The organism is Allobosea sp. 67-29 (genome assembly GCF_001898115.1).
In the GTDB taxonomy this organism is placed as follows: Bacteria; Pseudomonadota; Alphaproteobacteria; order Rhizobiales; family Beijerinckiaceae; genus Allobosea.
Map to the genome: position 1 here is coordinate 165050 of NZ_MKSQ01000022.1, position 56124 is coordinate 221173.

The 56124-nt window shown below is 67.2% G+C and carries 50 protein-coding genes and 1 tRNA gene (2 of these 51 only partly in view); 23 read left to right on the forward strand and 28 right to left on the reverse strand.

Annotation, left to right across the window (positions count from 1 at the left end; genetic code table 11):
- Positions 1 to 718, reverse strand: partial view of a 3'(2'),5'-bisphosphate nucleotidase CysQ family protein gene (locus BGO20_RS16550; RefSeq protein ID WP_291660077.1) — the 5' portion only. Its footprint begins 107 nt before the window's first position; 718 of the gene's 825 nt are visible here — the first part of the coding sequence; it begins with the start codon at positions 716 to 718; its stop codon lies off the left edge, out of view.
- A gap of 128 nt (positions 719 to 846) precedes the next feature.
- On the opposite strand from BGO20_RS16550, the gene chpT reads away from it, so the two are divergent.
- The 6 genes from chpT to BGO20_RS16580 all read left to right on the forward strand — a co-directional run bounded on the left by chpT (position 847) and on the right by BGO20_RS16580 (position 7112).
- A complete protein-coding gene (gene chpT / locus BGO20_RS16555) occupies positions 847 to 1488 on the forward strand; it encodes a histidine phosphotransferase ChpT (protein ID WP_291660075.1) in 642 nt (213 codons plus the stop codon).
- A 94-nt stretch (positions 1489 to 1582) separates the two neighbouring features.
- Positions 1583 to 4189, forward strand: coding sequence for a chemotaxis protein CheW (locus BGO20_RS16560; RefSeq protein ID WP_291660073.1), 2607 nt, complete (start codon positions 1583 to 1585; stop codon positions 4187 to 4189).
- Positions 4186 to 4683 (forward strand): chemotaxis protein CheW, encoded by a 498-nt coding sequence (locus tag BGO20_RS16565; RefSeq protein ID WP_291660071.1) that lies wholly within the window; start codon positions 4186 to 4188, stop codon positions 4681 to 4683. The genes BGO20_RS16560 and BGO20_RS16565 overlap by 4 nt, the downstream gene beginning before the upstream one ends.
- A gap of 29 nt (positions 4684 to 4712) precedes the next feature.
- A complete protein-coding gene (locus tag BGO20_RS16570; RefSeq protein WP_038359309.1) occupies positions 4713 to 5078 on the forward strand; it encodes a response regulator in 366 nt (121 codons plus the stop codon).
- Positions 5079 to 5124: 46 nt separating this feature from the next.
- Positions 5125 to 6237, forward strand: coding sequence for a chemotaxis-specific protein-glutamate methyltransferase CheB (gene cheB, locus BGO20_RS16575; RefSeq protein WP_291660068.1), 1113 nt, complete (start codon positions 5125 to 5127; stop codon positions 6235 to 6237).
- On the forward strand, positions 6234 to 7112 hold the full coding sequence (locus BGO20_RS16580) for a CheR family methyltransferase (protein WP_291660066.1): 879 nt from the start codon (positions 6234 to 6236) through the stop codon (positions 7110 to 7112). The genes cheB and BGO20_RS16580 overlap by 4 nt, the downstream gene beginning before the upstream one ends.
- Before the next feature lie 143 nt (positions 7113 to 7255).
- Here the strand turns inward: BGO20_RS16580 and ctrA are convergent, their stop codons facing one another.
- Positions 7256 to 7957, reverse strand: a complete 702-nt coding sequence (ctrA, locus tag BGO20_RS16585; RefSeq protein WP_265055836.1) for a response regulator transcription factor CtrA — start codon at positions 7955 to 7957, stop codon at positions 7256 to 7258.
- Positions 7958 to 8301: 344 nt separating this feature from the next.
- Here ctrA and fliI point away from each other — a divergent pair, with 344 nt between their 5' ends.
- Positions 8302 to 9648: a flagellar protein export ATPase FliI gene (fliI, locus tag BGO20_RS16590; protein WP_291660064.1), complete on the forward strand. Its 1347-nt coding sequence runs from the start codon at positions 8302 to 8304 to the stop codon at positions 9646 to 9648.
- A 197-nt stretch (positions 9649 to 9845) separates the two neighbouring features.
- Here the strand turns inward: fliI and BGO20_RS16595 are convergent, their stop codons facing one another.
- A complete protein-coding gene (locus tag BGO20_RS16595) occupies positions 9846 to 11081 on the reverse strand; it encodes an MFS transporter (protein WP_291660062.1) in 1236 nt (411 codons plus the stop codon).
- A gap of 225 nt (positions 11082 to 11306) precedes the next feature.
- Here BGO20_RS16595 and fliJ point away from each other — a divergent pair, with 225 nt between their 5' ends.
- A complete protein-coding gene (gene fliJ / locus BGO20_RS16600; protein ID WP_291660060.1) occupies positions 11307 to 11711 on the forward strand; it encodes a flagellar export protein FliJ in 405 nt (134 codons plus the stop codon).
- Positions 11712 to 11792: 81 nt separating this feature from the next.
- Here the strand turns inward: fliJ and BGO20_RS16605 are convergent, their stop codons facing one another.
- Positions 11793 to 12446 (reverse strand): GNAT family N-acetyltransferase, encoded by a 654-nt coding sequence (locus BGO20_RS16605; protein ID WP_291660058.1) that lies wholly within the window; start codon positions 12444 to 12446, stop codon positions 11793 to 11795.
- A gap of 31 nt (positions 12447 to 12477) precedes the next feature.
- On the opposite strand from BGO20_RS16605, the gene BGO20_RS16610 reads away from it, so the two are divergent.
- The 3 genes from BGO20_RS16610 (at position 12478) to BGO20_RS16620 (ending at position 14527) form a co-directional block, all read left to right on the forward strand.
- Positions 12478 to 12876: a hypothetical protein gene (locus BGO20_RS16610; RefSeq protein WP_291660056.1), complete on the forward strand. Its 399-nt coding sequence runs from the start codon at positions 12478 to 12480 to the stop codon at positions 12874 to 12876.
- A 91-nt stretch (positions 12877 to 12967) separates the two neighbouring features.
- Entirely contained in the window at positions 12968 to 13345 is a 378-nt protein-coding gene (gene copM / locus BGO20_RS16615) for a CopM family metallochaperone (RefSeq protein WP_291660055.1), read from the forward strand.
- A gap of 144 nt (positions 13346 to 13489) precedes the next feature.
- Complete coding sequence (locus BGO20_RS16620) at positions 13490 to 14527, forward strand: lysylphosphatidylglycerol synthase transmembrane domain-containing protein (RefSeq protein WP_291660054.1); 1038 nt, start codon at positions 13490 to 13492, stop codon at positions 14525 to 14527.
- Positions 14528 to 14531: 4 nt separating this feature from the next.
- Here the strand turns inward: BGO20_RS16620 and BGO20_RS16625 are convergent, their stop codons facing one another.
- Both BGO20_RS16625 and flhA read right to left on the reverse strand, forming a co-directional pair.
- A complete protein-coding gene (locus BGO20_RS16625) occupies positions 14532 to 15434 on the reverse strand; it encodes a DMT family transporter (RefSeq protein ID WP_291660052.1) in 903 nt (300 codons plus the stop codon).
- 84 nt (positions 15435 to 15518) lie between these two features.
- Positions 15519 to 17648: a flagellar biosynthesis protein FlhA gene (flhA, locus tag BGO20_RS16630; protein ID WP_291660050.1), complete on the reverse strand. Its 2130-nt coding sequence runs from the start codon at positions 17646 to 17648 to the stop codon at positions 15519 to 15521.
- A gap of 187 nt (positions 17649 to 17835) precedes the next feature.
- Between flhA and BGO20_RS16635 the strand changes: the two genes are divergently transcribed.
- Together BGO20_RS16635 and BGO20_RS16640 are read left to right on the forward strand one after the other, a co-directional pair.
- Positions 17836 to 19383, forward strand: a complete 1548-nt coding sequence (locus BGO20_RS16635; protein WP_465246045.1) for an MFS transporter — start codon at positions 17836 to 17838, stop codon at positions 19381 to 19383.
- Positions 19384 to 19528: 145 nt separating this feature from the next.
- Entirely contained in the window at positions 19529 to 19843 is a 315-nt protein-coding gene (locus tag BGO20_RS16640; protein ID WP_291660046.1) for a hypothetical protein, read from the forward strand.
- Positions 19844 to 19856: 13 nt separating this feature from the next.
- Here the strand turns inward: BGO20_RS16640 and flbD are convergent, their stop codons facing one another.
- The 8 genes from flbD to BGO20_RS16680 form a co-directional block, all read right to left on the reverse strand.
- Positions 19857 to 21224 (reverse strand): sigma-54-dependent transcriptional regulator FlbD, encoded by a 1368-nt coding sequence (gene flbD, locus BGO20_RS16645; RefSeq protein WP_291660044.1) that lies wholly within the window; start codon positions 21222 to 21224, stop codon positions 19857 to 19859.
- Positions 21225 to 21268: 44 nt separating this feature from the next.
- Positions 21269 to 21619 carry a flagellar motor switch protein FliN gene (gene fliN / locus BGO20_RS16650; RefSeq protein ID WP_440142163.1) on the reverse strand — a complete coding sequence of 117 codons (351 nt, stop codon included), beginning with the start codon at positions 21617 to 21619 and terminating at the stop codon, positions 21269 to 21271.
- An 11-nt stretch (positions 21620 to 21630) separates the two neighbouring features.
- The gene (locus tag BGO20_RS16655; RefSeq protein WP_291660042.1) at positions 21631 to 22221 is read right to left on the reverse strand and encodes a FliH/SctL family protein; all 591 of its coding nucleotides are present in this window, start codon (positions 22219 to 22221) and stop codon (positions 21631 to 21633) included.
- Between the two features lies 1 nt (position 22222).
- Positions 22223 to 23302, reverse strand: a complete 1080-nt coding sequence (gene fliG, locus BGO20_RS16660; RefSeq protein WP_291660040.1) for a flagellar motor switch protein FliG — start codon at positions 23300 to 23302, stop codon at positions 22223 to 22225.
- Between the two features lie 14 nt (positions 23303 to 23316).
- A complete protein-coding gene (gene fliF / locus BGO20_RS16665; RefSeq protein ID WP_440142161.1) occupies positions 23317 to 25011 on the reverse strand; it encodes a flagellar basal-body MS-ring/collar protein FliF in 1695 nt (564 codons plus the stop codon).
- 200 nt (positions 25012 to 25211) lie between these two features.
- Positions 25212 to 25487 carry a CtrA inhibitor SciP gene (sciP, locus tag BGO20_RS16670; protein ID WP_038359348.1) on the reverse strand — a complete coding sequence of 92 codons (276 nt, stop codon included), beginning with the start codon at positions 25485 to 25487 and terminating at the stop codon, positions 25212 to 25214.
- A 107-nt stretch (positions 25488 to 25594) separates the two neighbouring features.
- Positions 25595 to 26257: a flagellar hook assembly protein FlgD gene (locus tag BGO20_RS16675; protein WP_291660039.1), complete on the reverse strand. Its 663-nt coding sequence runs from the start codon at positions 26255 to 26257 to the stop codon at positions 25595 to 25597.
- Positions 26258 to 26272: 15 nt separating this feature from the next.
- Positions 26273 to 27796, reverse strand: coding sequence for a flagellar hook-length control protein FliK (locus BGO20_RS16680; RefSeq protein ID WP_291660038.1), 1524 nt, complete (start codon positions 27794 to 27796; stop codon positions 26273 to 26275).
- Positions 27797 to 28020: 224 nt separating this feature from the next.
- Between BGO20_RS16680 and mnmA the strand changes: the two genes are divergently transcribed.
- The 4 genes from mnmA to BGO20_RS16700 all read left to right on the forward strand — a co-directional run bounded on the left by mnmA (position 28021) and on the right by BGO20_RS16700 (position 30446).
- Complete coding sequence (mnmA, locus tag BGO20_RS16685) at positions 28021 to 29205, forward strand: tRNA 2-thiouridine(34) synthase MnmA (protein ID WP_291660036.1); 1185 nt, start codon at positions 28021 to 28023, stop codon at positions 29203 to 29205.
- A 40-nt stretch (positions 29206 to 29245) separates the two neighbouring features.
- Positions 29246 to 29887 carry a class I SAM-dependent methyltransferase gene (locus tag BGO20_RS16690; RefSeq protein ID WP_291660035.1) on the forward strand — a complete coding sequence of 214 codons (642 nt, stop codon included), beginning with the start codon at positions 29246 to 29248 and terminating at the stop codon, positions 29885 to 29887.
- A 104-nt stretch (positions 29888 to 29991) separates the two neighbouring features.
- Positions 29992 to 30068 (forward strand) — tRNA-Met (locus BGO20_RS16695).
- A gap of 165 nt (positions 30069 to 30233) precedes the next feature.
- Positions 30234 to 30446, forward strand: coding sequence for a DUF4287 domain-containing protein (locus tag BGO20_RS16700; RefSeq protein WP_291660033.1), 213 nt, complete (start codon positions 30234 to 30236; stop codon positions 30444 to 30446).
- A gap of 169 nt (positions 30447 to 30615) precedes the next feature.
- Here BGO20_RS16700 and BGO20_RS16705 read toward each other — a convergent pair whose 3' ends face one another.
- The 6 genes from BGO20_RS16705 to BGO20_RS16730 form a co-directional block, all read right to left on the reverse strand.
- Positions 30616 to 31677 carry a YeiH family protein gene (locus BGO20_RS16705; protein ID WP_465246047.1) on the reverse strand — a complete coding sequence of 354 codons (1062 nt, stop codon included), beginning with the start codon at positions 31675 to 31677 and terminating at the stop codon, positions 30616 to 30618.
- A 1109-nt stretch (positions 31678 to 32786) separates the two neighbouring features.
- Positions 32787 to 34436: a phosphoglucomutase (alpha-D-glucose-1,6-bisphosphate-dependent) gene (gene pgm / locus BGO20_RS16710; protein ID WP_291660029.1), complete on the reverse strand. Its 1650-nt coding sequence runs from the start codon at positions 34434 to 34436 to the stop codon at positions 32787 to 32789.
- Positions 34437 to 34569: 133 nt separating this feature from the next.
- Entirely contained in the window at positions 34570 to 35448 is an 879-nt protein-coding gene (gene rfbA, locus BGO20_RS16715; RefSeq protein ID WP_291660028.1) for a glucose-1-phosphate thymidylyltransferase RfbA, read from the reverse strand.
- 77 nt (positions 35449 to 35525) lie between these two features.
- The gene (locus BGO20_RS16720) at positions 35526 to 36944 is read right to left on the reverse strand and encodes a mannose-1-phosphate guanylyltransferase/mannose-6-phosphate isomerase (protein ID WP_291660026.1); all 1419 of its coding nucleotides are present in this window, start codon (positions 36942 to 36944) and stop codon (positions 35526 to 35528) included.
- A 147-nt stretch (positions 36945 to 37091) separates the two neighbouring features.
- Entirely contained in the window at positions 37092 to 38531 is a 1440-nt protein-coding gene (locus BGO20_RS16725; protein ID WP_291660024.1) for an exopolysaccharide biosynthesis polyprenyl glycosylphosphotransferase, read from the reverse strand.
- Between the two features lie 826 nt (positions 38532 to 39357).
- Positions 39358 to 40704, reverse strand: coding sequence for a UDP-glucose dehydrogenase family protein (locus tag BGO20_RS16730; RefSeq protein WP_291660023.1), 1347 nt, complete (start codon positions 40702 to 40704; stop codon positions 39358 to 39360).
- 254 nt (positions 40705 to 40958) lie between these two features.
- Between BGO20_RS16730 and BGO20_RS16735 the strand changes: the two genes are divergently transcribed.
- The 3 genes from BGO20_RS16735 (at position 40959) to araD (ending at position 45324) form a co-directional block, all read left to right on the forward strand.
- Complete coding sequence (locus BGO20_RS16735) at positions 40959 to 42380, forward strand: phosphomannomutase (protein WP_291660021.1); 1422 nt, start codon at positions 40959 to 40961, stop codon at positions 42378 to 42380.
- 115 nt (positions 42381 to 42495) lie between these two features.
- Positions 42496 to 43524 carry an NAD-dependent epimerase gene (locus tag BGO20_RS16740; RefSeq protein WP_291660018.1) on the forward strand — a complete coding sequence of 343 codons (1029 nt, stop codon included), beginning with the start codon at positions 42496 to 42498 and terminating at the stop codon, positions 43522 to 43524.
- Between the two features lie 69 nt (positions 43525 to 43593).
- Complete coding sequence (gene araD / locus BGO20_RS16745; RefSeq protein ID WP_291660017.1) at positions 43594 to 45324, forward strand: L-arabinonate dehydratase; 1731 nt, start codon at positions 43594 to 43596, stop codon at positions 45322 to 45324.
- Between the two features lie 14 nt (positions 45325 to 45338).
- Here the strand turns inward: araD and BGO20_RS16750 are convergent, their stop codons facing one another.
- Both BGO20_RS16750 and BGO20_RS16755 read right to left on the reverse strand, forming a co-directional pair.
- On the reverse strand, positions 45339 to 46733 hold the full coding sequence (locus tag BGO20_RS16750) for a DUF2793 domain-containing protein (protein WP_291660015.1): 1395 nt from the start codon (positions 46731 to 46733) through the stop codon (positions 45339 to 45341).
- Between the two features lie 178 nt (positions 46734 to 46911).
- Positions 46912 to 47661 carry an aspartate/glutamate racemase family protein gene (locus tag BGO20_RS16755; protein WP_291660014.1) on the reverse strand — a complete coding sequence of 250 codons (750 nt, stop codon included), beginning with the start codon at positions 47659 to 47661 and terminating at the stop codon, positions 46912 to 46914.
- Between the two features lie 208 nt (positions 47662 to 47869).
- Here BGO20_RS16755 and BGO20_RS16760 point away from each other — a divergent pair, with 208 nt between their 5' ends.
- Positions 47870 to 48244: a VanZ family protein gene (locus BGO20_RS16760; protein WP_291660012.1), complete on the forward strand. Its 375-nt coding sequence runs from the start codon at positions 47870 to 47872 to the stop codon at positions 48242 to 48244.
- 204 nt (positions 48245 to 48448) lie between these two features.
- Positions 48449 to 49897: an undecaprenyl-phosphate glucose phosphotransferase gene (locus BGO20_RS16765; RefSeq protein WP_291660011.1), complete on the forward strand. Its 1449-nt coding sequence runs from the start codon at positions 48449 to 48451 to the stop codon at positions 49895 to 49897.
- 11 nt (positions 49898 to 49908) lie between these two features.
- On the opposite strand, the gene BGO20_RS16770 is transcribed toward BGO20_RS16765, so the two are convergent.
- The 6 genes from BGO20_RS16770 to BGO20_RS16795 all read right to left on the reverse strand — a co-directional run bounded on the left by BGO20_RS16770 (position 49909) and on the right by BGO20_RS16795 (position 55432).
- Entirely contained in the window at positions 49909 to 50460 is a 552-nt protein-coding gene (locus BGO20_RS16770; RefSeq protein ID WP_291660008.1) for a WecB/TagA/CpsF family glycosyltransferase, read from the reverse strand.
- Between the two features lie 173 nt (positions 50461 to 50633).
- A complete protein-coding gene (locus BGO20_RS16775; RefSeq protein WP_299858376.1) occupies positions 50634 to 50858 on the reverse strand; it encodes a hypothetical protein in 225 nt (74 codons plus the stop codon).
- 178 nt (positions 50859 to 51036) lie between these two features.
- On the reverse strand, positions 51037 to 52590 hold the full coding sequence (locus tag BGO20_RS16780) for a DHA2 family efflux MFS transporter permease subunit (RefSeq protein ID WP_291660006.1): 1554 nt from the start codon (positions 52588 to 52590) through the stop codon (positions 51037 to 51039).
- An 11-nt stretch (positions 52591 to 52601) separates the two neighbouring features.
- Positions 52602 to 53696 carry an HlyD family secretion protein gene (locus BGO20_RS16785; RefSeq protein WP_291660005.1) on the reverse strand — a complete coding sequence of 365 codons (1095 nt, stop codon included), beginning with the start codon at positions 53694 to 53696 and terminating at the stop codon, positions 52602 to 52604.
- 178 nt (positions 53697 to 53874) lie between these two features.
- Positions 53875 to 54354 (reverse strand): MarR family winged helix-turn-helix transcriptional regulator, encoded by a 480-nt coding sequence (locus BGO20_RS16790; RefSeq protein ID WP_291660004.1) that lies wholly within the window; start codon positions 54352 to 54354, stop codon positions 53875 to 53877.
- Positions 54355 to 54466: 112 nt separating this feature from the next.
- Positions 54467 to 55432, reverse strand: a complete 966-nt coding sequence (locus tag BGO20_RS16795) for a carbohydrate kinase family protein (protein ID WP_291660003.1) — start codon at positions 55430 to 55432, stop codon at positions 54467 to 54469.
- Positions 55433 to 55728: 296 nt separating this feature from the next.
- Here BGO20_RS16795 and BGO20_RS16800 point away from each other — a divergent pair, with 296 nt between their 5' ends.
- Positions 55729 to 56124 carry the 5' end (the start) of an N-carbamoyl-D-amino-acid hydrolase gene (locus BGO20_RS16800; protein WP_291660002.1) on the forward strand. Its footprint extends 552 nt past the window's final position, so the window shows 396 of its 948 coding nt (coding positions 1–396); it begins with the start codon at positions 55729 to 55731; its stop codon lies beyond the right edge, outside the window.

Consider the following 56124-nt stretch of genomic DNA (forward strand, 5'->3'; position numbering starts at 1 on the left):
CAAGCGTAAGGACGATTCCTCCGGCGGCCGAGAGGATGGCATCCCCCGCCGCGGTGTCCCACTCCATCGTCTGCCCGCAGCGGACGTGGAGATCGGCCTCGCCGGAGGCGATCAGCCCGAACTTGACCGCCGAGGACATCGGCACGCCCTTGCCGCTGCAGAGCGAGGCGGTGATGCCGTCGCTGCGCCCGTCGCCGTGGAAGCGGCTGACCAGAACCACCGGCCCGCCTTCGGGAACGGCCCTGACATGGACACGCTTCTCGGGGCCGAGCAGCGTCCCGTCGGCCGAGAAATCCCGCGCATAGGCATGCTCGCCGCCGTACCAAAGCCGCCCCAGGGCGGGAGCAGCGATGGCGCCGGCGATCGGCCGGCCGTCCACGACGGCGGCGATCGCGACGCAATAGCTGTCGCCGCCGGCCAGAAACTCACGGGTGCCGTCGAGCGGATCGAGCAGGATGAAGACCGCATCCGGCCGGACCGTGTCGACCGTCTCTTCGCTGACGATCGGAAAGCCAGGCAGCAGCAATGCGAGCGCGTCCTTCGCCGCACGGTCGGCCGCGAGATCGGCCGTGCAGACGGGGGATCCGTCCTTCTTGAGCTTGACGTCGCAGGCAGCGCGCTTGGCGAGCAAGACGGCGGCGCTGGCGCTGGCTGCTTCCGCAAGTTTGCGTCCGAGCCCGTCGCGGTCGCGCAGGCGGGGATCGTCACGGCCGATCATGGCGGCCTCATCCTTCAAAATGTCGCCCGGAATATGGGGGTTAACCACATGAAAACCAAGATGGCAGCATATCTGGGAACAACGGCGCCACCCCTCCGGCGCAACGCACATCCCGGGAATTCACCTCCATGACCGCCATCTCGCTCGATCCGCTCGACCTGGCCGCACTTCTCTGCAGCCGCGTCTGCCATGACGTGATCAGCCCGGTCGGCGCGATTGTCAATGCCTTGGAAGTTCTGGAGGAAGATGATCCCTCGATGCGGGAATTCGCGCTCGAACTGATCAAGAAGAGCGCGCGCAATGCCTCCGCCCGGCTTCAATTCGCCCGTCTCGCCTTCGGCGCTGCCGGCTCGGCCGGCGCGATGATCGATCTCGGCGACGCCGGCAACGTCGCCAACGGCTTCCTTAACGACGAGAAGCTTTCGCTCGACTGGGAGGCCCCGCGCGCCTTGCTTCCGAAGAACCAGGTCAAGCTCCTGCTCAACCTGCTGCTGATCGCGACCCAGGCGGTGCCGCGCGGCGGCAAGCTGGTCTCGCGCGCCAGCGTCGACGGCGAGCAGGGCTCCTTCGAGATCACGGCGACCGGCTCCCATGCGCGGATTCCGGCCCATGTCGAGGAACTGATCGCCGGCGAATCCGAGGGCGGCGCCATCGACGCCCATGCCGTCCAGCTGGTCTATACCGGCATGGTCGCCCGCGCGGCCGGAATGGCGATCTCCCTGTCGATCGAGGGCGAAACCGTCTCGATCAAGGCCACCAAGGCCGCGTGAACGATTCCTCGCAGTCTGGGACCGGCTTCAACCGATCATAAACCCTTCTGCTGCTTTAGTTCCTGCAGTGCGTCGCGTTGAGTGATCTTCCTGCATGGACGAGCTGCTGCAAGAGTTCCTGACTGAGACCGGGGAGAATCTCGACACGGTCGATCGGGAACTCGTTCGCTTCGAGCAGAACCCCAACGACCGCGACATCCTGCGGAACATCTTCCGTCTGGTGCACACCGTCAAAGGGACCTGCGGCTTCATCGGGCTGCCGCGGCTCGAGGCGCTGACCCATGCGGCGGAATCGGTCATCGGCCAGTTCCGTGACGGCGCCACGGTCAAGCCCTCCGCCGTCACGGCGATCCTCGAGACGATCGACCGCATCAAGGACATTCTGGCCGAGCTCGCCGAGAAGGGGCAGGAGCCGGAAGGCAACGACGAGACGCTGATCGCGGAGCTGCAGGCGCTGGCGAGCCGCGCCAAGGGCGAGCTCGATCAGGCCAGGCCGGAGCAGACGGCGCCGGTCGACCCCGTCGCGGCCTATCTCGCGCGTCACGGCAAGCCGATGGATGGGGCCGGAGCCGAGGACATCGTCTTCCAGAGCGCGCCCGGCCCGCAGCGCGGGCCCGACGGCCGCATCGAGGCCAGGCAGCATCCGCTCGCCGAGGATCTCGCTCCGCAGCGCAGCGGCGGCCCGCCGACGCTGCGCGTCGCGGTCGACACCATCGAGCATCTGATGACCATGGTTTCGGAGCTGGTGCTGACGCGCAATCAATTGCTCGAGGTCTCGCGCCAGCAGGAGGATGCCGGGCTCAAGGCACCGCTGCAGCGCCTGTCGCTGATCACGGCAGAACTGCAGGACGGGGTGATGAAGACCCGGATGCAGCCGATCGGCAGCGCCTGGGCGAAGCTGCCCCGTATCGTGCGCGATCTGAGCAGCGAACTCGGCAAGCGCATCGAGCTGGTCACCGAGGGGGCCGAGACCGAACTCGACCGGCAGATCCTCGACCTGATCAAGGACCCGCTCATCCACATGGTGCGCAACTGCGCAGACCATGCCATCGAGCTGCCCGAGGAACGCCGGGCCGTCGGGAAGCCCCCGCACGGCACGATCCGCGTCACCGCCCGGCACGAAGGCGGCTCGGTCACGATCGCGGTCAGTGACGACGGCCGCGGGCTGGACACGACGCGGATCGCCCGCAAGGCCGTCGCTGGCGGCCTCGCGACGGAGGCCGAGATCGAGAAGATGAGCGAGGCGCAGATCGCCCGCTTCATCTTCCATCCCGGGTTCTCGACCGCCGAGAACGTCACCGCCGTGTCGGGCCGCGGCGTCGGCATGGACGTGGTCAAGTCGAACGTCGACTCCGTCGGCGGCGGGGTCGACATCGCCAGCCGGCCTGGCGCGGGCACGACCATCACCATCAAGATTCCGCTGACGCTTGCCATCATCGCCGCGCTGATCGTCGTCGCGGGCTCCGAGCGCTACGCGATCCCGCAGACGGCCGTGCGTGAGCTCGTCCGGGTCAAGGCCGGCAACGAGAGCCGGATCGAGGAGATCAACGGCGCTCCGGTGTTGCGCCTGCGTGGCAGGCTTCTGCCGGTCGTCGCGCTGGGCGAGCTGATGGGACATCCGAAGAAGGCCGTCCCGGAAGGCTTCATCGTCATCACGCAGATCGGCGAGCGGCAGTTCGGCATCCTCGTCGACGGCGTCTTCCATACCGAAGAGATCGTGGTGAAGCCGATGTCGAGCAAGCTCCGGCACATCCCGTTGTTCTCGGGCAATACCATCCTCGGCGACGGCGCGGTCGTGTTGATCGTCGATCCCAACGGCGTCGCTCGCCTGGTCGGGGGAAGCGGCTCCGAGACGGCGGACGAGGAAGCCGGAGCGCTGCCGGTCTCCGCCGGTAGCGGGGAGCGCACGACGATGCTGGTCTTCCGCACCGGCGCCGGCCGCATCCAGGCGCTGCCCCTGTCGCTGGTCACGCGGTTGGAGGAGGTCGATGCCGGGACGTTCCAGCACGGCGCCGGGCGCACGCTGCTGCATTATCGCGACCGCCTCGTCCCGGTCACCGCGCTCGGCGAGACCGAGATCCAGCGCGAAGGGGTGCAGCCGCTGGTCATCGTCTCCAATGGCGGACAGACCGCGGCGCTGGCGGTCGAGGCCATCATCGACATCGTCGACGAGCAGTTCGAGCTGGAGCTGGCGAGCTCCGGGGCGCGTGGCGTCATCGGCTCGGCGGTCATCCGAGGCCGCGCAACCGATATCGTCGACCTCGCCCACTATCTGCCACTGGGCGATCCCGGCTGGACCGGCGCAATCCGCGGACAGGCCGCCCCGGAGCATGTCTTGCTCGTCGAGCCTTCGGAATTCCTGCGCGAGATGCTGAGCCCGGTGCTGCGCGCCTCCGGCCGCCCCCTCCGCACCGCGGCGGATTGCGCGAGCGCGGCGGAAGTTGCTGCGGCGCCCGAGTTCGGCTTCGTGCTCGTCGACCTCGACCGCGACGTGGCCGCGGCGCTTGCCCTGCTTTCCGCGCTGCGCACCCGCCCGCGCGACACCGCCCTGCGGCTTCTCGGCCTCACGACCTGCGCCACGCCCGAATTGCTGAGGCAGGCTGCCGAATCCGGCGCCGATGCGATCCTCGCCAAGTTCGACCGGCGTGCCCTGCTCGGCGAACTGAATGCGCGCGGCACGGAAATGAGGGACGCCGCATGACCGGGCCAGCGGAGCACGACCATGATCCGGCGCCGCATTTCGCCGAGTCGCTCGACTATGTGACGGTCAGGATCGGCGAGCAGCTGCTCGGCCTCCCGATCGAGCGCGTGCGCGACGTCTTCATCGCCGATCGGATCACGGTCGTGCCCGGCGCCCCGGCCGACATCGTCGGCCTGCTCAACCTGCGCGGCCGGATCGTCACCGCGATCTGCCTGCGCAACCGGCTGGGCTGCGCGTTGACCGAAGCCTGCGCCAAGGGCTGCGCGGAGCTGACGGCAATCGGCCTCGACCATCGCGGCGAGGCCTACGGGCTGATCGTCGACGCTGTCGGGGAAGTCGTCCGGCTGGATCGTTCGACCCTGGAGCCGCTGCCGGTCAATCTCGACCCGACATGGGCGGCGCTGGCCGCCGGGGTCCATCGCCTTCCCGATTCGCTGCTCGTCGTCCTCGACCTCGACGCTGTCCTCGACCTTGATCTGCGCGCCGCGGCCTGACCGTCCGGCTGAGCTTCTGGAGACCGACCATGAAATACTGCCTCGTTGTCGACGACTCGGCCGTGATCCGGAAGGTGGCACGCCGCATCCTCGAAGGCCTGCAGTTCCGCATCGCGGAAGCGGAGGACGGCGCGCGTGCCATCGATGCCTGCAAGGGCGAGATGCCCGATGCGGTGCTGCTCGACTGGAACATGCCGATCATGGACGGCTATGAATTCCTGCGGACGCTGCGGCAGATGCCCGGCGGCAAGCGCCCCAAGGTCGTGTTCTGCACCACGGAAAACGACATCGCCCATATCGCACGCGCGATGCACGCCGGGGCCGACGAGTACATCATGAAGCCCTTCGACAAGGAAATCGTGGCTTCGAAGTTCCATCAGGTCGGACTGCTCTGAGCAACGCCGCTCGCCGCTTCGACCTGCAAGGAAGCCTTGCGCCAGCATGATCGTTCCACGCTCCGCGTCCTCCGGGCCAGCCCGCCACAAGACGGTCGTCATCGCCGACGACTCGGCCGTGGTGCGCGGGTTGTTCGCGCGCTGGCTGGGCGAAGCCGGCCAATTCAACGTCGTCGCCGTCGCCGGCGATGGGGAGACCGCCCTGGCGCATGCCGGACGGTTCAAGCCGGACGTCCTGGTGCTCGATCTCGACATGCCGGGCGTCGACGGTCCGAGCGCCCTGCCCCGCATCCTGCGCGAGAGCCCCCATACCAGCATCCTGCTCGCGGCGACCCTGAACGAGCGCAACACCCGGCTGGCCCTGGAGTGCATGACCAAGGGCGCCATGGATGTGGTGTCCAAACCCGACAGCCGGGCCGGGATGACGCTGTCGCTGGATTTCCGCAGCGAGTTCCTCCTGAAGCTCGGCAATATCGCCCAGTCGGCGCCGCAGCCGGGCACGCTGCCGCCCGAGGTCGAGCTGGACTGGACGCATGGCCCCGCCAACCTGCGTCCGCTGGTCTGGTCGATGCCCCGTTATCTGCTGATCGGCGCATCCACCGGCGGGCCGCGGGCCGTCGCGAGGGTTCTCTTCGATATCGGTGACGCCCTCGCCGAGATCACGACGCTCGTGGTCCAGCACATGCCGCCCCTGTTCACCGCCTCCTTCGCCGAGCAGATGACGAGCCATGTCGGCGTCCCGGCGCGGGAGCCCTTCGACGGCGAGCGGCTGGCGCGCGGCACCATCTACATCGCGCCGGGCGGCCGCCACCTCGGCATCGACCGGCGGCTCGGCCACCTTGTCGCGGCCGTCAGCGACGGCCCCCCGGTCAATTTCTGTCGCCCCGCGGTGGACGTGCTCTTCAGCGACGCCGCCCGCCATCTCGGCGCGGCCGCGCTCGGCCTGGTCCTGACCGGCATGGGCAGCGACGGCACGGACGGCGCAGGCGCTCTGCGCCGCGCCGGCGCCGCCGTGATCGCCCAGGACGAGCAGAGCAGCACGATCTGGGGCATGCCCGGCTCGATCGTACGCGCGCGTCACGCCAGCGCCGTGACGCCTCTCGACGAGATCGGCGGCGCGATCCGCGCCCTGCTACGTGGTGGGGCGCCGCTGGCATGACCGAAGCCGATTTCACCTTCCTCTGCCTGCTGCTGCGCCAGCGCTCCGGCCTCGCGCTGGGCCCGGACAAGCGCTATCTCGCCGAGAGCCGCCTCGGGATCCTGTGTCGGCGCCGCTGCATCGAGAGCATCGACGCGCTGATGCAGCAGGTTCGCATGGGCCGCGATCCCGAGATCGAAGGCGCGGTCGTCGAGGCGATGACCACCAACGAGACCCTGTTCTTTCGGGACAGCACCCCGTTTGATCTGTTCCGCGACGTCCTGCTGCCGGAGAAGCTCGCCGCCAACGCCGCGAGCCGGACGCTGCGCATCTGGTGCGCCGCAGTCTCGAGCGGCCAGGAAGCCTATTCCCTTGCGATGCTGATCGACGCGATGGCCGAGCGCCTGGCCGGCTGGAAGATCGCCATCCTCGGCACCGACATCTCGGGCGAGGTTCTGGAAAAGGCCCGTGCCGGTCTCTACAGCCAGTTCGAGATTCAGCGCGGCCTGCCTATCCAGATGCTGCTGAAGCATTTCGGCCAGCGCGGCGACAAGTGGCAGATCTCGGAGCGGATGCGTGCCATGGTCGAGTTCCGGCAGCACAACCTGCTCGAGCGCAACGACCAGTTCGGCCGGTTCGATATCATCTTCTGCCGCAACGTCCTGATCTATTTCGACGTGCCCACCAAAGAGAAGGTGCTGGGCCTCCTGGCACCGCGGCTCGGGCCGGACGGAGCCCTGGTGCTCGGGGCGACGGAAACCGTGATCGGCCTTGCCACGGCGCTGCGCGCCGATCCGCAGCAGCGCGGGCTCTACCGCCCGGCGCAGGCGGTCCGCATGTCCTTGCCGCCGGCGCTCGCGCCCAGAGCGTCGACCGGCCCGGTTCCCGCGCACTGACCGCCAAGGCCGTGCGGCTCAAACAAAAACCCCGCCTCGCGGCGGGGTCCCGTCGACCTGTCGTGTACATCCGACGATCAGGTCAAAAAAACTGATAGCGCCGCCTCGTGACCGCCCGATGACGGGCGGGCGACGGAAATGCGTCAGGCCGGGATGCGCTCGTCGACCTCGGAGGGCTCGCGCAGCACATAGCCGCGGCCCCAGACCGTTTCGATGTAGTTCTTGCCGTCCGACGCATTCGCCAGCTTCTTGCGCAGCTTGCAGATGAACACGTCGATGATCTTGAGCTCCGGCTCGTCCATGCCGCCATAGAGATGGTTGAGGAACATCTCCTTGGTCAGCGTGGTGCCCTTGCGGAGCGAGAGCAGCTCCAGCATCTGGTATTCCTTGCCGGTCAGGTGCACGCGGGCGGCATCGACCTCGACTGTCTTGGTGTCGAGATTGACGACAAGGTCACCGGTGGTGATGACCGACTGGGCGTGGCCCTTCGAACGACGCACGATCGCATGGATGCGGGCAACCAGTTCGTCCTTGTGGAACGGCTTGGTGAGGTAGTCGTCGGCGCCGAAGCCGAGGCCCTTCACCTTGTCCTCGATGCCGGCGAGGCCGGAGAGGATCAGGATCGGTGTCTTGACCTTCGCGACGCGCAAGCTGCGCAGCACCTCGTAGCCCGACATGTCGGGGAGGTTCAGGTCGAGCAGGATGATGTCGTAGTCGTAGAGCTTGCCGAGATCGACGCCCTCTTCGCCGAGATCCGTCGTGTAGACGTTGAAGCTCTCGGATTTGAGCATGAGCTCGATGCTTTGAGCGGTCGCGCTATCGTCCTCGATCAGCAGAACCCGCATGTCCACGTCCCCAATTTCGCCCGCAGGGCAGGTTGATCGTTTGACTCGCCCGGGCCAGCCCGGCCCCGGACGACGACGCACTTGCCCAATGAAACGCCACGCGACACGCTACGGTGAATTGGTTAACAAACCGTGATTCCCGAGCGCAAGCGCTTCCTCGCAGAAAGTGAACGATCCTTGTCCAGGTGAGTCGAATTTGACACGGATCGCCGAACACCCACGCATGAAAGCGCCGTTTCGCGAAGACCGCCGCGGGAAACGGAGCCGAAACGGCCCCGCCGCACGCTGCGGCCTCGAACCACAGTGTTAACCACACAGGTAAACGAAAGGTTTACGAAGGCCTTATGAACAGCCCTTCACACGGCACGGAACGTCTTTCCGCCCTGACCTCGGCCATCGACGGCATCGACGGGTTGACGATCTACGGCCGCGTCATCGGGGTCCGCGGCCTGCTCGTCGAAGTTGCGGGCCCGATCGGGGCCATGAGCCTGGGCGGCCGGGTCGGCATCGAGATCGCGCCCGGGACCCGCGTCCCCTGCGAGGTCGTCGGCTTTTCCGGGGAAAAGGCGCTCGTCATGCCGTTCGGCGGCCTTGACGGCGTGCGCCGCGGTTGTCCCGCCTATGTCGACCGCGTGCAGCCCGGGCTCTCGCCCACCTCGGCCTGGCTCGGGCGCGTCGTCGACGCGCTGGGCCGGCCGGTCGACGGCGGCCCGCCCCTCCCGCAGGGAGACACGCTCTATCCGTTCCGGGCCGATCCGCCGCCTGCCCATGCGAGGCGGCGCGTCGGCAAGCCGCTCGATCTCGGGGTGCGTGCGCTCAACGCCTTCCTGACCTGCTGCCTCGGCCAGCGCATGGGCATCTTTGCCGGTTCCGGCGTCGGCAAGTCGGTGCTGCTCTCCATGCTCGCGCGTTATGCCCGCGCCGACGTGAACATCATCGGCCTCGTCGGCGAGCGCGGCCGCGAGGTGCAGGAGTTCCTTCAGGAAGATCTCGGACCCGAGGGCCTCGCCCGCTCGATCGTCGTCGTCGCCACCTCCGACGAGCCGGCCCTGATGCGCAAGCAGGCCGCGCTGACCACGCTGACGCTCGCCGAATATTTCCGCGACCGCGGCCTGCAGGTGATGTGCCTGATGGATTCGGTCACCCGTTTCGCCATGGCAATGCGCGAGATCGGACTGGCGGCGGGCGAACCGCCGACGACCAAGGGCTACACCCCGACGGTCTTCGCCGAGCTGCCGCGCCTTCTGGAGCGGGCAGGCCCGGGCACCGGAGACGGCGCCATCACCGGCCTCTTCACCGTGCTGGTCGACGGCGGCGACCATGACGAGCCGGTGGCCGACGCGGTGCGCGGCATTCTCGACGGTCATATCGTGATGGAGCGCGCCATCGCCGAACGCGGTCGGTATCCGGCGATCAACATCCTGAAGTCGGTGTCGCGCACCATGCCGCGCTCCTGCGACCCGGCCTATTACCCCGTCGTGCAGAAGGCGCGCGCCACGCTGGCCACCTATGCCGATATGGAGGAGCTGATCCGCCTCGGCGCCTACCGTCAGGGCGCCTCCGCGGAGGTCGACGAGGCAATTCGCCTCAACCCGGCGCTGGAGTCCTTCCTGAAGCAGGCGAAGGACGACGCCACCTCGCTGCCGGAAAGCTACGCGCGTCTCGCGGCCATCATGGGGGGCGAGGTCTGAGCGGGCCACTTCGGTCCGGAGCCAGACGCGAAATCGAGGCGAATATGAGAAGAGGCGGCATGCAGCCGGAACGGCACCCGGCGACCGGCGACCGGCGACCGGCGCGGGCCATGAGCAATCTCGTCACGGTCGCGCCGCCCCAGGACCTCGTCCGCCCCTGAGAAGCTCGCGGGCTGGTTCAGAGGGCCGAACGCGTCCTATCCCGCGGTGGCCGCGACAGGCTGCGGGGGTCTGCTCAACAACCGCACGAGCGCGAGCATCGCCCCGAAGCCGAGGAACTGGATCGCCGCCGAAACCAGCAGGGTCCGATCCGGACCGAGACGCTCGATCATCACGGCGAAGAGCAGCGGTGCTGCCGCGAAGGCGATGTTCTGCGGCACGGTGAGCTGACCGAGCATCACCGCGAAGCCTCGCCGGCCGAACAAGGACAGCGGCAACGTCGCGCGCGCCACCGAAATGACGCCGAGAGCGGCGTTGAGCAACAGGACGAAGGCTCCGGCGGCGGCGAGGCTCATCGGCAGGAAGGGCAGCATCAGGCAGCAGAACGGGCCGAGCAGCAGGCCGAAGAGGGCGACGCGCTCGACCGGCAGCCTCTCGCCCAGCGTAGCGTCGATCGCTCGCGCGGCGATGGTCGCCGGCCCGCCCAGCGTCGCGATCCAGACCGCCTCGGACTGGGTCAGGCCACCTTCGCGAAACAGGGTGATCAGGTGCAGCGGCAATCCCCAGGAAACGAGGCCACTGGCCGAGAAGGCGAAGGCCGTCAACCAGAACGCCAGACGCCGCTGTGCCGGCGCCACCCGCCCGGCCTCGGCGATGGAGGCAGCCGGCGGCTCGGCTCCCGCCGCTCCGGGGTGGCCACGGAAGCGAGGCACGGCCGCATAGATGGGCAGCACGACGATCAGCTGCATCGCCGCGAAGACGAGCAAGGTCGTGCGCCAGCCGAATGCGTTCATCAGCGCCGCCGTCAACGGCCAGAACAGGCTCGAGGCGAGCCCCGTCACCAGCATCATCAGACCGATGACGCGACGCGTCCGCTCGCCCATGAGCTGCGCGACAGCGACGTTGCCGACATTGGCGAGGGACATCGCATGGCCGATACCGATCACGAACCAGCTCGCCAGATAGCTGACCGGCCCCTGGGCCATCGCCAGCACGACGAAGCCCAGCGCGCAGATGATCGCGCCCATGCACATCGAGCGGCGCGTCCCCTCCCGGTCCAGCACGCGGCCGATCGCCGGTGCGAGCACGGCCCCCGTGATCAGCAGGATCGTGATGCCGCCGAAGACGATCTCGGCGCTGAGCCCGAGCTCCCGGTCGAGACCCTGGACCAGTACCGAGGGCGAGTAGAAGGTCGTCCCCCAGCCGATGAGCCGGGTCAGGACGAGCCCGCAGAGAAGGGGGCCATGGCCGGAATTGCGGAAAGAGGACAGCAAGGCGGGGAATCCGGAAGGAACGGCGACGGGCCGCCGTGACTCACTAGATCATCGCGACGAGCTGCGGCAGCAGCCTGGGCGCGATCTGAACATGCAGAAAAAGCAGCCCTTTTCGGTAAGGAACGGTCAACCTCCTTGCGCCATTGTGGCGCCGTCTCGCGGAGTGTTCCGGTCGCAGGCCGAGGGGTCGGTCGCGGCCATGCGTGATCAGGAGTTGAAAACGACATGAAGTCGCGAGAGACGCTTCTGCGGCTGAAGCGCTTCCAGGTCGACGAGAAACGTCGACGGGTGAGCCAGATCGAGATGATGATCGCCGACTTCCATCGGATGGCGAACGATCTCGATCGTGAAATCCAGTCGGAGGAAGCCCGTGCCGGGATCAACGATCCCGCCCATTTCGCTTATCCGACCTATGCCAAGGCCGCCCTCGGCCGGCGCGATAACCTGCGCCAGTCGGCCGACAATCTGCAGGGCCAGCTCGACGAGGCCAAGGCGGAGCTGCAGGAGGCCTTCGAGGAGATGAAGAAGGTCGAGATCCTCGACGACCGCGAGCGCGCGACCGAGCGCGCCGCGGAGGCCGCTCGCGACCAGGCGAGCATGGACGCGATCGGGCTGCGCTCGCGCGCCTGAACGCCGCGCCGGCGTCATCGTTGCGAAGGCGGATGCTCCCGGGCTTCCGCCTTAATTTTTGCAATGGCCGGCAGCCTGCTCTCAGGCGACGACCGGGTGGTGTGGCACCGAATCCAGCCGCATCTTGCCAGCGAGACGCGGATCGTCATCCACCTCGATGCTGCGCTTGAAGACCCCGAAGCCCGAGCGCTGGTAGAATTCCACCGCGCCTTGATGGTCGATCGTGCAGGTATGGACCCAGAAGCGCGAGATCGGTTTCGCCCAGGCCAGCGCCAGGGCGCGGTTCATCAGCCAGCGGCCGCCCCCCCTGCCGAGCACGGGCTCGTCCAGCCCGAAGAAGGCGAGCTCGGCCTCCCCCGGCACGCGGAAGTCGAGCTCCAGCAGCCCGACATCCCGGCCATCCTGCCGCACCGCATAAGCGGAAACGGCCGGATCGGTCAGGATCGCCTCCAGCTCCGCGCGCGGCTTGACGAGGCGGCTGAACCACATCCAGCGCTCGCCCAGCAGCCGATAGAGGGCGAGGTAGCGTTCGGTGTCGCGCCCGTCGATCGGCTCCAGTGCAAAGCGATCGGTGCCGGGCGGGTCCGGCCGCAGCTCCGGCCGCGCGTGCATCTCGAGCGAGGTTACGATCGCGGCGATCTTGCCCGGCGGCAGGTCCGTGATGCCGGCGAGGCTGATGGTCAAGGTCTGCGTCAAGGCGGCGTCCGATGATGGTTTCGAATCTGCCGCGATCATGACACGATCCCGGTCGAAAGATCAGGTTGTGATGACGCATGCCGGGAGCACGACACCGCAGGATCGGCGGCGCCGCGAGGCGCAGCGGATTCGCGTGCTGTTCGCGCTCTTGCTGATGTGTCTGGCCGTCGTCCCGCATGTGACGCTCGCCGCATCCCTGATCCGCATGCCCATGGCCGTTTCGGCGGGCCATATGTCGAGGGCAGAGCCCGTCACGGCGACTAAGCCCTGCCATGAGCCCACGCCCGTGCAAGGCGGGCATCTCGCGGCCGCCCCGGCCTGCTGCATCATCGGCTGCGGCCTGATCGCGCAGGCTGCCGCGCTCGCCCTCCCCTCCCGGATGATCGGATGGTCGCCTCCGGCGCCAGCTCTGGCGGAACGGCTCGACGGCATTTCGACCGAGCCGGCAAAGCCGCCGCCTCGATCCTGAGGCGCGCCTGGCATCACAGCTTTTTCTGCGGCGCAGGGCACCGGTCCCGGTGCGCGCCGTCATTCGCTCTCAACCGACAGGATATGGAACGATGAATCCCTTCAAAGCCTCCCTTGTGGCGCTCGCGCTTGCGGGCGCCGCCTCCGGCCCCGCCCTCGCCCAGCATCAGGGCCATGGCGACGGCACCATGAAGATGGACCGTGCAGGCGCAGACAGCGCCGCCACCAAGGCCTTCAAGGACGCCAATATGAAAATGCATGCGGATATGGACATCGCCTATTCCGGCGATGCCGATGCCGATTTCGTGCGCGGCATGATCCCGCACCACCAGGGCGCCATCGACATGGCGAAGGTCGTCCTCGCCCATGGCAAGGATCCGGAAATCCGCAAACTGGCCGAGAGCGTGGTCCGCGACCAGGAGAAGGAGGTCGCGCAGATGCGCGAATGGCTCCGCAAAAACGGCAAGTAGCAGCCGGCAGCTCGGGCAGGCGGCGGCAACGCCGCTTGCCCTCGGCCCGCCCGGCTGGCAAGAGGACTGGAAGGTTCGCGCCGCTGCGGTGACGACGTGGGCCCGCGCCGAGCCCTACCAGAAGCCCTCCGTTCCGCGGCCTTCATGAAACGCTACCTCGATTACCTCTGGCCGATCATCGGGCTTGTCGCGGTCGTCTGGTCCGTCGAGCTGTTGTGGAGCAAGCTCAAGGCCGAGGCCGGCTCGGACGCGACCATCGAGGCCCTGCTCCAGAACGCCAATCTCTGGCAGAGCATCAAGATCATCGCCCACCGCATCGGCCACAAGATCGCGGTCATCCCGCCCGAGGCCTTCTTCCACGCGGCGCTTGCCACCCTCGTCGCCTATGCGGCGCTGGCCTGGTACGACCGCATCGCCCTGATGCATCTCGGCAAGGAGAAGGGCATCTCCTGGTTCTATATCTCGCTCTGCTCCTTCGTGACCTACGCGCTCTCGCACAATATCGGCGCATCGGTCTTCTCGGGCGGAATGGTGCGCTACCGCGCCTATACGGCCAAGGGGCTGACGGCCGCCGACGTCGCGATCCTGATCGCGCTCTGCTCCTTCACCTTCGCCTTCGGCACGCTCTTCCTGATGGGCCTGGTGCTGCTCTACGAGCCGCAGATCCTCCACCCGCTGGAACGGCTGTCGAAATGGTTCGCGATCAGCGACCGCACCGCCCGGCTCGTCGGCATCGGTATGCTGGCCTTCGTGGCGCTTTATACGATCGGCTCCTGGCTGCGCTTCAAGCCGCTCAAATTCGGCAAGTTCGAGATCATCTACCCGCGCCTGCGCATCGTCGTCAGGCAATACCTGGCGGCCCCGCTCGAGCTCTGCGGCGCCGCCGGCATCATCTATTTCGCGCTGCCGGAGCAGGGCAACCCAGGCTTCCTGATCGTGCTCGGCGCCTTCCTGCTCTCATTTTCCGCCGGGCTGCTCAGCCAGGTCCCCGGCGGCGTCGGCGTGATGGAGGCGGTCTTCCTGGCGGTGATGCCGGGCGTGCCGGCTCCGGCCGTCTTCGCGGCGCTGCTGATCTGGCGGCTGTTCTATCTCATCCTGCCGCTGGTGATCTCGCTGCCGATCGTGATCGCCTTCGAGCGCGCCCAGCTGAAGCGCAGCACCCGTATCGCGCCGCCGCCATAGCGGGCTAGCGTGGCCGGTCCGGACGCTTCAGCGCGATCGCCGCAGCACCGAACATCAGGACGGCGCCGACCGCCTCCGACAGGCCGAAGGGCTCGCCCAGCACCGCCACCCCCACCCCGACCGCGATGGCCGGGCTGACGAAGGCGTAGAGCCCGGCCCGGAAGGCGCCCCAGTCCCGCAAGAGGCGCATGTAGATGGTGAAGCCCATCAGCGAGCCGGCGACGACGAGGAAGGCGATGCAGGGCAGCACCGGCCACTGCACCAGGGCGGCGAAATCGGCCGAGCCGACGGTCTCGACCGCCAAAGAGACTGCCGAGAGCCCGATGCCGCCGATCAGCGTCTGCCAGCCCGCAAGCGTCAGTGTCGGCATCGTGCCCGCGATCGGCCGCGACAGCACCGCGCCGGTGCAATAGAACAACGTCCCGGCCGCGACGGCGGCGAGCCCGATCGCCTCCTGCGGATCGCCCTGCACGACCGAGAGACCGCCGAGCGCGCGCGTCGCGAAGAGGAAGCCGAGCCCGACCGTCCCGAGCCCGATCGCGGCGAGCTTGCGCGCCTCGATCCGCTCCTTCTCGATCGCCCGGCTCGCCAGCAGGGTGAAGATCGGGATCGTCGCGAAATTGACGATGGCGGCGAGCCCGGTCGGCGCGTGCGCCGTCCCCCAGAACAGCAAGGCGTAGTTGACGGTATTGAGCAGCAGCGCCGTGCCGATCAGGCGCGGCCAGGCCCCGGCGGGCACCCTCGGCATGTCGCGCCCGGCCCAGACCAGCATCAGCGCACCTGCGATCGAGAAGCGCACGGCGGCGAGGAACACAGGCGGCACATGCGCGGCGCCGACCTTGACCGGCAGCCAGGTCAGCCCCCAGACGAGGCACATCACGGCGAAAAGGGCGGCGTTCCGGCTCATGGCTGCCGCTTAGCCGCACGGCCGCACGCTGACCATTGCGCGGGAGGCATCGGGCCCCCGTGGAAAGCGGAGGCGCGGCGACGGCTAGACGCTGCCGACCGTCTTGAGCCGGGCGCGCGGGTGGATCTCTCCCTGTGACAGAACCGGCGTCTCGCGGCGGAAGCGCTCGATGATCTGCCGGGCGAAGGGCCGCGCCATGCCGGAGGTGACGAGCGCCGGCATCTCGCCGATCCGTGCCGCCTCCTCGAACTTGTCGCGGACGTGGCGGACGAATTCCTGCAACCGCGAGGGCTGCATGGCCAGATGGCGATCTTCGCCCTGCCCGATGATCGACTCGGCGAAGACGCTCTCCCAGGCCGGCGAGAGCGTGACGATCGGCAGCACTCCGTTCGCATCGGAGAACTGCGCGCAGATCTGGCGGGCGAGCCGGACGCGGACATGCTCGGCGATATCGCGCGGGTTCTTGATCCCGCCCGCCACCTCGGCGATGCCCTCGATGATCGTGGCGAGGTCGCGGATCGAGATCCGCTCGGCAAGCAGCAATTGCAGCACGCGCTGGATGCCGGTGGTCGAGATCTGGCTCGGGACGATCTCCTTGACGAGATCGGCATGGTCTTTCGGCAGCTCGCGCAGGAGCTTCTGCACCTCGGCATGCGAGAGCAGCTCGGGCATGTTCGACTTCAGCACCTCGGTCAGATGCGTCGAGATCACCGTCGCGGCGTCGACGACGGTGTAGCCGCGCAGCTGGGCCTCGTCCTGCAGGGCCGCGTCGATCCAGGTCGCCGGCAGGCCGAAGGTCGGCTCCAGCACGTTGTGGCCGGGCAGGTTCACGGTACCGCCCATCGGGTCCATCGCCATGTACTGGCCGGCGTAGACGATGCCGTGGCCGGCATCGATCTCCTTGATCTTGATGTAGTAGTGGTTCGCCTCGAGCTGGACGTTGTCGACGATGCGCACGGCCGGCATGACGAAGCCGAGCTCCGCTGCGAGCTGGCGCCGCAGCGCCCTCACCTGGTCGGTCAGCCGATCCTGGCCGCCCGGCGCATTGACCAGCGGCAGCAGCGCATAGCCGATCTCGATCTTGAGCTCGTCCATCTTGAGCAGGTCGTTCAGCGTCTCCTCGCGCTGCGTGCCGTCGGCGCCCGCCGCCGCGCCCGGCTGGGCGCTGCCCGCGGCTGCGGCCTCGGCCGCCCGTGCCTTCGCGGCCTGGCCGAAGCGACGCGCCAGGAAGCCCGCTCCGGCCGACAGAACCAGGAATGGCATCATCGGGATGCCGGGCAGCAGCGCGATCAGCAGCATCACCGCCGCCGACATGCCCAGCGCCTTCGGGTAGCCCGAGAGCTGCCTGCCCAGCGCCTTGTCGGCCGCGCCGCGCACGCCGGCCTTCGAGACCAGCAGGCCGGCCGCCGTCGAGACGATCAGCGCCGGGATCTGGCTGACGAGGCCGTCACCGACGGTGAGCTGCGTATAGTTGTGTGCCGCCTGACCGAAGCTCAGCCCCTGCTGTGCAACGCCGATGACGATGCCGCCGAGCACGTTGATGAAGGTGATGAGCAGACCGGCGATGGCATCGCCCCGCACGAATTTCGAGGCACCGTCCATCGAGCCGAAGAAGGAGGATTCATCCTCCAGCGCCTTGCGGCGCTCCTTGGCCGTCTCCTGGTCGATCAACCCGGCCGAGAGGTCGGCATCGATCGCCATCTGCTTACCGGGCATGGCATCGAGGGTGAAACGGGCCGCGACCTCGGCGATGCGGCCGGAGCCCTTGGTGATGACGACGAAGTTGACGATGATCAGGATGATGAAGACGATCACCCCGATCACGAAATTGCCGCTCATCACGAAGCCGGCGAAGGCCTCGATCACGTGCCCCGCCGCCGAAGTGCCCTCATGGCCATGGCCGAGGATCAGGCGCGTCGAGGCCATGTTCAGCGCCAGCCGGAACATGGTGACGATCAGCAGCACCGTCGGAAACGCCGAGAATTCCAGCGGTTCCTCGATGAAGAGCGCGGTCATCAGCACCAGCACCGACAGGATGATCGACAGCGCCAGCATCAGGTCGAGCAGGATCGCCGGCATCGGGAAGATGAGCACCACCAGGATGCCCATGACGCCGACGGCGAGGAAGAGGTCCGGCCGCTTGAACAGCTTGCCCAGCGCATCGCGGTTGGGAAGGTTGAAACCGCTCCCCTGACCCGCCGTCACATCGGTCATCGACCGCTCCGCCTTCTCGTCGGCCACTCGGCGCCCACGCAGGGGCGCAGCGCGCGCCGGACAGCGCGCGACCCGGCAATTCTTGCCGGGTACATGGTGAACGAAACGTTAAGCCGGACGTTTATCGGCAGGCTTCACCGGCTGGACCAGAGCCTGTGGTGCGGCGCGACATGACATCCCTGCCGGGATGGCCATACTGGAATGCCCTCACGCGCCGCCCGGCGTATCCATCCACCCCATCGAGCCGCCTTCATGCGAGGTGCGGCCGCCTGAAGGAGGAGGGCCCGTGACGGATTCGGCCCGCAAGGAGGCCCCCGGCCTCATCGTCGAGACGGATGTGCCCGCCCGGCTCGACCGTCTGCCCTGGTCGCGTTTTCACACGCTGGTCGTGGTCGCGCTCGGCATCACCTGGATTCTCGACGGCCTCGAGGTGACGTTGGCCGGTGCGGTCTCCGGGGCGTTGAAGGAGAGCCCGGTCCTGCGGCTCAGCAACGCCGATGTCGGTCTGGCCGGCTCGGCCTATATCGCGGGTGCGGTACTCGGCGCCGTGTTTTTCGGCTGGCTGACCGACCGGCTCGGCCGCAAGAAGCTCTTCACGATCACGGTCCTCGTCTATCTCAGCGCCACGGCCGCCACGGCGTTTTCCTGGAACATCTGGAGTTTCCTGGCCTTCCGTTTCCTGACCGGGATGGGCATCGGCGGCGAATACACCGCTATCAACTCGACGATCCAGGAGCTGATTCCCGCCCGCATGCGCGGCTGGACCGATCTCGTCATCAACGGCTCCTTCTGGGTCGGGGCCGCGATCGGCGCGCTCGGCGCCATCGTCCTGCTCGATCCCGCCCATATCGACCCCGAGCATGGCTGGCGGCTCGCCTTCTTCATCGGCGCCGTGCTCGGCCTCGTCATCCTGATCCTCAGGCAATGGATTCCGGAAAGCCCGCGCTGGCTGATCAGCCATGGACATCCCGATCGTGCCGCCGCGATCATCCTCGAGATCGAGCGCCGTGCCGGGTTCACGCCGCCTCCGGGAGAGCTCCATGCTCTCACGAGACTGCGCCCTCGCCCGGCCACACCGCTCGCCGAGGTCTTTCGCGCCCTGTTCGTCGTCCATCGCGACCGGGCATTGGTCGGCCTCGCCCTGATGGTCTCGCAGGCCTTCTTCTACAACGCGATCTTCTTCACCTACGCGCTGATCCTCACCGATTTCTATCAGGTTCCGTCGCAGGCGATCGGCTGGTTCATCCTGCCCTTCGCGGCCGGCAATTTCCTCGGCCCGCTGCTGATCGGCCGGCTCTTCGATGTCTGGGGCCGACGCGTCATGATCGCCGCGACCTACGCGCTCTCGGGCCTGCTCCTGACCGGAACCGGCTATCTGTTCTGGCAGGACTGGCTCACCGCCTCGCAGCTCACGCTGTGCTGGAGCATCGTCTTCTTCTTCGCCTCGGCGGCGGCGAGTTCGGCCTATCTTACGGTTTCCGAGACTTTCCCCGTCGAAATGCGGGCGCTCGCGATCGCCGTCTTCTATGCCGTCGGCACCGGGGCCGGCGGCATCGCCGGGCCGTGGCTCTTCGGCATCCTCATCGACACCGGCTCGCGCGGCAGCGTCTTCGGCGGCTATCTGCTCGGCGCCGCCCTGATGCTGGGCGCGGCGGTGGTCGCGGCTCGCTTCGCCGTCAGGGCCGAGCGAAAGCCGCTCGAAAGCGTGGCGCGGCCGCTCAATGCGGTGGATTGAGAGGAGATGCGGAAGCAAACCAAACCGGGCGACGACAGGCGAAAGGGAACAAAGCATCCTTTAAACGCATTACTCGTGGCCCGCATTCCGCCGTTATGAAGGCTGACGAGGGGGTCCCTGTGGTGAACACAATCCGGAGGTCGTCGTGGACAGACGCTCATTCCTGATGACATTGGTCGGCGGCCTCGCCGCCGCCAGCCTGGGCGGGATCGCCGCCGTCGAAGCCGCCCAGCCTGCCCGGCCGGCGAAACGCGAAGGCACGCCGTCCGAGGAGGCTGAGGCCGTCACGGCCGAAATGCGCGAGGCGCTCGACAAGGCCGACGCCGAATTCAGCCAGTACTATTATTATCGCCGGCCGCGCTATCGCTATTATCGCCGCCCCTATTACCGGCCGCGCTACTACTATCGGCCGCGCTACTACCATCGCCCGCGGTACTACTACCGCCGGCGCTATTGGTGACGGCTGGGCTGGGTCAGGCCGCGTTGATGCGGGTCTGGCCCGGCTCCGCCACGGTTATGCCGGCCGACGTATACTCGCTGAGCTTGTTGCGCAGGGTGCGGATCGAGATTCCCAGGATCTTGGCCGCATGCGTCCGATTCCCCAGGCAATGATCGAGCGTATCGAGGATGAGCTCGCGCTCGACATCGGCGACGGTGTGTCCCACCAGCGAGCGCGTCATCGCCTCCGCCGTCTGAGCCGCCCGGCCGGCAACATCGCGCGACGCCGCGGCCGGCGCGAGCGTCTCGCCCTCCGGCGTCAGCACCGCGGAAGCAGTGATCTCCGCCCCGGTGGCGAGCAACACCGCCCTGTGCATCGTGTTCTCGAGCTCCCGCACGTTGCCGCGCCAGGCGTTGCCCAGCAGCAGCTTGCGCGCGTCGGCGGCGATCGGCCGCTGCGGCAGGCCGTTCAGCTCCGCATATTTCTTCGCGAAATGCTCGGCCAGCACCAGGATGTCCCCCGGCCGCTCGCGCAGCGCCGGCAGCCGCAGATGGACGACGTTGAGCCGGTAGAGCAGGTCCTCGCGGAACAAGCCCTCGCGCACTGCGTCCGCGAGGTTGCGGTTCGAAGTCGCGATGATGCGGATGTCGACCTTGACCGGCTGCGAGCCTCCGACCCGGTCGATCATGCGCTCCTGCAGGGCGCGCAGCAGCTTGGCCTGCAGCCGCACGTCCATTTCGGAGATTTCGTCGAGCAGCAGCGTGCCGCCATTCGCCTCCTCGAACTTGCCGACCCTGCGGGCGACGGCGCCGGTGAAGGCGCCCTTCTCGTGGCCGAACAGCTCGGACTCGAGCAGGTTGTCCGGGATCGCGGCGCAGTTGACCGCGACGAAAGGCCGGTCCTTGCGCGCCGATTTCTGGTGCAGGTGGCGGGCGATCACCTCCTTGCCGGTGCCGCTCTCGCCGGTGACGAGCACAGGCGCTTCCGAACGTGCGATCTGCGAGGCCAGCTGAACCACGCGCTCCATCGCCGGATCGCGCCAGATCAGGCTCGACTGGTCGGCGGCCACCGCTTCGAGGACGGCGGCGATCAGCTCCGGATCGGGCGGCAGCGGCACGTATTCGCGTGCACCCGCCTGGATCGCGGCCACCGCCGCCCGCGTGTCGGTGGAGGTGCCGCAGGCGATGATCGGCGTGCGGATGCGCTCCGCCTCGAGCGCAGCGACGTAGGCCGCGATCGGCTGTACGACGTCGATCATCAGCAGATCGGCGCCCTTGGCCCGCAGCACGGCCAGCGTCTGGTCGAGCCCTTCGGTATGGGTGACGGCCGCGCCGTGTGACATCGCGATCTTGGCTGCTGCGATGATCTGTCCCTTGAGACCGCCGGCGATAATAAGGCGCATGGCTCAGGTCCTTCCGTTCCGGGTCTGTGCGGTCGGCCGGCGCATCACCGGTCGGCCTTGATGATTTCGGTCATGGTCACGCCCAGCCGGTCCTCGACCACGACGACCTCGCCGCGTGCGACCAGCCGCTCGTTGACGAAGATGTCGATCGCCTCGCCCACGCGCCGGTCGAGTTCAAGCACCGTTCCGGGCACGATCTGGAGCAGGTCGCCCACAGCCACCTTGGAGGAGCCGAGCACCGCCGAGACGGTGACCGGCACGTCGAAGACCTGCTCGAGGTCCTCCGCCGTCTTGACCGGGACGGGTCCCGAATGCGCCACCGACATGTCGTTCTGGTCGAAGGACAAGTCGGCCTGGTTGAGCGGCGGCAGGTTCAGGTCGTTCTCCTGGCTCATGCGTCAGACCTTCATTGTCCGGCGTTGCTGCCGGGAAAAACACCGGCGACCGCCTGCCCGATCAGCGTCGAGAGACGTTCGCCATCCAACACGAAGCCGCCATCGGCCCACTCGATACGCCCGTCGCCCGGGCGGATATCGGGCTCGCCCAGCACGATGAGCCGGCCGGTGAAGCCGTGCTCCCGCGCCAGCCGGCTCGCCAGCTCCTCGGCGGCCTCGACCGAGGTCTCGTTGACGCGCAGGACGAGATGCGGGGCCTGGCGGGCGTGGCCGATGCATTCGCGCACCGCCTGCGCCAGCGCCGCCATCGGCTTCTCGGCCAGCGCCGCACCGGCAAGCGCCCTGGCGGCCGCGAGCGCGACCTGGGCGGCCTGCTCCTCGATCGCTGCCATGCGCGCGCTCTCCAGCGCGAAGAGCCGCTCCGCCGAGCGCGCCAGCTGCCCGGCCAGCCCGTTGAACTGTGCCTCGGCCTCGTGCCGCCCCTGCTCGTGGCCGGCCTGGAAGCCCTCCGCCCGCGCCGCGTTCAGGTCGGCTTCGCTGGCCGCCTTGCGGCCGCCCTCGCGGAAGTCCGTCCCGAACATGAATTTCGTCGCGGTCGCCATCTCAGTACACCAGCTCGTCTTCGGCGTTGCCCTTCGACAGCACGATCTCGCCCTTGTCGGCGAGGTCCTTGGTCAGCTGCACCAGCTTGGTCTGGGCCTCGTCGACTTCCTTGAGCCGCAGAGGTCCGAGCCCTTCCATGTCGTCCTGCATGGCCTTGGCGGCACGCTGGGACATCGCGCCGAAGAAGAATTCCCGCATCGGCTGGCTTGCGCCCTTGAGCGCGCGCGCCAGGACATCCTTGTCGATCTGCCGCATCAGCGTCTGCAGACCTGCCGGATCGAGCTTGGCGAGATCCTCGAAGGTGAACATCAGGGCGCGGATGCGCTCGGCGGCTTCCTGGTTCGAGGCGTCGAGCGCGGAGAGGAAGCGGATCTCGGTCTGCCGGTCGAAGCCGTTGAAAATCTCGGCCATCATCTCGTGGGGATCGCGGCGGCGTGTCTGGGTCAGGGTCGACACGAATTCGGTGCGCAGCGTGTTCTCGATGTGGTCGAGCGCCTCCTTCTGCACGGATTCGAGGCGCAGCATGCGGCCGACGACCTCGATCGACAGGTCGTTCGGCAGGTTGCGGAGCACGTTGGCAGCATGCTCCGGCCGGATCTTGGAGAGGATCACGGCGATGGTCTGCGGGTACTCGTTCTTGAGGAAGTTCGCCAGGACGACGGCGTCGATGTTGCCGAGCTTCTGCCACATGTTGCGGCCGGCCGGGCCCCGGATCTCCTCCATGATCAGGGCGACCTGATCGCTGGGCAGGATTTTCTCCAGCAGCGAGATGGTGCGGTCGAAGGAGCCGGTAACGGCGCCGGCGCTCGAGAGCTTGCCGACGAAGTCCAGCATCAGCCGCTCGACCTCGTCGGCATCGACGGTGCCGAGCTCGGCCATGGCACGGGTGATGATGCGGATCTCGTCGTCGTCGAATTCCTGCCAGATGGTCCGGCCGTGGTCTTCGCCGAGCACGAGCAGGATGACCGCGGCGCGCTGCGGTCCGGTCATCTGCGCTATGGTGGTAACGCCGAAGCCGCCGCCTTCGATCCCATCGGGGAGATCGTTGCCGCGGGTCGCGAGGGCACGTGCATCCGCCATGGTTCAGCGATCCATCATGCCGGTGACTTCTCGTGGATCCAGCTGCGCAGCACCGCGACCGAGTCCGCCGGATTCTGGGAGACCAGCGCGCCGATCTTCTCGACCGACTGCGCCTTGAGCTGGCCCTTGACCTGGGCAATGGCGAGCATGCGCTCCGAGGGCATCTCGATTTCGGCCGACACGACCTCGCCATTGGGGCCGACCGTCGCGAGGCCGCGGCCGGAGGCCGGGTCACCGGTGGCTTCGCCGTCCGGGCCGACAAGGGCCCCGTTGCGCATGAAGCTCGGAATCGGCCGCGCCGCCACGCTGTTGTCGGAAGCGAGCACCTGCTTCAGCAGCGGACGGACGACCGTCATCAGCACGATCAGCGTGAGCAGCGAGATCACGCCGAGCTCGGCGAAGCGGACGAGGTCCTCACGGCTGAAGGACAGGAGCTGCTGCATCAGCGTCGGCTCGGTCAGGTCGGTCGGAGGCTGGGGAGCCTCGGCGAAGCGCAGGTTGACGACCTCGACCTTGTCGCCGCGATTCTGGTCGAAGCCCACAGCCGTGCGCACGAGTTCGCCGATCCGCTCCAGCTCTTCGTTTCCGCGCGGCTGGTAGGCGAGCTCGCCGTTCTGGCCGCGCGCATAGTTGCCGTCGACGAGAACGGCGACGGAGAGCTTCTTGATGCGTCCGCCTTCCTGAAGCTCGGTCCGGGTCGTCTTCGAGATCTCGTAGTTCACCACCTCCTCGTTCTTCGACGAGGTGTCGCGCTGGTTCTGCTGGGCGCCTTGTGTCTGCTGCGCGCCGGGAAGCTCGTTGCCGACGGTGACGGTGCCGTTGCCGGCGTCCGCCGTCGCGGAAGCCTCGGTCCGGTTCTGGCTGGAGCGGACGACGCGGCTTTCCGGGTCGAAGCTTTCCGAGCGGCTCTCGACGCGGTTGGCGTCGAGCGTGGCCGAGACCTGCACCCGCGCCCGGCCATAGCCGACCACGCCGGCGACGATGTCCTCGACCTGCGACTTGATGCGCTTCTCGATCGCGGTCTGGCGCTCGTCGAGGCCGAGCCCGAGGACGCTCTGCTCGTCGCGGGCGCCGTCGGCCAGAAGCCGGCCGCGCTCGTCGATGATCGACACGCGCTCCGGCTTGAGGCCGTCGACCGCGGAGGCGACGAGATGGCGCACGGCCCGGACCTGCGCCGCATCGAGGTCCCCCGCCAGCTTGAGCGCGATCGAGGCGCGCGGCGGCTCGCGGTCGCGCTCGAACAGGCGCCGTTCGGGAATGACCAGATGCACCCGGGCCGCCTGAACCCGGCTGATCGAGCGGATGGTGCGGGACAGCTCCCCTTCCAGCGCGCGCAGATGGTTGATGTTCTGGACGAAGCTCGTCGAGGAGAAGGCGTCGCCCTTGTCGAAGATCTCGTAGCCGACGCCGCCGCCGGCGGGGATGCCCTTTCCGGCGAGGTCGAGGCGCAGGCGCGGAACGTCCTCCTTGGGCACCAACACGGTCTGCCCATCGCCGCGCAGCTCGTATTTGATGCCGCGTGCATCGAGATCCTTGAGGATCGCGCTGACGTCCTGGCTCGACAGATCCGCGAACAGCACGCTCATTGCGGGTTGCGACATCCGGAACATGACGAAGCCGAAGAAGCCGACGAGCGTCAGCGTCACCGCCAGCATCGCTGCCAGCCGCGCCGCCCCGAATTTGGCAAACTGCTCGAAGAGGCCGTTCACGCCGCCATCCGTTCCACGAAACCGCGGACGCCGCGTGATTTGCGCCGCCCACTAGGCAAGTTTTTCCCGGTGCATGGTTAGCGGCTGGTTAATTTTTTCCGCGCGGCCGGTTAATCCTTCGGCCGCCGAGGCCGTGATAATGCGAAAAGGCGCCGGTCCGGAGACCGACGCCCTCTGAAACTGCAGCGGAATTCCGCCGGCTACTGGCGATAATGCTGGATGCGCGTGGTGCGCAGACCGGCCAGGCCGTGCTGGTCGATCGACATCTGCCAGCTCAGGAACTCATCGACCGTGAGCGTATAGCGCTGGCAGGCCTCCTCGAGGCTGAGCAGCCCGCCGCGAACCGCCGCGACGACCTCTGCCTTGCGCCGGATGACCCAACGCCTCGTATTCATCGGCGGGAGGTCGGCGATCGTCAGCGGACTTCCGTCCGGACCGATCACGTACTTTACCCGCGGTCGCAATGGCTCGGTCATGATACTCTCACACAACTCAACAGAGCTACTTGGGATGAGCCTAACCTTCCGGTTTTAAGAATTGCCTAAAACGATCGTGAGGATGCCTGTCTCTGATTCGCCGGGGCCTACTCGCCGCGCACCACGCTCTTCACCTGGTCGATCGGCACGCTGATCCCGCCGATCTTGAGCGCCGGAATCGAGCTGGTGAAGTCGACACCGTCGACGACGCCGCTGATCTGCGTCTTGACCGTGATTGCCTCGCCCGCGACGCTGCGGCCATCGACGCTGACGGTATACTGGCCATCCGGCGCGGCGCTGCCGATCGAGGTGGAGCCGTCCCAGTTCAGCGTCTGGTCTCCGGCCACCAGGCTGCGGGTCATCGTCTGCACGACGTTGCCGTTCGCGTCCTTGATCGTGACGGTAGCCGTTCCGGCGGTCGAGGCGTTCAGCTTCCAGGATGCGGCACCGTTCGCGAGGCGTGTCGTCGCGCCATCGGCCGTGATCGTGGCGCCGATGAAGCCGACGGCGTTCGTCGCCGTGCTGGCTGCGCTGAGGCTCAGCAGGGAGCTCAACGTGTCGTTGGTCTTGAGCTGCTGCTCCACGCCGGCGAACTGCACCAGCTGCTCGGTGAACTGGTTGGTGTCCATCGGGTCGAGCGGCGACTGGTTCTTGAGCTGCGTCGTCAGCAGCAGCAGGAACTGGTCGAAATTGCCTGCGATCGTGCTCGTGCTGGAGCTGCTGGTCGAGCTGGAGGTGCCGGAAGACCCACTCACGCCTGAAACGGCCATGCTGCTTGTCCTCGCTCAGATGCTGAGATCGACGCCGCCGAGCCGCACGATGCGGCGCTGCGGCGCGGGTGTGATCGGAAGAACGGTGTTGTCGTCGCCGGTTTCGCCCCGCGACGGCTGGCGCGCGCGCTGCGGCGGCTCGTCGTGCTGGCGCTGCTGCCGGAAGGAGGACTGATCCGAAGGATCGCGCAGGCTGATGTCGACGCCGCCGTCGGAGGGCCTGAGGCCGGCCTGCTCGAAGGCCCGTTCGAGCGTCCGCGCGTCGCGCTGCAGAAGATGCAGGGTCTCGACCCGGTCGACGACAAGGCGGGCGCTGACCTCGCCCTTGTCGGAGATCGACAGGTTGACATCGACGCGCCCGAGCTCGTCGGGATCGAGCCGGATGTCGAACTGCCTCGCGCCGGACAGCGCCCGCAATCCGATCTCGATCGGCAGCACGTGCAGCGGCGTCGGTGTCGGCACGGCCGCAGCCTGCCCCTGCCCGCCACCCGGCGTCTGGTTGGCGGCGCCGACCGCCTGGTCGAGCGGTGATAGCAGCCGCGTGGAATCGTGGGCGCCGAGGGCCTGCTGCACCAGCGCCCCGAGATCGATCGGGGCCAAAGCCTGCTTGGCGGCCTCGGCCAGCTTCGGATCGGCAGGAGCGGTGGGAGTGCCTTGTGCGATCGGGGCCCCCTGCACGGCATCGAGCTTCGTCAGCGGGGCCGTTGCGTCTGCCGACGCCTCATGAGCGCCCGATTTGTGCGTCTCGCCGGTAGCGGCGGAGTGCTCGCCTGCTGCAACAGGCGCGGAGGATGCTTGAGCGTCCTTGTCGGCCGGCTTGCCCTTGGACAAGCTCGCATGCCCGACTTTGCTTGCGCCCGCCGCGAGCGCCGCCTCCACCTGAATCCGCCCCTTCGACGCCGCTCGGGTCGCAGGATCACCGGATTGCACAACCTCGTCCGCGGCCGTGGCGTCGCTCCCGGCCGCGACCGGAAGGGATAGCGACAGGATGGTCGCCGGTGCCTGAACCGCAGGCTTCTGATCGGCCGGCAAGACGATGATAGTCGCGTCGCCGGTAGCCTTGTCGGCGGCAGCGTCGTCCGCGCCTTCCACCTTGTCGGTGGATGCCTCGCCGACTTGCTTGCCGTCGGCATCCTTCTTTGCGGCCTTGCCCTTCGTTCCGACCTCTTCCGTCCGCTCCCCTTCGGCTGGAGCCTTGCCGCCTTCGGCGGCGGCGAGAAGTTCCGCCAGCGCTTCGAGGAACGAGCTGGCCTGGCCGGCCGGAAGCCGGGGGCTCGCATCCGCCGCCACGGCCGATTTGTCCGGGCCGGCCGCGTTCCCGGCAGCCTTTGCAGCGGCGCCGGCCTGCGGCGCGGTGGCGGAGGCCTTCGCATCGCCGGCCACCTTGCGCGCGGACTCGGCAGCCGCAGCCGCGGCATCCTCCGTTTGCGGGAGCGAGAACCCCTGCCCGTCCGCTGTCGCTCCGGCGTCCGCAGACCGGCGACGCGTCGCCGGCGGCTCCTTTGCGGGCGAAGTGTTGAGCACGGTTTCGACAGGCATGAACGGTTCCGCGGCATGGGCAAACAGCACCCGCCTGCGAACAGCAAGTTGCGCGCCAGCGGCGGCATCCTATATTTCAAGGGCTTAGCCGCTCGACTGCAGGGCTTGCCGCGGCAGAAACCGCCTCAGCAGGCAGGATTTGCCGATCCCGCTGGTCGCACGCCGGCAAAGCCGATATAGAACCGCCGAACCGGGCGAAACCCGCTCCAGAATGCCGAACCGCAATGACAACGTCCTTCAACTCCCTTGACCTCGCCAAGCCGCCCGCGGCCACGCGCGTCGTCGCGGCGATGTCGGGCGGGGTCGATTCCTCGGTCGTCGCGGCCCTCCTGAAGCGCGAGGGCTACGACGTCATCGGCGTCACGCTGCAGCTTTACGACCACGGCGCAGCCGTCCACCGCGCCGGCGCCTGCTGCGCCGGGCAGGACATCCACGATGCGCGCCGCGTCGCCGAGGCCATCGGCATCCCTCACTACGTGCTGGATTACGAAAGCCGCTTCCGCGACGCCGTGATCGAGCGCTTCGCCGAGAGCTACCTCGCCGGCGAGACGCCGATTCCCTGCGTCGAGTGCAACCGCACCGTGAAGTTCCGGGACTTGCTCGATCTGGCGAAGGAACTTGGTGCCGACGCGCTGGCGACCGGCCACTATGTCGTCAGCCGCGCTCTCGGCAACGGCCGCCGCGGCCTGTTCCGCGCCGCGGACATGAATCGCGACCAGAGCTATTTCCTCTATGCCACCACGCAGGAGCAGCTCGACCTGCTGCGCTTCCCGCTCGGCGGCATCGACAAGACGCAGACTCGCGCGCTCGCCGCCGAACTCGGCCTCGCCATCGCGGACAAGCCGGACAGTCAGGACATCTGCTTCGTCCCGAACGGGCGCTATGCCGACGTCATCGAGCGGCTGAAGCCCGGCGCCGCCCGCCCGGGCGAGATCGTGCATCTCGACGGCCGGGTGCTGGGCCATCATGACGGCGTGCTCCGTTACACGGTCGGCCAGCGCAAGGGCCTCGGCATCAGCGCGGCCGAGCCGCTCTATGTGCTCCGGCTCGACGCGGATGCCGCGCGCGTCATCGTCGGCCCGCGCGAGGCGCTGAGCGTGCGCGAGATCCGCCTGCGCGATCTTAACTGGCTCGGCGGAATGCCGCTCGACGCGCTGCCGCCTGTCGGCCTCGATGTCGCCGTGCGCGTCCGCTCGACGCGCGCCCCGCGCGAGGCGCGGCTGTTCCGCGATGCGGAGGGTCTGCGCGTCGAGCTTGCGACCGACGAGGAAGGCGTCTCGCCCGGCCAGGCTTGCGTCATCTACAGCGATGCCGGTCCGGGTGCTCAGGTGCTCGGCGGCGGCACGATCCTGCGCCAGCCGGCCGCGCTGCCGGCCTCGTCCTTCCCGGCGGCAATGGCCCTGCCCTGACGCCCGGTCGTCTCAACCAAAGCCTGTTCGGACCCCGTCGATGCCGGTGACAGATCACCTCCAGACCCAGAAGCGCGCCTATGCCACCTGGGCCAAATTCTACGACAAGGTCTACCAGCGCATGCTCTCGCGCCCGCAGCGCGAGGCTGTCGCGGCGGCTTGCGCCTGCGGCCCCGAGATTCTTGAGATCGGAGTCGGCACGGGCCTGACGCTGCCTTACTTCGCGCCGGGCTCCCGCGTCGTCGGAGCCGATCTCTCGCTGGACATGCTGAAGGTGGCCGGGCGCAAGGTCGCCGCCGGCGGGCTTGCGCATGTGCGCGGGCTGACCGTGATGGACGCCTGCCGGCTCGGCTTCGCGGCGGAGCGCTTCGATGCCGTGACGGCGCAATTCGTCATCACCCTGGTGCCCGACCCCGAGCAGGCGCTCGCGGAGATGGACCGGGTCCTGAAGCCGGGAGGCGAGATCGTCATCTCCAGCCGTCTTGTGGACGATGGCGGTCCGCTCGCGCCGTTCTGGGCCGCGGTGGCCCCTCTGGCACGGGCGATCGGCTGGAGCAGCGACTTCAAGGTGAGCCGCCTGACCAACTGGGCAGCCCGGACCGGGCGCTACGATACGGTCCATATCGGCCGCGGCTATTTCAAGGTTGTCCGGCTGCGCAAGCGCGCCTCGCTCTCATCCTGAAGCGGCGGCACTGGAAATCTGCCGACGAGGCTTGACGAGGTCCGGCCGCGCCCCCTATATCGCGCCCCTGTGACGGGCCGCTGACGGCGGCAGCCGGAACATGTGGCGGGGTAGCTCAGCTGGTTAGAGCAGCGGAATCATAATCCGCGTGTCGGGGGTTCAAGTCCCTCTCCCGCTACCACCTTCCCCTCCGACCTTTTCGTCGGGAAGTGGGTCCTCAGATCACCCTGGTCCGTTGGTCTTCAATCGATATTTATGGAGCTGCGCCGCCGCCGCGATCAGGCCGCGCCGGGCAGTCTTTGATTCCTTAACGGCCGCGCCGTCGGCCCGGCGCAGGAGATCTTGAATGACCGAAAAGCCGCTCAAGGGCCCCGCCTCCTACTTCCCCTCGATCGAGAAGACCTATGGCAGGCCGATCGCCGAATGGAAGGCGCTCATCAGGGAGCGCTATCCGGCAGGGCATATGCAGATCGTGTCCTTCCTGAAGGCGGAACACGGCCTCGGGCACGGCCACGCCAACGCTCTCGTCGCTCACACCCTGGCGGAGGACAAGGGTTAAAGCGTCGGGCCGAAAAGTGGAATCCACTTTGCGGAAGAATTCGATGCTCCAGCAACGAGTTAGATCATCGTTGTCGCGTCCGATAGGACCCCGATGATCCAGCCGGCCAGCCGCTGTGCCGACGGCCTTCCGGTAGGCGACGGTCGGGGCGGTGGGCGCCGGTGCTTCGTCAGCCGATGCCGAGGAAGCGGATGAGCCCAAGGCTGACGCCGGCGAGGACGACGAGCGACAAGGTTACGGCGGCGGTGACCCGGCCGCCGGCGCGGGCGACCACGCGGATATCGACGCCCAGCCCCAAGGCCGCCATCGAGATGATCGTGAGAATCGTCGCCAGCCGCGCGATCGGCGCCAGCGCCGCTTCCGGGATGGCTCCGAGCGAGCGCAGCGCAGCCATCGCCAGAAATGCGAGAATGAACCAGGGAACCAACCGGTGCAGGGCAAGGCGGCTGCCCGTCGGCCGCTCCGGCGCGGCGGCGCCATCCGCTCCGGCCCGCAGATGGCTGCCGAAGAGCGAGAGCCCCAGGACGACCGGGCCGAGCATCAGCACGCGGACGAGCTTGACCAGGGTGCCGATCTGGACGCTGAGCGCGGCAACCGGCACGGTCGCCGCGAGCACCTGCGGCACGGCGTAGACCGTGAGGCCGGCCAGCACTCCGTATTGCAGATCGGACAGATGCAGCAGCGGTACCAGCAGCGGCAGGCCGAGCACCACGAGCACGCCGAGCACCGCGGTGAAGGCGATGGAGGCGGCGACATCCCCGCCATTGGCCCCGATCACCGGCGCGACAGCGGCGATCGCCGAATTCCCACAGATCGAATTGCCGCAGGCCACCAGGACCGCCATGCGCGGCGAAAGCCCCAGCATGCGCCCCAGGCCGTAGCTCGCGGCAAGCGCGACCGCGACGACACCGGCGATACCGAGCAGCAGCGCCGGCCCCGCGGCGACGATCGTGGCCGCGCTCAGAGAGGCGCCGAGCAGCACGACGGCGATTTCGAGGACCGTCTTGGCCGAGAATGCGATGCCGGCGCGCCAGGTCTCGGAGGGCGTCCAGACGCTGCGCACGAAGGTTCCGATCAGGATCGCCAGGACCAGAGCTTCGAGCCAGGCGCGGCCCGTGACCTGCTCTTCCAGATGCTCGAGCCCGAGCGCGACGGCGCTGACGAGCGCGCAGAGCGCCACACCCGGCAGCACGCGCCGCGCCCATTGCCAGATTGGAGGCTTGCTCGACATTGCGAACGCGGCGGGAGAGGACTTGGATGGGGCGTCGGCCATGGCAGAACTTTCTTGATGAGGCCGTTATCGGAGATAAAAATGCTCCGATCCAACGCATTGATCAGAATGTTTCGATCGATGCAACCGAACGATGCGATGATCCCGCCGGCTCTCGCGGCGATCACGCGCGCCGGGTCGCGAAGCTGCTGCATCGTGGGGCGTTCGGCGCTGGTTTTTCGAAACCGCAGATGCGCTGCGGTCGCCATGGCCGGCGCGTCGCAGCCTCCACCAGCATTTTCGGGTCGGCTTCGACTTTTCAACATCCCTCGAAACGAGCCATTTTCATGCGGCTAAACTTCGGGCTATAAAGTCGATTCAGGAGATGCGGGAGACGAAATCGATGCTGATTTTGACAGCCACCGCGTGGTTGTTTTGCTTTGCGATATTTCTGGAATTGGCCGACAGGGCCCCTGCTATCGACTATTGAGCGGGCGCGCGGCGCAACCCCGAGCCCCTGGATACGAAGCATTTCGGCAGCTCCGCTCGCAGCGCGAGCACGGTATTAGCCGTTGCTGAATCGACCTGAACGCAGCAAGGTCTTCGCTGCCGCGGGAACAGCGCATGGCCGGCTTTCGCGCGGACGCGGGGGCAAGCGAAGCCGCTTCTGCCTGCGGACTGCCCCGATCCCGATCTGCCGCTGATCCGTTCAGGAACCAGTCATCCAGCCTGCCCCCTTATCGCGCCGACGAGCCGACAGGGCTCGAGAGGGCGAGGAGATCGCGGTGGGGCGGGACGGCTTTCAGTGCGACATCTGCGGATCGGCGAGTGTCACTATTCCGGGCCGCCTCGATCGGGACAGCGATGTGACCTGTGCGAAATGCGGGCACCTCCTGTCATCCTGGGACGAGTACAAACGCAGGATCGGTTCGGTGCTGCGCGAGGCCACGCCCGGGCGACGCCCCCCGATCTCCGATCCGATCGATTGGTAAGCGGCTAGGTCTCCGATCGCACGTCCCGCTCGCTTGAAGCTTCGCCGAGGCCGCCCCCGGGTTTCGTGATGCCGGAGCGGGAGGCTGGCCGGCATCACAGGTTTCGGGCCGCTGGCGGGAATGCAGTCTTCCGGCCGCTCAGGCCGCCGCGAAAGCCGCGCCAACGATCTGGCGTGCCTCGTCCTGGATGCGCGCCAGATGCGCCTCGTCGCGAAAGCTTTCGGCGTAGATCTTGTAGACGTCCTCCGTCCCCGACGGCCGCGCCGCGAACCAGCCATCGGCGCTCGTCACCTTGAGGCCGCCGATTGGTGCTCCGTTGCCGGGCGCCTCGCTCAGGATTGCCGTGATCGGCTCACCGGCCAGTTCCTTCGTCGCGATCTGCGCGGGCGAGAGATTCTTCAGCACCGCCTTCTGCGCGGCCGTCGCCGGCGCATCGACGCGCGCATAGCAGGGCTGGCCGAGTTCGGCCGTCAGCTTGTCGTAGAGCACGCCCGGATCGGCGCCGGTCTTCGCCGTGATTTCAGCCGCGAGAAGGCCGAGGATGATGCCGTCCTTGTCCGTGGTCCAGACCGTGCCGTCCTTGCGCAGGAACGAGGCGCCGGCGCTTTCCTCCCCGGCGAAGCCGAACGTTCCCGAGAGCAGCCCGTCGACAAACCATTTGAAGCCGACAGGGACCTCGACCAGCCTGCGGCCGAGCCTGGCCGCAACGCGATCGATGATCGCGCTCGACACCACCGTCTTCCCGATCGCCGCGTCGCCTCGCCAGCCGGGGCGATTGGCGAAGAGATAGGCGCTGGCGGCAGCCAGATAATGGTTCGGATTCATCAACCCGCTGCTGCGCGTGACGATGCCGTGGCGATCGGCGTCCGTATCGTTGGCGAAGGCCACGTCGAAGCGATCGCGCATGCCGATCAGGCTCGCCATCGCATAGGGCGACGAGCAGTCCATCCGGATCTTGCCGTCCCAATCCGCGGTCATGAATCCGAAGGTGGGATCGAGGTCCTTGCTGACGATGGTCGCCTCGAGCCCATACCGATCGATGATCGGCTGATAATAATCGAGCCCCGCTCCTCCGAGCGGATCGATACCGATGGTGACCCCCTCCCGGGCGATGGCCGCCATGTCGACCACATTCGCCAGGTCCGCGACATAGCCGCTGACATAGTCGTGCCGCCGCACATGCTCGCTCTTCAATGCCTTGTCGTAGGCGATCCGGGCGACGCCGGCGAGCCTGTCGGCCAGGAAGGCGTTGGCCTTTCTCTCGATCCAGCCGGTGGCGTCCGTATCAGCCGGGCCGCCGTGAGGCGGGTTGTATTTCAGCCCGCCATCGGCAGGCGGGTTATGCGACGGTGAGATCACGACGCCGTCAGCCATCCCGGACGTACGGCCGCGATTATGGGTCAGAATGGCGTGCGAGACGACAGGGGTCGGCGTGAAGCCCAGCCTCTCGTCGATCATCGTCGTCACGCCGTTCGCGGCGAAGACTTCCAGCACCGTCTCGAAGGCATTCCGGGAAAGCGCATGCGTATCGATGCCGAGGAAGAGCGGCCCGTCGATGCCCTGCTCGCGGCGATAGAGGCAGACCGCCTGAGCGATCGCAAGGATGTGGGCTTCGTTGAACGATCCGGACAACGCCGAGCCGCGATGACCGGACGTGCCGAAGGCAACCTGCTGAGTGCGCTGTGACGGATCCGGTTGGTTGAAATAGGCCTTCGTCAAAGCCGCGACATCGACCAGCATGGCAGGGTCGAGGCGCTTACCGGCAAGCGGATTCACTGAAGCGGTCATGGATCATCCCGGTTGAAGGCAGGCGAATGCTCATCGCTTATAGGGCGCGGCCGGACCTGAGTCGCCGGTGAAAGCGTCCATGTTGCGGCAGACGAGCTACTGCCTGCCGCCTCGCGGTGCCGGTTCAGCCGGCCTAACCGACGGCCATGTCCTTGGCGATGCGCATGAGATATTGGCCGTAGTCACCTTTCTTGAGCTTCTCCGCGAGGGCGACGAGCTGTGCCGGCGATATCCACTTCTGCCGGGCGGCGATCTCTTCCGGGCAGGCGATGCGCAGGCCCTGGCGGCTTTCCAGCGTGCGCACGAACTCTCCCGCTTCCAGCAGGCTGTCCGGCGTGCCTGTATCGAGCCAGGCGAAGCCGCGCCCCATCGACTCGACCGAGAGTTCGCCCCGCTCGAGATAGACGCGGTTGACGTCGGTGATCTCGAGCTCGCCCCGTGGCGAGGGCTTCAGGCTCCTGGCGATCTCGACGACCTGGGCGTCGTAGAAATAGAGCCCGGTCACGGCCCAGCTCGACTGCGGCCGCTCCGGCTTCTCCTCGATCGAGATCGCCTTGCCGGTGCCGTCGAACGCGACCACGCCGTAACGCTCAGGATCGCGGACATGATAGGCGAACACCGTCGCACCCCGGGCCCGCGCCTTCGCCCGCGCCATCATCTCCGGCAGGGTGTGGCCGTAGAACAGATTGTCGCCGAGGATCAGGACCGAGGGCTGGCCGGCGACGAAATCGGCGCCGATCAAATAGGCCTGCGCCAGCCCACCCGGATGCGGCTGCTCGGCATAGGACAGGCTCATCCCCCAGTCCGAGCCGTCCCCAAGCAGGCGCTGGAAATGCGGCAGGTCGTGCGGCGTCGAGATGATCAGAACCTCGCGGATGCCGGCCAGCATCAGCGTCGACAGCGGATAGTAGATCATCGGCTTGTCGTAGACTGGCAGAAGCTGCTTCGACATCGCCAGCGTCATCGGGTGCAGCCGCGTCCCCGAGCCGCCGGCCAGGATGATGCCCTTCATTGTCGTCGATCCATCTGTTGGGTGGTCAGGCAAGCTCGCAACCCGGATCGCGGGCGATGTGCGGGCCAGGGCTGGGTTCAGGTGCGGGCATACACATCCTCGAGCCGGACGATGTCGTCTTCGCCGGTATAGCTGCCCACCTGCACCTCGATCAGCTCGAGGTCGATCTTGCCGGGATTGGCGAGCCGGTGCTTGCAGCCGATCGGAAGATAGATCGACTCGTTCTCGTGCACATGGCTGACCGTGTCGTCGAGCGTGACCTCCGCCGTGCCGCGCACCACGATCCAGTGCTCGGAGCGGTGGAAATGCTTCTGCAGGCTCAGCTTCCCGCCCGGCTTGACGTTGATGCGCTTGACCTGGAAGCGCGCGCCGAGATCAATGCGCTGGTACCAGCCCCAGGGCCGGTACATGCGCAGATGCTCGGAGGCTTCGGGCCTGCCCTGCGCTTTCAGCTGCTCGACCAGCGCCTTGACGCGGCCTGCCTCGGATTTCGGCGCGATCAGGATGGCGTCGCGCGTCGCAATCGCAACCAGATCCTTCACGCCGATGGCGGTGAGCAGCATGTCGTCGCTGCGCAGAAGCGAATCTGTCGTATCGATCGCGATGATCGGTCCCTGCAGGACATTGCCCGCCTCGTCCTTGACCGCCACGGCATGAAGCGAGTCCCAGGCGCCGATATCGGACCAGTCGAAACTCGCGGCCAAGACCCCCGCCTGCCCGGTCTTTTCCATGACGGCGTAGTCGATCGACGTCTTCGGGATCGTGCCGAAGGCGCTCGGATCGAGCCGGATGAAATCCAGGTCGGAGGTTGCCATATCGACTGCGGCGCCGGCTCCTGCCAGAATCTCGGGAGCCCAGCGCTCGAGCTCGTCGATCATCGTTTCAGCGGAAAAGACGAAATTGCCGCTGTTCCAGAGAAAGCCGCGCTCCAGATAGCCTCGAGCCGTCGCCTGATCCGGCTTTTCGACGAAACGCGACAGCCGGCTGGCCCCCTTGCCGGAGAGGGGCTCGCCGGGTTCGACATAGCCATAGGCCGATGACGGCTCGGTCGGCACGATGCCGAGCGTCATGATCAGGCCGGTCGCGGCCAGTGCCCCTGCGGCCGCGCAATCGGCCCGAAAAGCCTCGACATCCTTGACGACATGGTCGGCAGCAAGGGCGACGACCACGGCATCGGGAACCTGCCGCTGCGCAAGCAAGGCACCAACCGCCACTGCCGCCGCCGAATCCCGCCGCTCCGGCTCGAGGACGATGTCGCCGGCGATGCCCAATGCCTGCATCTGCTCGGCCACGACGAAGCGAAACTCCTGGTTCGTCACCACGATCGGCCGTCCGAAGGGCGCGCCCTTCACCCGCAGCAGCGTCGCCTGGAAGGTGGAAAGGCCGTCATCCAGCAACTGGATGAACTGCTTCGGCATGGAATCGCGAGAAACCGGCCACAGGCGCGTTCCGGCACCGCCGGCCATGATCAGAGGCGTGATACTCACTTGCGTCATCAATCCGTTCGACATCACCGGTGCAAGGACCAGCCGCCTATCCCGTGAGATGCGCACGCCCGGAAGCCGTCCACCCGAGGGCGGCACGCACCCGCTCGATAGCTGCATGACCCGCTCTCAACCGTCAACGTCAAAGCCGGTCGACGGTCAATAAGTATGCTTGATGTCGAGGAGGGTCGCGAAGGTGCGGGCCATGATGCGGATGTCGAGCCAGACGCTGGCGTTCTCGACATACCAGAGGTCGAGCCGCACACGCTCCGCCATGGCTTCGACGGTGGGCGTCTCGCCGCGGCTGCCATTGACCTGCGCCCATCCGGTCAGGCCAGGCTTGACGTGCTGACGGTAGGGGTAATCGCCGATCAGTTTCTCGTAATGGGCGTCATGGGCCAGCGCATGCGGGCGCGGGCCGACGATCGACATCTCGCCACGCAGGACGTTCCAGAGCTGCGGCAACTCGTCGATGCTCAGCTTCCGCAGCCATTGCCCGACCCTGGTGACCCGGCTGTCATGGCGGGAAGCCTGGCGAATGGCGTCGCCGTTCTCCAAAACCCGCATGCTGCGGAACTTCAGGATCTGGAAGGGCCTGTTGTTGAAGCCGTTGCGCGTCTGCTTGAACAGGATCGGCCCGGGACTGTCGAGGCGGATGACAACCGCCGTGAGCAGGAGGAGCGGCGCGATCAGCAGCAAACCCGTGGTTGCGACGAGGATGTCGAGACCGCGCTTCGCCGCCCGCTCGGAGACCGTCATCGGTGCCCGATGCATCTCGACGGCGACGACATCATGGGCGAAGCGTTGGCTCGGGCGCATCACCAGATCGCCCAGCTTCGGGTCGAGCACCAGCTTGATCGGCAGCGGCAGGATTCGCAGGCCGCCGATCAGGCGTTCGGCCAGGTCGAGACGGCCGGGGCTGAGCGCCACGACGATTTCGTCGATCTGCGACCCCCGCAACCCTGCCACGACATCCGAAAGGGCGGCAGAGAGTACCGACCTTTCCGGCACGCCGGACGGAACCCTGAAGCGCGCGGCGACCGAAAAACCGAACGGCTCGAGCCTGGGCATGAGCTTCGTCTGATCGAGCGCTTCATCGTCTCCGACAAGTGCGATGCGCCGGGTCGCGAACGCACCGCCGTCGAGCGCACGCCTCATTCGACGATGCCAGACCAGGCGCAGCGCCACCACCAGAGAAAAGCCAAAGACGACGAACGAGATCGTCCCCCCGCGCGAGACCATGTGCCCCGCCTTGAGCGCGAATCCGATCGACGTCACGAATGCCGTTATGGCAACCCACACGGCCAGGCCGTTGGAGACCTGTCGAAGCGGCTGCAGCAGCTCGACCGGCTGGTAGAGCCCTCGCCACTGCATCAGCAGCACGAACAGAACGGCGAACAGAGCTCCCACGGCCAGGGAATCGATCGGGAAGCGAAGCGGGTCACCCCTCGCAACGTCGTAGGCGGCCCCGCACAGGAGGCTCGCCGCCATGATGACCAGAAGGTCGGCAACTGCCACCAGATGACCGGCGCGATCGTACCGAAACCAACGTCTACGCTCGCGACGCACGCCACCAGCGGCGACAATATCGATCGCCATTGAAATATCCCGACACATTGCCCAGTGCCCAGCAACGTTTACGGTTTTTTAAGTTTAATTTCAACGATCGCCCGAAGGAGTACTCCCCATTAGCAACTCCGAAACTTTTTTGCCGAGGCCCGGCCGCATTGCGGCAGAAGCGCTGAGGCGCGCGAATTTCAAGCGCTACAGCGCCCCGCAGGGCAGCCACCTCGGAAGGTTTACGCAACAGGGAAGGTGCCATCGATCACCGGGACATCGCCTTCGCTCGCGGAAAAACATAATAGTATCAATATTTTAATAAAATCGCGGCAGCAGTGTTCGCGACCACGCATGGCGAACTGTGCTGTCGACTGTGCCACTCGTCCTCTTGGATCTTAAGGTCGATGGCGCGTCGCGGACTTGAGAGACTGGCGCAATGTCCGCTGCCCTTTTGAGCGGGCGGCGAAGCAGGTCGGGCCGAAAAATCACAAGACAATAGAGAACACAGAAGGACAGAAAAATAGAGCAAAAGCGCTCGAACGTTTCTAAAAACGCCGACATTTACGCTAGGTTATACACAGATTAAAGCAGAAAATGTGACCATTTTCCTGTTGGAGAAAGCGGCACTCGTACCGACCTTGCTCCCGCCTGTCAGACAGGTTCGTCGCCCATCATCTCGTCTTCGATGATCGGTGCACGGTCCGCGAGTTCAAGGAAGATCGCTGCGCAGGCGAGCCAGACGATACCGAGAGACAGCAGCATGGTTTCCCCGCGACGACTATGCGGCAGGGATAGATCCATTCGTCTTTACAATCGGTATCCACGGCGGGAACGGCGATGGCGGAGCCGGCCGCCGGCCGGCCTGTCAGGCGGCAGCTCCCCTCGTGCCGGTCTCGGCCGCGCGAACGCCGCGACCGACATCGAGATAGGTAAAGCCTTTCGCACGAACCTGGTCTGGCCGGTAGACGTTTCGCAGATCGATCAGGAGGGGAGCTTTCATGGCATCCTTGACGCGATCCAGATCGAGCGCGCGGAAGATGTTCCACTCCGTCACGATCACGGCGGCGTCGGCGCCCGCGACGCATTCATAGGCATCCGAACAGTAGACCACCCCCGCGGGCAGGGCTGCCCTCGCCTGATCCATCCCTTCCGGATCGAAGGCCCGGACAGTCGCGCCGCCGTCCTGAAGCGCGGTGACGATCGCGATGGAGGGCGCGTCGCGCATGTCGTCGGTGTTGGGCTTGAAGGTCAGTCCCAGCACGGCGACCGTCTTGCCACGGACCGAACCGCCGCAGGCGGCGATGACCTTGCGGCCCATGGCGCGCTTGCGCTGGTCGTTGACCGCAGCGACGGTCTCGACGATGCGGGCCGGCGTTCCGAAGTCCTGAGCCGTCTTGATCAGCGCCAGCGTGTCCTTGGGGAAGCAGGAGCCGCCATAGCCCGGGCCGGCGTGCAGGAACTTCGAGCCGATGCGGTTGTCGAGTCCCATGCCGCGTGCCACGTCCTGAACGTTGGCCCCCACCTGCTCGCACAGATCCGCCATTTCATTGATGAAGGTGATCTTCGTCGCAAGGAAAGCGTTGGCGGCGTATTTGGTCAGCTCGGCAGTACGCCGGCTCGTGTTCAGGATCGGCGCGCTGTTGAGATAGAGCGGCCGGTAGACCTCGGCCATGACCTCGCGCGCCCGATCCTCCTCGGCGCCGATCACGATCCGGTCCGGCCGCTTGAAGTCCTCGATGGCCGCCCCTTCGCGCAGGAATTCCGGATTGGAGACCACGGCGAAGGCGGCATCCGGCCGCAATTCCCGAACGATCCGCTCGACCTCGTCGCCGGTGCCGACCGGCACGGTCGATTTGGTGACGATGACGGTATAGTGGTCCAGCGCCTGAGCGATCTCGCGCGTGGCCGCATAGACATAGGACAAATCGGCGAAGCCGTCGCCGCGGCGCGACGGTGTACCGACCGCGATGAAGACGGCATCCGCCTTTGAGACCGGGCCGGCGAGGTCCGTGGTGAAGGAAAGCCGCCCGGCCGCTGCGTTGCTGCGCACGAGCTCGGTCAGGCCGGGCTCGAAGATCGGGATCTCTCCCCGCTTCAAGGCCTCGATCTTGCTTTCCTGCTTGTCGACGCAAACGACCTCATGGCCGAAATCGGCGAAGCAGGCTCCGGACACCAGCCCGACATATCCGGACCCGACCATGACGATCTTCATCTGCAACTCCTGGAAGCGGACCTCTGCTTCGCACCTGCAAAAATAGCATAAGGGAGCACCACGCCAACCGATTTGTCATCCGCGGTGATGACCCCACAGCATCGCGGCTGCTTGTGTTGTTCCTATGAAAGTCGGGATTCCGCCGCCGCCGATGAAATGCTGTCAGGCCCCCGGCCGAGGTCGCATCGCGCCTGCCCGCTTCGCCGGGCGCAACCGTGCTTGCGCGCGCCGCGCGACTGCTGCATGCCTCGCGGATGACCAGCCTCAAATTCGGAACATCCGGCCTGCGCGGCCTCGTCAGCGAACTCGTCGGCCTGCAAACCTACAGCCATGTGCGCGCCTTCTGCGCCATGCTGCGGGAGAACGACGCCGTCGAGCCTGGCGATGAAGTCCTGATCGGCCGCGACCTGCGCTCGTCGAGCCCGCTGATCGCTGCCCAATGCGCGCAAGCCGTCGCCGATGCGGGCCTCGTCCCGGTCGATTGCGGCGCCCTGCCGACGCCGGCGCTGGCGCTGGCGGCCATGAAGCGCGGGATATCAGCGATCATGGTGACCGGCAGCCACATCCCCGATGATCGCAACGGCCTGAAATTCTACCGCGCCTCCGGGGAGATTGAGAAGGCGGACGAGGTCGCGATTCTGGCCTGGCATGCCAAGCTGGCGCTCGACGCCGTTCCCGATGTCTCGGTTGCTGCGACACGGCGCGAAGCCATCGCCGATTACCGCGAGCGCTACGTCGCCTTCTTCGGCAAGGATGTGTTGGCCGGCCTGACGGTCGGAGTCTACCAGCATTCCTCGGTCGGGCGCGACGTGATCTGCGATGTGCTCGTCGCGCTCGGCGCCACGCCTGTCCCGCTTGGCCGCAGCGACCGCTTCATCCCCGTCGACACCGAGGCGCTCCGCACGGAAGACGAGCGACTGGCGCGCCAATGGGCCGTCGACGGGAAGCTCGACGCCATCGTCTCGACCGACGGCGATGCCGACCGCCCCCTCGTCGCCGATGAGACCGGCAGCTTCCTGCGGGGTGATCTGGTGGGGGCGTTGACCGCGCGCTTCCTCGGCGCCGACGTCATCGTCACCCCGGTCACCTCGAACTCGGCGCTCGATCGCCCCGGCCTGTTCGGCAAGGTGATCCGCACCCGCGTTGGCTCGCCTTACGTGATTGCCGGCATGGAGCGGGCACGGGCCGAAGGGGCGCGGATCGTCGTGGGCTTCGAAGCCAATGGCGGCGTGCTGCTGGGCAGCGATGTCGCGATCGACAACCACAGCCTCGCTGCTCTGCCGACGCGCGACGCCCTCTTGCCGATCCTCGCCAATCTCGCTTTGGTCAAGGAGGCGAACAAGCCGTTGAGCGCAATCGCGGCCGAGACCCGGTTCGCCATCGCCCTGTCGAACCGTCTCCAGGATGTCCCGCAAGAGCGCACCTTGGCGCTGATCGCCAGACTCGATGCCGCCGATTCCGATTTTCGAGAGGCGGCCTTCGGCAAGCATGGTGGCGTCACCGCGCGCGACCGGAGCGACGGCTTGCGCCTGACCCTTGGCAACGGCACCACCGTGCATTTCCGCGCGTCGGGCAATGCGCCGGAGCTGCGCGTCTATGTCGAAGCGCCGTCATTTTCGGAAGCGGAAGCGCTGCTCGCCGAGAACCTCGGCTTCGCGGCAGCGCAGACGCGCTGACTCGATCCTCGATCGGCGGCATGGTCGGCCGATCGCCTTGCCAAATCCGTCAAACCGCCGCACTACGGCGTCGTGGCCAAGCCACGTCGCGCATGTCTTGCCAACAGAGTGTCGTGTGAACGGAAGCACGCCTTTCGAACGAATCCTGCTGACGGGCGCCGCCGGTTTCGTCGGCTTTCACGTCACCGAAGCGCTGCTCGATGCCGGGGCGACGGTGCTCGGCCTCGACAATCTCACGCCCTATTACGACCCGGCGCTGAAGCAGGCCCGGCTCGACCGGCTTCTCCCCCGCAACGGCTTCTCCTTCGGGCAGATCGACATCGCCGATTACGATGCGGTGCAGGCCGCCTTCGTCGGCTTCCGGCCGCAGGCGGTGATCCACCTGGCCGCGCAGGCCGGCGTACGCTATTCGCTGGAGAACCCGCGCGCCTATGCCAGCGCCAACCTCGACGGCTTCCTCTCCATCCTCGAGGCATGCCGGCACAATCCGGTCGACCATCTCGTCTACGCCTCGTCGAGCTCGGTCTACGGCGCCAACGCCAAGGTGCCGTTCAGCGAGCATGACGGCGCGGACCACCCCGTCTCGCTATATGCCGCGACCAAGCGCGCCAACGAATTGATGGCGCATTCCTATTCGCATCTTTACGGCATCCCGACCACGGGCCTGCGCTTCTTCACGGTCTACGGCCCCTGGGGCCGGCCGGACATGGCCTATTTCAAGTTCACCAAGGCGATCCTGGAAGGACGGCCCATCGACGTCTACGCCGAAGCGCAGATGAGCCGGGACTTCACCTATGTGGACGATATCCGCGAGGCGATCGTGCGTCTCGCCGGCAAGCCGGCCGAGGCCGATCCGGACTTCGACCCCGCCCGGCCCGACCCGGCCACGGCCGCCGCCCCCTTCCGGATCTACAACATCGGCAACCACACGCCCGTGCGCCTCGACCGCTTCATCGCGGTGGTGGAGGAAGCCTGCGGACGCAAGGCGATCAAGCGGCATTTGCCAGTCCAGCCGGGCGATGTGCCGGCGACCTATGCCGACGTATCCGACCTTGCCGCACGCGTCGGCTTCAGCCCCGATACGCCGATCGAGCATGGCATGGCCCGCTTCGTCGACTGGTATCGTTCGTTTTATCGGGTCTAAACTCGCGGCAGACGAAGCGAAGCGGGCATCAGCGCCAAAGCTTCCGGCCAACGCCTCGAGGAAACGCCCATGTCCCGCCCCCGCAAGACGCCCGAGACCCTGCGCAGCTTCCGCTGGTTCGGCACGAGCGATCTGCGCTCCTTCGGCCACCGCTCGCGCACGCTGCAGATGGGCTTCTCGCATGAGGAGTTCATGGGCAAGCCGGTCATCGGCGTCGTCAACACCTGGTCCGAGGTCAACCCCTGCCACACCCATCTGCGCGACCGCGCCGAGGCGGTGAAGCGTGCCGTCTGGGCTGCAGGCGGCTTTCCGGTCGAGATCCCGGTCATGTCGGTTTCGGAGCAGTATCAGAAGCCGACGACCATGCTCTACCGCAACTTCCTGGCGATGGAGACGGAGGAATCGATCCGCTCCCACCCGCTCGACGGCGTGGTGCTGCTCGGCGGCTGCGACAAGTCCACGCCCGCGCTCATCATGGGCGCCTGCAGCGCCGGCCTGCCCTTCATCTTCGTCCCGGCCGGACCGATGCTGCGCGGCAACTGGGCCGGCAAGGTGCTCGGTTCCGGTGCCGATGTCTGGAAGTACTGGGCCGAGAAGCAGGCGGGCAACATCACCGAGGCGCAATGGCACGACATGGAAAGCGGCATCGCCCGCTCCTATGGCACCTGCATGGTGATGGGCACCGCGGCGACCATGATGAGCCATGCCGAGGTGCTGGGCCTGACGCTCCCCGGCGCCTCCGCCATCCCGGCCGCCGACTCGGCCCACCCCCGCATGGCGGCGGCGGCCGGCAAGCGCATCGTGGAAATGGTCTGGGAGGACCTGACGCCAGACCGGATCCTGACCCGCGAGAGCTTCGAGAATGCGCTGACGGTGCACATGGCCGTCGCGGGTTCGACCAACGCCATCATCCATCTCGTCGCCATGGCAGGCCGCGCCGGCGTACCGCTGACGCCGGACGACTTCGACGCCTTCTCGCGGAAGATCCCGGTGATCGCCAATCTGCGCCCGTCAGGCGATTTCCTGATGGAGGATTTCTTCTATGCGGGCGGACTGCCGGCCCTGCTGAAGCAGCTCGAGAGCAAGCTCCATACCGATGCGATGACGGTGACCGGCAAGCCGCTGGCCGAAACCATCGCGCTTGCCCAGGTCTATGACGACAACGTCATCCGCCCGCTCGACCGGCCGATCTCGACTGCGAACGGGCTCGCCGTGCTCAAGGGCAATCTCGCGCCGGATGGCTGCGTGATGAAGCCGTCCGCGGCCGAACCGCGCCTGCTGAAGCATTCCGGCCCGGCCCTGGTCTTCGAGGATTACGACGCGATGATGCGGGCCGTGAACGACGAGGATCTCGACGTCACGCCCGATCACGTCATGGTGCTGAAGAATTGCGGCCCGGTCGGCGGACCTGGCATGCCGGAATGGGGCATGCTGCCGATCCCGAAGAAGCTTCTGAAGCAGGGTGTGCGCGACATGCTGCGCATCTCGGACGCCCGGATGAGCGGCACCAGCTACGGCGCCTGCATCCTGCATGTCGCACCGGAAGCTTACATCAAGGGGCCGCTCGCGGCGGTGAGGACCGGCGACATCGTCAGCGTCGATGTCGAGGCCCGCAGCATCGCCGTGAGCCTGAGCGACGCCGAAATCGCCGCGCGCCTCGCCGCATGGACGCCTCCCGATCGCGACTATCCGCGAGGCTGGGGCAAGATGTCGGCCGCCCACATCCGGCAGGCCGACAAGGGCTGCGATTTCGACTATCTGGAAGGGACCGCCAAGGTGCCCGAGCCCGAGATCCACTGAAGCCGCATCGCCTCTCACAGCTCCGCGTCGAAGGCGATGTCGTCGAAGGCTGCGCGCACCCGTCCGAGCGCCTGTGCCGTCACATGGGCATAGGCCCATCCCGCCGATGCGGCGACGATGCCGCGATCGGTGCCCTGGATATTGATCTCCTGCGACACGTTGCAGGAAATCGTCGGCAGCGCCCGCATCGTCGCCGGCAGCGGCAAGGTCTGGCGGCACGAGGCCGCAGCCGCCTGATAGGCATCGATCACCACGCTGGCCGCTGGCCGCCAGTGATAGCGCCGGCACAGCATCTGCTCGATGCCTGACGGCCGGGCCGACCAAGCCGTCGCAGTTGCGCCCACCTCCAGCTTGATCCGCGCGAATCTCACGGGGCCGCCGGCCGGGGCGAGGCTCACGGGAAGCGCGCCGCCGTCGCCCACCGCCGGCGTCAGCGTGATCGAGCGCCGGCCTGCACCGGCCGCGATCGTGCCCGACTGGCTGCCGATCGACACGGTGAGATCGCCCCCGCTCAGCCCTTCGACCGAAAGCGTCAGCGGCACGTCCTCCAAGGATGCGAACCCCCATGCCTCCGGCTCGACCGGCTGGACGAGCACGCCGGAACCCAGCGTCGCCGTGAAGCCGGAAAGCGACAGGCTCGCGCCGCCGGCACCCGCCTTCCAGCGGTCGAACCCATAGGCACCGGCGGCCAATGTGCCGCCGGCGAAGCCACGCTGGTCGATCTGCATGTCGCCGTTGATCAGAAGGTTCTGCCCCGCGGCCCAGGATGAACCGGGGAGCGTCACGCTGCCGCTCGCCCCGCCGATAGCCAGGGCATCGTGCCAGACGGAGCCATCCGGGCTGACCTTGACGCGGAAATCCTCGTCGCCCGCGAGGCCGAACTCCGCCCGGCCGGACCAGTTGCTCTGGAACAGCACGCTCGCGGTCGCACCGGCGTTCGCTTTGTTGATCTTGAGGCGGTGGTCGCCTCCGGCATGGTTGAACAGGCTCGCCTCCGCCGAGACGGCGAGCCTGTTGGTCTCGTCCGCCGTGGCGTTGACGCCCCACTTCTCGGCACCGAGCCCGCTGAGCGGGCTGGCGCGTCGCCATTCCGTCCCGGTCCAGAGATTATGTTCGGCCTCGTCGGCGACCCAGGCCTGCCAGCCGGTGCGCGGCGCCAGAAACGTCCAGCCGTCGTCCTCGAACAGCGCAACCTGATCGGCACGTCCCGCGAAGATCCCGCTGCCGCCGGCCGGCACGATATAGGCTGAAAGCGCGGTGGGGCTGGCGGGAGGCTCGGTCTGCGTCCGGCTGTCGACGACGAGATGGATCAACGCGTCGAGGCGCACCAGCGCATCGTTGTGCGTGACATGCTTCTGCGCCTGCCCGGCGGCGAGCAGCGGCAGCGAGAGACGGGGCGTGACGGTCATGGAACCTCGCGGGATCGGACGATGCGAGGCGTCATGATGCAGGCCGGCAGGACACCGGGGATAAGTTCCCGTGACCTCGATCATCGCGCGTCCTGCCGGACGCGACACCAATGATCGATCTCATTGGCGGAGCATCGAATTGCTCCGAAAGATGGATCCCGCTTTTCGGTCCGGTGCCCTAGCCGAAACGCCGGGGGCGCAAGCCGGCGTGGAACCACGAGACCATCGAGTAGATGTCGTAGACCGGCAGCCCCGTCGCCTCCTGGACGGCCGCGGCATAGGGCGGCATGTTGGTGCATTCCAGTACGATCGCGCCGACCTCCGGATGCCGCGCGACCAGCGTCAGCGCGGCGTCCACCACGTCCTGCCGGGCGAGATCGACGTCCATGTCGTCCTTCTCGGCCTTGATCAGCACGCGGAAGAATTCACGCCCGTTTTCCGTGCCCGTCACGGGCGTGTCCAGCGGAGCGCCCGCGGCTTCGAGATGGGCCGGCGTCAGCGTCGCGGCCGATACCGTGACGATGCCCACCCGCTGGCCTGGCGGCAGCGTCGCCTGCACCCACGGCACCTGCATCAGCGAGGAGGTTGCGACCGGCACCTTTACCGCCGCGGCCAGCTCGCGCTGGAACAGCGACAGGAAACCGCAATTGGTGGTGATCGCCTCGGCGCCGAGCCCGACCAGTTCCCTCGCCGCGGCGATGAAGTCCGGCAGCAGCCCCGCCGCGCCCTGCAGGACCACCTTGTCGGGGCTCGCGCCGCCGACCACGCGGTAGAGCACCGGAAACGGCCAGGTCGTGCCGTTGCCCATGTCGCCGGGAATGCGCGGAAAGCGCGCCTGAAGCATCAGGATGCCGAGCGGCACGCCATAGATCGCCTTGCCGCCGCGGGCGACCCGCAGCTCGGACGGGGCATGCGGCGCGGTCGTCATCGGCTCGTCCTCCTGGTCGCTCCCGCATCCGCGAGTCGCTTGCTGCGCAGCGTTATCACGATCGCCACGGCGTCGTCGCGGCCGCGTCATTGCTTTGCCCCTTTCGCAGGCGCATAAAGTCGCGCCTCGCGAGAATTGCCGCTGCGTCGTCTGCGCGTTCTGGCCTATTGTTTGCGTAGCCGCGTTCAAGCCTCGGGATTCTCCTTTCTTGACCGATTCCTTCGACCAACTGCGCCGTTTCGCGACCGTCCTCGGCTGGGGAGCGCTGCTCGTCATCCTGTTCGCCACCCTGTCGCCGCTCGACCTGCGCCCGCACATCCCGGAACTCGGCGCCGATATCGAGCGCTTCCTGGCCTATCTCGCGGCAGGCGGTTTGCTGGCCTTCGCCTACCCGCGCCAGCGCTGGTTCGTGCTGGGCGGCATGGTGGTCTTTGCGCTCGGCCTCGAATGGGCACAGACCTGGGAAGCGACACGCCACGGCCGGCCGCACGATGTCGTGGTCAAGATCCTCGGCACGCTGTCCGGTGGCGGCCTCGCCGTCTCGCTCGACTATCTCGGCCGTCGCCTGCGGCGCCTTGCCTGATGGACCGTGCCGAAACGGAACAGCTGACCGCCGTTTCGTTCCAGCCTGCCCCGGCATAGCCGCGCCGCCCTCACCCGCTCGCGAAAAAAGCTCCGATCCGGATCAGAACGCCGAGGCACGCCTCTTGCCGTAGCCGCGAACGATGCGCGCCCGCCCCATCCGGGTCGTCGCGCCAGACGCCGAGGCGGCCGGGGCTGGATGAAGATGAGCGTTGATCACCTGGGTAGAGCTGTATCCGCTCCGCCGCGCGCCGAGGCGAGCAGCGGGCGATACTGGCTCGGCCCCGTGACCGCCCTGTGCGACGTCGCGGTGGTTGCCGCGATCGCCTACGCGACCTCCGTGCTGAACGATCTGGTCAATCACGACGCGCTCCGGCTCGCCGGCCCGGCCGTGGAGCTCGCCGCGATGCTGGCCTCCCTGTTCCTCTTCGTGAACCTGATGCGCAGCCGCTATCGGATCGAGAACTACCTCTCGGCGCGGGGACAGGTCGCGGCCGCCTTCTCCGCCTGGAACATCGCGATGATCGCGTTCCTCGGGCTGCTGGTCCTGGCCAAGATCGCCGATCACTACTCGCGTGCAGCCATTCTCGCGACCTATGTCGCCGTGGTTCCCGCGATAGCTCTCTGCCGCGCGGCGATCATCCACCTGATCGCGAGCGGGAGCCGCTCCGGGCGCATCACCGCCGAGCGCATATTCCTGATCGGCAGCGAGCGGGACGTGATGTCCTTCGTCCGGAGCTGGAAGCCCTGGAATCTCGGCAGCGCCATCGTCGATGTCGCCTTCCTGCATCCGGCGCGGTCCCACCAGGAGGGGCGGGGAGCTCTCGCCGCCGATCTCGCCGCCGCCGTCGCGAGCTGCCGGACCAAGCGGCCGGACGCGGTCTACATCGCCCTGCCCTGGTCGGAACATGAGACGATCGAGGCCTGCGTCGACGCCTTCATGACCATGCCGGTCGCGATCCACCTCGCGCCCGAGAAGATCCTGAGCCGCTTCGAGCGACCGCACATCGTCAGCACGGGCGCCCTGTCCAGCCTGCGCCTGACGCGCGCACCCCTGTCGCCCGTCGAGATTGCCTGCAAGCGCGGCTTCGACATCGTCATCGCCGCCATCGCGGGCGTGCTGCTGCTGCCGCTGCTGCTCCTGATCGCGCTGGCGATCCGCCTCGACTCCCCCGGGCCCGTGCTGTTCCGCCAGCGCCGCCACGGCTTCAACCAGGAGACGTTCCGCATCTTCAAGTTCCGCAGCATGACCGTGGCAGACGACGGCGCCGTGATCGTTCAGGCCCGGCGCAACGATCCGCGCATCACCCGCATCGGCCGGATGCTGCGCCGCTACAACCTCGACGAGCTGCCGCAATTGCTGAACGTGCTCGCCGGCGACATGTCCCTGGTCGGTCCGCGGCCTCATGCGCTGGCGCATGACCGCGAGTTCGAACGCAAGATCGCGCTTTATGCGCGCCGCCACAACGTGAAGCCCGGCATCACCGGCTGGGCCCAGGTCAACGGCTTGCGCGGCGAGACCGATACCGACGACAAGATGGCCGCCCGCGTCGCCCACGACCTTTGGTATATCGACCACTGGTCCTTCTCGCTCGACCTCCTCATCCTGTTCCGGACGCTGTTCAGCCCAAAGGCCTTCCGGAACGCGGTGTGAGGCGGGCGGGCTCAGCCGTCGTGCCGCATGGCCTGGTAGGCTTGGACCCTATGCCCGTGAATGGCGCCGTGGACGAACTGGCGCATGATCCCGGCGAGTTCCCCGAGCGACCGGGCGACCCGGACGGGCAGCCGCGACCGGGCGGATGCGACATCGCCGGCGACTCCCGGATGGGTGGAGACATAGCGGGCGAAGGTGCCCGGCAGATTGACCAGCCCGGTGTGCAATCCGCAGGAGGCGAATTCCGCGATAAGGGCGCGATGACGCTTCGGTGCGATGTCCGCGATGACCATGTCCGGCGCGCACGCCGCGATCCGCGCCGGTACGGCAGCGGCCGGACCGGCGGGCTCCGCATCGCAAACGCCGACCAGGCGTAATCGCGGCCACCCAGAACGGAGATGGGCGCTCAACGCGTGAACCGTCGCCCGGTCGCTGCCGAACAGGAATACCGCCTCTCCGGCATTCTCGCTGCGGCGCAGCGCCTCCTCGAGCCCCGTGTCGAGCCGGGCGACATCGGCCTGGACGGCGCGTTCAATCTGCTCTTCGATCGAATCCGGCGTCATGCTGCCTCCGCATTGTCCGAGGGAGCGGCAGGGACGCGGCCCCGCCGTCGCAACGGCTAGCAAGCGGCGACTTCGTTAAAACTTTAGTCATCCGTCGAAGCCGGCACGGCTCGTGGATGATGCGTTTTGGGGCAATCCGATCCGGTGCTTGCGCGAGGCCGGACCGGCGGGCTTCAGTGCAGCGCCTTCCAGGCGAATTGGCCGAGCCATCCGAGCAGGGCTGCGATGGCGCCGATCATGGCGAGAAAGCCGGCGATCAGCAGCGAACGGCCGACCAGCAGGCTCATCCTCGTCTCGCCGGCAACGCGATGGTTGTCGTTCGCGGGGCGTGGAATGTCCCGTACGGAGGGCATCCGGATCGGCGCCGTCACGGGCGGCCGGACACGCATCGATCGCATGAGAACCAACTCTTATCGTTAACAATCCGGAAAGACGCTACGCCACCCCTCGATCCAATGCGAGACGCGCGCAAAGCGCAAGCCGAGAAATGACGCAGGGTAAATTTCAAGCGGTCTCGTGACGGCTCGGGTAGCCCCCTTCCGCAAAAGCGCAGCTCCTCGGGGCGCCGGAAGCGGCTTACTCCATCACCATGGCTTGATCGTCGGCGGGGCCGGCCTGCTGGCGCGGCGTTCTCAGCAACGCCAGGAACGGCAGAGCCGCCAGGCACAGCACCATCAGGAGCTTGAAGTCGTCGATATAGGCGATGATCGTCGCCTGGCGCGTGATCACTTCGTCAAGCGCCGCCCGCCCCGCCAGCGTCGTCGGGTCCCAGGCGTGCTTGATCGCCGGCGTCTCGAACACGCGGTTGAACGGCGTCACATAATTGGCGATCTCGGCATGGTTCACCTGCAGGTTGCGGGTCAGCAGGTAGCTGACCAGCGAGATGCCGACGCTGGAGCCGATATTGCGCGAGAGGTTGTAGAGGCCGGTGCCGTCGCCGCGGTATTCGGCCGGCAGCGTCGCGAAGGTGATGGTCGTCAGCGGCACGAAGAGCAGGCCGAGGCCGCCACCCTGCACGAAGCCCGTCAGCATGATGCGCTGCTGCGACACGTCCGGCGTCCAGCCGGCCATGTCGTACATGGCCCAGGCGCTCACGAGCAGGCCCGCGCCCAGCAGCAGGCGCGTGTCGACCTTGCCGATCAACCGTCCGACCACGAACATGCAGGCCATTGTGCCGAGGCCCCGCGGCCCCATGATGATCCCGGCCGTCACCACCGGATAGCCCAGCAGGGTCTGCAGGAACGGAGTGAGCAGCGCGAGCGAGGCCAGGTAGCAGATGCCGACGATGAAGATGAAGACCAGCCCGACGTTGAAGTTCCGGTCGAGGAACATCCGCGGCTTGATGAACGAGTTTTGCGCCGTGAAGGTGTGCACGACGAGAATGTACAGCGCCGCCGCGCAGACGGTCGCCTCGACGATGATCTCGAAGGAATCGAACCAGTCGAGCTGCGCGCCGCGGTCGAGGAAGAGTTGCAGCGCCGCGATCGCGATGCTGAGCGCGCCGAAGCCGATCCAGTCGAGCTTGGCCAGCGCGCTCGACTTGGTCTCGGTGACGAAGATCGAGACGCCTGCCAGCGCCAGAATGCCGAGCGGCAGGTTGATGTAGAACACCCAGCGCCAGGAGATGTTGTCGGTCAGCCAGCCGCCGAGGACCGGGCCCAGCACCGGTCCGACCATCACCGAGACGCCGAACAGCGCCATGGCCTGGCCCCGTTCTTCCGGCGTGTAGATGTCGAGCAGGATGCTCTGCGAGAGCGGCACCAGCGCAGCGCCGAAAAATCCCTGGAGCAGGCGGAAGCCGACGATCTGCGTCAGCGACTGCGCCGCGCCGCACAGGATCGAGGCGACGACGAAGCCGATGATCGCGGCGGACAAGACGCGCTTGCGGCCGAAGCGCGCGGCCAGGAAGCCCGAGGGCGGCGTCATGATCGCGGCCGCGACGATGTAGGAGGTCAGGACCCAGTTGATCTGGTCGGCGCTCGCCGAGACGCTGCCCTGGATATAGGGCAGCGCGACATTGGCGATCGTGGTGTCCAGCGCCTGCATGATGACCGCCAGGATCACGCAAGCCGTGATCGCGCCGCGATTGGCGACGGGCGGCGTCCCGGCCGTGGCGGCTGCACTAGCCATGGCTGGCCTCTTTACCTGGTCTTGCTCTTGCCGAAGGCGTCGGAGATGAAGCTCGGCAGGCCGCGGGCATGGCCGGTGTCGACGTCGAGCGTCACACTCATCCCGGCGCGCAATCGCGGCTCGCCGGCTGGCGTTTCGATCTTCACCCGCATCGCGATGCGCTGCACCACCTTGACCCAGTTGCCGCTCGTGTTCTGCGCGGGCAGCAGAGAGAAGCTCGCCGCCGAAGCGGGGCTGATGCTGTCCACCGAGCCCTTCCAGATCGCGTCCGGATAGGTGTCGACATAGACCTCGGCCTTCTGGCCGGGCTTCACCCAGGTCAGTTCCGTCTCCTTCGGATTCGCCTGGATCCAGACATGGTCGTTGGAGACCAGGCTGAAGGCGTTGGTCGCCGCCTCGAGATACTGGCCCTTCTGCAGCGCCGGCACATTGGTGACGACGCCGTTCATCGGCGCACGCACCGTCGCGTGGTCGAGCTGGCGTTGCGCCTCGGCCCGCGCCGCGACGGCGTCCTTGTAGCGCGGATGCTCTTCGACCGGAGCGTCCGGCTTGCCGTTCAGGCTGGCGGCGATTCCGGCAAGCTGGCTCTCGAGCTGGGAGAGCTTGAGCCGGGCGCTGTCGAGATCGTGCTTGGCCTGGTCGTAGGTCGCTTGCGAGGCCACCGATTTGGTCGCGAGGTCCTGCTGGCGCTTGAAGGCGGTCTCGTAGAAGGCGATGTCGGTATGGGCCTGCTCGATCTGGCTCTGCATGCCCTTGTAGCTGGCCTTCAGCGCCTCGAGATCGTTGCGGACGACGCCGATCTGCGCATCGGCTCGCTCCAGCGCGAAGCGGAACGGCTTGTCGTCGAGCCGGAACAGGACGTCGCCGGCCTTCACCGCCTGGTTGTCGCGGACGTCGATCTCGCTGACGATGCCGGCGACATCGGTCGAAACGCCGAGGATGTCGGCCTGCACATAGGCGTTGTCGGTCGACATCACCTGGCCGCCGGCGACGTAGTAGTAGCCGCCGATCACGAGCGCGACCGGCAGCAGGGCGAACAGGACGCGCCGCGTGCGGTTGCGCCGGTGCCGCGGCGCCGCCGCTTGTGCGGCAGCGGGCGCCTGCATCTCGCCCTGCTCCTTTGCCACCGTTTCGGCTCGCGGAGCAGTTGATCCGTGCGAAGCCGTCGGCCCGGGCGATGTCCTGGCCTCCGGCCGCTTCATCTCCGTCACATTGCCTGGGGAAGCCGGCTCGGACTGGTCATTGGCCGGAGTCTGGGCACCCGTATCGGCCTTTCGGGCTGCATCATCCATTTCGCGTCTGCCTTTCGGCGGCCGGCATCTGGCAGGCGGCCGTGAGATTCGTCTTCATGCGTTCCAGCGTGTCGAGGAGCCGGGCTCGTTCGGCCGCCGGAATCTCCCCGAATGCCTCGGCGCGCGTCAGCTCGCCGAGCGTGCGCATCTCTTCAAGCTTCGGCCCGGCCTTCTCGGTGAGATAGAGCTGCCAGATGCGCCGATCGGTGGCGTGCGGCCGGCGTTCCGCCAGCCCGCAACTCTCGAGCTTGTCGAGAATGCGTCCGACCGTGATCGGTTCGACGTCCATCAGCTCGGCCAGGGCGCCTTGCTGGATGCCGGCGTTGCGGTCGAGATAGGCGAGCACCTGCCATTGCGACCGGGTGAGCCCGAAGTCGCGCGCATGCTGCTCGAAGCGCTTGCGCAGAAGACGCGCGACATCGTGGAGCAGAAAGCCCACGGTCGGCGGCGGCATCTTAGGCGTGCTGGTCATAAGCATCTATATATTATACATGCTCGATCTCGCCAACTGGCGTGGCGGCGGCATGGTGACCTTCTGCCGTGACGTGATGTCGCGGCCGTCGCCTCCGGGAGGAAGCGCCTGCTCAGCCGGGCGCCGCGCGAGGCCCCGTCAAGGCGCGCAGCTCCATCCTCCTCGGCATATCGGCACCGCGCCGCGTGACGGTCACAGCCGCGGCCGCGGTGGCACAGGCGAGCAGGTCCGAAAGCGACGGGAGATCGAGGGCTGCGATCGCGTCCCGGCTCATCCGCCCGGCCTCAACGAGCCACGCCAACAAGGCTGCGTGGAAGCTGTCGCCGGCACCGACCGTATCGACCACCTCGACGGCAAGCCCCGCAGTCGATATCCGCCCCGCCCTGCAGAACGCCGTCGCACCGGCCGCCCCTTGCGTCACGACCACAAGCGCAGCGCCCAGCTCCATCCAGTAGGCCGCCGCCTGCTCGATCGAGACCTGCCCCTCCCAGGCGGTGCGGATATCCTCGTCGCTCGCCTTGATGATCGTCGCCGCCCGATAGAACCACTCCGCCGCCTCGGCCCAGCGCCTCGTGCTCCCGACTACCGCCGGCCGCAGATTGGGGTCGACGCTGATGACGCGCCGCCCGGCTTCGCGAGTGGCCAGCGCGGCGAGCGTCGAGCCGACCGGCTCGACCGCCATGGTATAGGAGCCGAAGGTCAGTGCGGTGATCTCCGGCGGCAGCCCTGCAGGCAGGTCGGCGGGTTCCAGCCAGCGATCGGCGGCGCCTTCCCCGTGAAAGGAATAGGCTGGCTGCCCGTCCGGCGCCGTGACGATGGCCGATATGGTGGTTGGCCTCTCGTCCCGCCTGACCAGAAAGCGCCCGTCGACCCCCTCGCCCTCCAGCCGCTCGGCGAGGAAGGTGCCGAAGCGGTCCCGCCCCAGGCCGCCGAGAAAGGCCGTCGGGACGCCGAGCCGCGCCAGGCCGATCGCCAGATTGAACGGCGAGCCGCCGGCAACCGCTCGCGCGGGCATCTCGCCCGCTTCCGGCGCGGAGACGAAGAGATCGACCAGCGCTTCACCGCAAACCAGGATCATGGACAAGGGCTCCTCGCCCGCTCCGGCACGGGCATCGATGATTTTCGGGAATAGCCAATCGCGGGCAGCGCCGCATCGGCGATCGGTCGCGAGGCGGCAAGCCAGCCGCCCGGGCAATCATAATGACAGATTATGGATGCCATCGAACAAAGCATATGAAGAATGGGCGGCAGCGAATTAATGCTGGCATGGCCCCGTACAGGGCCATCTTGGCAAAGCCGCGCTCGGGCATGTTTCACCAGCGGACCGACCGTGCCGGTGAACCGCTCCGGCGTTTCAGTCGATCAGGAATATCCGTGTCACGCATCGTCACAGTCGCCGCCGCTCAGTTGGGCCCGATCCAGCGGGCGGACAGCCGCGGGCAGGTCGTCGCCCGCATGATCGCACTCATGGAGGCGGCCGCTGCGCAAGGGGCGGACTTCATCGTCTATCCCGAGTTGGCGCTCACCACGTTCTTCCCGCGCTGGTATCATGAGGACCGTGCAGCGGCGGATCACTGGTTCGAGTCGCGCATGCCTGGCCCGGAAACGCAGCCGCTCTTCGATAAGGCAAAGCAGCTCGGCATGGCCATGAGCTTCGGCTATGCCGAGCTCACGCCGGAAGGACGCCATTTCAACAGCTCGATTCTGGTCGATCGCAGCGGCCGCATCGCCGGCAAATATCGCAAGGTACACCTGCCGGGCCATGTCGAG

What these genes read in the sequence shown, in the direction of transcription:
- fliJ (WP_291660060.1), top strand. Translation starts at nt 11,307, where the DNA reads ATGAAGTCGCGAGAGACGCTTCTGCGGCTGAAGCGCTTCCAGGTCGAC.
- BGO20_RS16735 (WP_291660021.1), top strand. Translation starts at nt 40,959, where the DNA reads ATGACCAGCCTCAAATTCGGAACATCCGGCCTGCGCGGCCTCGTCAGC.
- flbD (WP_291660044.1), bottom strand. Translation starts at nt 21,224, where the DNA reads ATGCGCCTTATTATCGCCGGCGGTCTCAAGGGACAGATCATCGCAGCA.
- BGO20_RS16775 (WP_299858376.1), bottom strand. Translation starts at nt 50,858, where the DNA reads ATGCGATCGATGCGTGTCCGGCCGCCCGTGACGGCGCCGATCCGGATG.
- BGO20_RS16750 (WP_291660015.1), bottom strand. Translation starts at nt 46,733, where the DNA reads ATGACCGTCACGCCCCGTCTCTCGCTGCCGCTGCTCGCCGCCGGGCAG.
- BGO20_RS16565 (WP_291660071.1), top strand. Translation starts at nt 4,186, where the DNA reads ATGACCGGGCCAGCGGAGCACGACCATGATCCGGCGCCGCATTTCGCC.
- BGO20_RS16765 (WP_291660011.1), top strand. Translation starts at nt 48,449, where the DNA reads ATGAGCGTTGATCACCTGGGTAGAGCTGTATCCGCTCCGCCGCGCGCC.
- fliI (WP_291660064.1), top strand. Translation starts at nt 8,302, where the DNA reads ATGAACAGCCCTTCACACGGCACGGAACGTCTTTCCGCCCTGACCTCG.
- BGO20_RS16720 (WP_291660026.1), bottom strand. Translation starts at nt 36,944, where the DNA reads ATGACGCAAGTGAGTATCACGCCTCTGATCATGGCCGGCGGTGCCGGA.
- ctrA (WP_265055836.1), bottom strand. Translation starts at nt 7,957, where the DNA reads ATGCGGGTTCTGCTGATCGAGGACGATAGCGCGACCGCTCAAAGCATC.
- BGO20_RS16635 (WP_465246045.1), top strand. Translation starts at nt 17,836, where the DNA reads ATGGCCATACTGGAATGCCCTCACGCGCCGCCCGGCGTATCCATCCAC.
- BGO20_RS16560 (WP_291660073.1), top strand. Translation starts at nt 1,583, where the DNA reads ATGGACGAGCTGCTGCAAGAGTTCCTGACTGAGACCGGGGAGAATCTC.
- chpT (WP_291660075.1), top strand. Translation starts at nt 847, where the DNA reads ATGACCGCCATCTCGCTCGATCCGCTCGACCTGGCCGCACTTCTCTGC.
- flhA (WP_291660050.1), bottom strand. Translation starts at nt 17,648, where the DNA reads ATGACCGATGTGACGGCGGGTCAGGGGAGCGGTTTCAACCTTCCCAAC.
- rfbA (WP_291660028.1), bottom strand. Translation starts at nt 35,448, where the DNA reads ATGAAGGGCATCATCCTGGCCGGCGGCTCGGGGACGCGGCTGCACCCG.
- BGO20_RS16655 (WP_291660042.1), bottom strand. Translation starts at nt 22,221, where the DNA reads ATGGCGACCGCGACGAAATTCATGTTCGGGACGGACTTCCGCGAGGGC.
- BGO20_RS16730 (WP_291660023.1), bottom strand. Translation starts at nt 40,704, where the DNA reads ATGAAGATCGTCATGGTCGGGTCCGGATATGTCGGGCTGGTGTCCGGA.
- BGO20_RS16680 (WP_291660038.1), bottom strand. Translation starts at nt 27,796, where the DNA reads ATGCCTGTCGAAACCGTGCTCAACACTTCGCCCGCAAAGGAGCCGCCG.
- BGO20_RS16705 (WP_465246047.1), bottom strand. Translation starts at nt 31,677, where the DNA reads ATGTCGAGCAAGCCTCCAATCTGGCAATGGGCGCGGCGCGTGCTGCCG.
- BGO20_RS16610 (WP_291660056.1), top strand. Translation starts at nt 12,478, where the DNA reads ATGACGCATGCCGGGAGCACGACACCGCAGGATCGGCGGCGCCGCGAG.
- BGO20_RS16570 (WP_038359309.1), top strand. Translation starts at nt 4,713, where the DNA reads ATGAAATACTGCCTCGTTGTCGACGACTCGGCCGTGATCCGGAAGGTG.
- BGO20_RS16770 (WP_291660008.1), bottom strand. Translation starts at nt 50,460, where the DNA reads ATGACGCCGGATTCGATCGAAGAGCAGATTGAACGCGCCGTCCAGGCC.
- BGO20_RS16620 (WP_291660054.1), top strand. Translation starts at nt 13,490, where the DNA reads ATGAAACGCTACCTCGATTACCTCTGGCCGATCATCGGGCTTGTCGCG.
- pgm (WP_291660029.1), bottom strand. Translation starts at nt 34,436, where the DNA reads ATGACCGCTTCAGTGAATCCGCTTGCCGGTAAGCGCCTCGACCCTGCC.
- BGO20_RS16780 (WP_291660006.1), bottom strand. Translation starts at nt 52,590, where the DNA reads ATGGCTAGTGCAGCCGCCACGGCCGGGACGCCGCCCGTCGCCAATCGC.
- BGO20_RS16675 (WP_291660039.1), bottom strand. Translation starts at nt 26,257, where the DNA reads ATGGCCGTTTCAGGCGTGAGTGGGTCTTCCGGCACCTCCAGCTCGACC.
- BGO20_RS16725 (WP_291660024.1), bottom strand. Translation starts at nt 38,531, where the DNA reads ATGGCGATCGATATTGTCGCCGCTGGTGGCGTGCGTCGCGAGCGTAGA.
- BGO20_RS16580 (WP_291660066.1), top strand. Translation starts at nt 6,234, where the DNA reads ATGACCGAAGCCGATTTCACCTTCCTCTGCCTGCTGCTGCGCCAGCGC.
- cheB (WP_291660068.1), top strand. Translation starts at nt 5,125, where the DNA reads ATGATCGTTCCACGCTCCGCGTCCTCCGGGCCAGCCCGCCACAAGACG.
- araD (WP_291660017.1), top strand. Translation starts at nt 43,594, where the DNA reads ATGTCCCGCCCCCGCAAGACGCCCGAGACCCTGCGCAGCTTCCGCTGG.
- BGO20_RS16785 (WP_291660005.1), bottom strand. Translation starts at nt 53,696, where the DNA reads ATGCAGGCGCCCGCTGCCGCACAAGCGGCGGCGCCGCGGCACCGGCGC.
- mnmA (WP_291660036.1), top strand. Translation starts at nt 28,021, where the DNA reads ATGACAACGTCCTTCAACTCCCTTGACCTCGCCAAGCCGCCCGCGGCC.
- sciP (WP_038359348.1), bottom strand. Translation starts at nt 25,487, where the DNA reads ATGACCGAGCCATTGCGACCGCGGGTAAAGTACGTGATCGGTCCGGAC.
- BGO20_RS16790 (WP_291660004.1), bottom strand. Translation starts at nt 54,354, where the DNA reads ATGACCAGCACGCCTAAGATGCCGCCGCCGACCGTGGGCTTTCTGCTC.
- BGO20_RS16755 (WP_291660014.1), bottom strand. Translation starts at nt 47,661, where the DNA reads ATGACGACCGCGCCGCATGCCCCGTCCGAGCTGCGGGTCGCCCGCGGC.
- BGO20_RS16700 (WP_291660033.1), top strand. Translation starts at nt 30,234, where the DNA reads ATGACCGAAAAGCCGCTCAAGGGCCCCGCCTCCTACTTCCCCTCGATC.
- copM (WP_291660055.1), top strand. Translation starts at nt 12,968, where the DNA reads ATGAATCCCTTCAAAGCCTCCCTTGTGGCGCTCGCGCTTGCGGGCGCC.
- BGO20_RS16690 (WP_291660035.1), top strand. Translation starts at nt 29,246, where the DNA reads ATGCCGGTGACAGATCACCTCCAGACCCAGAAGCGCGCCTATGCCACC.
- BGO20_RS16795 (WP_291660003.1), bottom strand. Translation starts at nt 55,432, where the DNA reads ATGATCCTGGTTTGCGGTGAAGCGCTGGTCGATCTCTTCGTCTCCGCG.
- BGO20_RS16605 (WP_291660058.1), bottom strand. Translation starts at nt 12,446, where the DNA reads ATGATCGCGGCAGATTCGAAACCATCATCGGACGCCGCCTTGACGCAG.
- fliN (WP_440142163.1), bottom strand. Translation starts at nt 21,619, where the DNA reads ATGAGCCAGGAGAACGACCTGAACCTGCCGCCGCTCAACCAGGCCGAC.
- fliG (WP_291660040.1), bottom strand. Translation starts at nt 23,302, where the DNA reads ATGGCGGATGCACGTGCCCTCGCGACCCGCGGCAACGATCTCCCCGAT.
- BGO20_RS16625 (WP_291660052.1), bottom strand. Translation starts at nt 15,434, where the DNA reads ATGAGCCGGAACGCCGCCCTTTTCGCCGTGATGTGCCTCGTCTGGGGG.